Consider the following 57,671-nt stretch of genomic DNA (forward strand, 5'->3'; position numbering starts at 1 on the left):
TCACGCGGGCGACGCTCGTGGACATCGTCTATGATTCCATCTGGGGCGAGGATGGCCCGGAGGCGGAAGGACAAACCGGAATATGAACCCCGGCTTTTTTTGCCAATCGGAAGGATATGGGAGAGCAAACCGGAACGATCCCCTTCCTTCGCGAAAAGTGAAAGGGGCGGGCGGAGAAAAAGGAAAGGGTTTCGGAACTTTTCAAGCAAATACGAGATGCGGGGTGAAGAACCGATGGAACGACTGCTTGAATTTCTAAACGGCTATTGGGCGGAATTACTCTACAAAACATGGGAACATTTGTATATTTCCGGCGCCTCCGTCATCATGGGCGTTCTCGTTGCCGTTCCGCTAGGCGTGATTTTGACCCGCTTTCAAAAGCTTGCGGGATGGGTCATCGGCATTGCCAGCGTCCTGCAAACACTGCCGAGTTTGGCGATTTTGGCCTTTTTCATCCCGGTTTTGGGGGTCGGAAAAATTCCCGCCATCGTCGCCTTGTTTTTCTATTCGGTCCTGCCGATCCTAAGGAACACGTATATCGGCATTAACCATGTGAACCGGGATCTGAAGGAAGCGGGGATTGGGATGGGCATGACCGGATGGGAAAGGATCCGCCATGTGGAACTTCCCCTTTCGATGCCGGTGATCATGGCCGGCATCCGGGTATCGGCGGTATATTTGATCGGATGGGCGACGCTGGCGTCCTTTATCGGTGCGGGGGGCCTCGGGGATTATATTTTCAGCGGACTGAATTTGTATCAGCCGGAATCGATCATCGCCGGCGCCGTTCCGGTTGCCTTCCTCGCTCTGCTGGCCGATTACTTGCTGGGGAAATTGGAGAAATGGGCCACGCCTGAAGGGCTGGAAAAAAGCGGCGAAACGGCAAGGGGGGGATCCTGATGATCAACGGGTTCCGGCGCACAGAGCGAAGGGGAAGGGGTCCTGATTCGGGAATTCGCCCCGCGGCGATCCGCAAGCTCAAGCGCATCGCCTTTTCGGGGCTGATCCTCCTCCTCGTTCTCGCATGCGGTTCCGGCTGCGCCTTGCCGGGGCTGGGCACGGGAAAGGAAAACACGGTCAAAATCGGCGTCGTATCCACGACGGAGGGCCAGATTTTAGGCTACATGCAAAAATATATGATTGAACATTACACGGATTTGCAAGTGGAATTGATCAACAATCTGGGCTCCTCCATCGTCGTCCATAACGCCATGGTGAACGGGGATATCGATCTTTCGGCGGTCAGATACACCGGCACGGATTTGCCCGGAACTTTGGGGATGGAACCGGTGAAGGATCCGGAGGAGGCTTTGGCCATCGTCCAGCGGGAATTTGCGGAACGGTTCGACCAGACTTGGTTCGATTCCTACGGCTTTGAAAACACCTATGTTTTTACCGTGAAAAAGGAGTTCGCGGAAAAGCACCGGCTGCAAAACGTCTCCGACTTGAAGGAGCTGGCCGGGGATCTCCGCCTGGGGGTCGACAGTTCCTGGCTGAAAAGAAAAGGGGACGGGTATGAAGGATTTACGGAGGCTTACGGTTTTACCTTCGGAAAAACCTATCCGATGCAAATCGGCCTCGTCTACGATGCGGTAAAAAACGGAAAAATGGATGTGGTATTGGCCTATTCGACGGACGGAAGGATTAAGGCCTACGATCTGCATATGCTGAAGGACGACCGGAAATTTTTCCCGCCTTACGACGCCTCTCCGGTGGCCAGCAATGCCTTGTTGAAAAAACATCCGGAAATCGGGGAAGTGCTGCAGAAACTCGTCGGGAAAATCAGCACCGAGAAAATGCAGGAATTGAATTATGAAAGCGACGGGAAAATGAAGGAGCCTTCCGTCGTCGCGAGGCAGTTCCTTGAGGAAAATCATTATTTCGAAGAGTAGCCGGCCGTCTTTCGGTCCCGGGATGTCGAGAAATGCGCCGGGAACGCACGCCGGACGGAAAGCGGGACGATAAGAATGGTTGAAAGCCGATGATCAAGCGCCGAAAACGGACGTTCGAACGAAAGGGTGAAGAGGATGGATTTGATCGGCGAGTTGTTCACATATTATTGGCAAAACGGGTCCTATGTATTGGAACAGTTCTGGCGGCATTTTCTGATGTCCGCCTACGGGGTGCTTTTTGCCGCCATTGTCGCCATTCCTTTGGGGATTTTCACCGCCCGACATGCGAACTTGAGCGGGATCGTGTTTTTCGTCGCCAACTTCATTCAAACGATCCCTTCCTTGGCGATGCTGGCGATTCTCATGCTCGTGCTGGGCCTGGGGGCAACGACCGTGATCGTTTCCTTGTTTCTTTATTCGCTGCTCCCCATTTTGAAAAACACCTATGCCGGCATCCGGGGCGTGGATCCTTCCCTATTGGAATCGGGGAAGGCGATGGGGATGACGAAAGGGCAGATCCTCTGGAAAGTGGAAATCCCTTTATCCTTGGCGGTCATTATGGGGGGATTGCGGAACGCCCTCGTGGTGGCGATCGGGATTACCGCCGTCGGCACCTTCATCGGTGCGGGCGGATTGGGGGATATTATCGTCCGTGGGACCAATGTCACCAACGGTGCGCCGATCATCCTGGCCGGCGCGATTCCGACCGCGCTGATGGCCGTGGCCGCCGATTTGCTTATGGGCTGGTTCGAGCGGAAGCTGCTGCCGGCCAATCAAAAGCGGGCGGCGAGGCCGTCCTGAATTCCCGTCGGGAAGGAGAGACGACGGCATCCGGCGGCTGAACGGGATAAGGTCCGAGAAATGGTGGGAAACGGTTTCTATTGCTCCGAAATCTCAGTCCTTTGCGCGGGACATCGGATTTTACACAAAAATTTGGACGTGGCCCTGAACGGACGGGAAAGGGGCGAGCGGATGCTTTGATAAAGCCCCAGTTCGCCCCGCTGCCTGTCATAAGCCGAGAAAAAGGGAAGTCTTCGAAGGGTGGTCCGGGACAAAACCACGAAAGATATCGCCCAAGAACTTTTCATCAGCGAAAAAAAGGTTCGAAATCATATTTCAAATGCCATGCGTGATAATTGCAAAAAATAATTAGGAGTGGACGAGCCGCTCCTGTTTTTATTGCACCAATAAAATTAATAGTTTAAAGAAATATTTCCCGTCAGGTAGATAAAAATAAATGTATGCAAGCAAATATCCTGGGAGTCACTTCAGAGCGGAAGGAATTTTTTACGAATGGATTTTTTGCAAAAATAAGGAGTTTTTTTAAATAATCTATTGACACTAGGATATAGAGTTTAATACTATAAAATTCAAAAAGGGGATGGAAATAAGTACAAGAAAAACAAAGAGCGAGGACCCAAAAAGAGAAGTCGCGAGTAAGCAAACGGAAGCCCGGCTTTCGGGCCGAATTACTAAAATCAGAAAGCATCTCCCGAAAAAAATGTCAAAAATCATCCGCGGATATCGTCAATCTGTTTATTGTCACGACCGACTTCCGGCATATGGGTGTCTTGGATATCGTGTTGCTTGCGGTTTTGTTGGTATGGGTGGACGCTTATGGATTGCCGCTTGATGAATCGTATTCACAAATGATCGGGTGGGGAAGGAATGGAATATCATCTGAAATCTCGAAAAGAAGTGGAGGAATTCATCAAAAATGAAGTCCTCACCACCGCGGAGGTCAAGGAAATTTTAAATGTTACCCGGCAGCGGTTGCATGTGCTGGCGAGTTCGGGAAAACTCAAACCGGTAAAAAAATTGAAAAGAGAGAGTTTATATTTACGGACAGACGTTGAAAGAGTGCAAGAAGAATTGATCGTATTGCGCAAAAAATATCGACCGTATGATTCGGATTAAATTGCCTGCCATTGGTGAACAAAAAATTGAACAGGTTTTTTCATCAGGCATTCCGTTGGCTTGAGCTCGATGTTGCACCGGGCTCATGCTTTTTTTTCCTTGATCCGTTTGTTGTTGTAATATCCGATATCAAGTTCTTTCCGAATGTGTTCCATCCGCTTGAACGGAATAATTTGTAAAGCTTCTTTGAAACGTTTCCATCCCGTGATATTGGCAATCTTTATCCAATATGGAAGCATACGCTTCATCATGCCCAAATCGCGTGCGCTTGTTCTTATATCCTTCTTTATCCTTCCCAAATACCGTTGCATCGTTTTTCGTTTTTCATCCGCTGAAAATTTAGCCAAAAAACTGCACCATCAATTGTTAGTCGTGTCTAACATTGGGGTGCAGTTCATTCCTCCTACACGATGTTTTCCTGAGACTTCGGCTGCCCGCAGATCTGCCGACAGCCCGGTTTGCCGCGAGTTTCCTCGCTTTCCAGAGAAGCACCGTCTGCCATTCGCATATCCGCCGGTTCCCCTTCCCGATCCTCCCGGTCCATGCATGGACGGGGACGGGTGCCGAACAACAAGGACTTTGTTGCATCTCCCCGCCGGGGGCATCCCTTCCTTTTGGTATCTCATTTCCGCCATCCGCCCGGCCATGACATGATTTTCGCGCAAATTTTGCCTATTTTCCTTATGCCTTGCCGTATTGCTGTCACTTCGGTACCTTTGTTCACATATGATATGATGACCATACCCATCCCCGCGTTTCTAGCTGGCTGAGTCAAGGAGGGTTCACGCACTTGAAGGAGAATGAATACGGTCATAAATCGTTGTTAACAAAAAGAGAAAGGGAAGTCTTCGAACTGTTGGTCCAGGACAAAACCACGAAAGAAATCGCCCAGGAACTTTTCATCAGCGAAAAAACGGTTCGAAATCATATTTCAAATGCCATGCAAAAACTTGGCGTGAAAGGCCGTTCGCAGGCTGTCGTCGAACTGCTTCGCATGGGGGAATTAAAGCTCTAGCGGAAACCGGTTCTCTTTTCGGAGGACCGGTTCATCGCATTTTTACCGGATATTCCGGATCTGCCCGCATCTTGATCCGGACTTGGGAGACGGGCTCGACGCATATGTCCCCGAAAAGACCCGGCAAGCCCCGGATTCCGGCCTCCATCCCGGCGAAAGGCGCCGGTCAATCCGCTTCCCGGAAGTTCAAAGGCGCATCCTTTCCCCGGATTGGACGTTCAAGGGGCGGGTGTTCTCCCAGCAGATTCCGTTCATCGGAAGGGACTTGGGACAAAACCTGCAAGACGAGATCGCCGGCGTCAGGGCGGTCGATGCCGAGGGCCCGTTCGACGGGAGGAGGCACCGTTTCCAGGACGGAGACGATCCGTTTTTCCAAATCGCCGTCCGAGCGCCAGTCTTCCAGATGGACGATGATCCCCTGCCTCTTCAAAAACTGCAAGTTTCGTTCTTCCTGCCCCGGCAGAGGATCCAATACGATGATCGGCAGCCTTTTCCATAAACATTCGGTGACCGTCACCCCGCCCGGTTTGGTGATGATCCCGTCGGCTTCTTCGTACAGACGGTTCATTTCATCTTTATTCGAAATGTACGGAATGGCTTCGAAATATTTCTGATCCATTTGTTCAATAAAGGAGCGGAGCCGTTCGTTTTTCCCGCATAACACCTTATAGCGGACGGCGCCGGAAGGCCGCAATCTTCCCAGAAAGGTTTCGATGGCGCCGACACCCATGTTTCCCCCGCTGACCAACACGGTGTAATTTTCCTTTTTTTTCCTGACTTTTTCCCCTCCGGCGAATACGGGATGGACGGGGATGCCGGTCACGAAAATGCGCCCGGAATCCGCCCCTCTCGCTTCCAGTTCTTCCTTGAGCGGCCGGGACGGGGCAAAGTGGTAATCGATCTCGGCCACCGACCAGAGCCGGTTGATGAAAAAATCCGTGTAGACATTGATGACCCGGCCGTTCCAGCGATTTTTCCGCTTCAGGCGGCCGATCAGATAGGAAGGAAAGGCATGGGTGCAAATCACCAGATCCGGGTCCCGCGTTTTCAGCAGCATCTCCATTTTCCGCAAAAAAAGCCAATCGTAGAGGAGATAAGCCTTCTTTGCCTTCCCGTCTTTTACCGCGAAGACATGATACAGCCGGCTGTAAAGGTTCGGGAATTTTTTGATGCTAAACAAATAAAGGAGGGAGATGAGCCGTTCCAAAAACCCGTAACTTTCGGAAAGGATATCGACGACTTCTACGCTGCCCGGCACTTTCCCGGCGATTTGCGCCTTCAGGCTGCCGGCCACATGATGGTGGCCCGTCGGTATCTTTAACAGCGGCAAAATCAATACTTTTTTCATCGATGTTCACCCCAAGTCAACATTTCATCCGCGGTTCCCCGTTTTCCATTCCTGCCGGAAAATTCATTTATATTCCCGCCCGTCCCTAATAAAAATAATAAAAGCACGATTTTCCTTTTGAGATCGGTTTTATGTTCGGGAAAGGGGAGCGGCCATGAACATACGCGGGTTCTTTCTTGTGATGTGGAATCTTTGGGATCCGATCTATTTTTCCATGACCCGCTTGCGCTATATCGAACGGGACGGAGAACGGACGATCATCCGTGCCCGATTGATGAGATACCGCGGCAAGCCGGTGGTGTTGTCGGACGGGACCGTGATCGGGAAAAACGACCTGCTCATCAAGATCCATTTGCACAACGCGAAATTGTTAAAAGAGCTGCAGCGGTACAACCATGAGATCGCCAAGGGAAAGGCGATCTACCGGCATGTGAAGGAAACCCTTCCTTCCGTCGCCGCCTTTTTGGAATCCCATCGCCGTTTTTCCGAGATCAAAGGAATCGTCGGAATCACGACCCTGTACAAAAGCGGCGGCAAACTCGGATTTGAGGCCTTCCCGATCCATAACCGCCTTTATAAGTATTATAAATTAATTCTGCTCTTCCCGATTTATATCCTTTCCAGCCGGTGGTTTTTTAAGCAAAAAATGCCGAAACCGGCCTATTTGTTCATGTCAAAAAACACCCTGCTGCAGCGGTACGGGAAATGAAAACCGACGGAACGGTCGGGTTCGGTGGCCGACGGAATTTTTTCGAGGGAAGAACCGGAAGAAGATGATCGGAAAGCCAGTCGGCGCGGGCGGCTTAAGGTTTCCGGAAAAAATTTTCCGGAAATTTCCGTTCCGTCCGCATCCGGCGAAAAATCCCGGAAAATCGGATGAAGTCAAAGAATTTGAGCAAAAAGAAGCGGGCACAAAGCTGTTCCATTTCCGGAAGGCTTTGTTCCTTCGGCTGGAGGCAGGATTTTACACAAAATCGCTGGAACCATTATGTTATAATAATATTGATTTTCTTTTTGGGGTGGTAAAACGTGGCAGAACACGAGAACAATTCCCTTGACTGGAAAACGGTTGCAGCCATCGAGAAGGACTTGCGCTATATCTCCGGGATCATCAAGCAAAAAGGTCGTGAAATATTAAACAACTATGGGATCACGCCCCCCCAATTTGTCGCCATGCAATGGCTTTTTGAAGAGGGGGACATGACAATAGGCGAACTTTCCAATAAAATGTATTTGGCGTTCAGTACCACGACGGACCTGATCGACCGGCTGGAAAAAAACCGGCTGGTAAAACGGACGAAGGACGAGAAGGACCGTCGGGTGGTCCGTGTCCATCTGCTGGAAGAAGGAGTGCGGATCATTGATGAAGTCATCAAAAAAAGACAGCAGTATTTGGCCGGTTTGCTGGTGAAATTCGAACCGGAGGAAAGGGAAGAATTGCAGCAATACTTGCAGAAATTGCATCGCTACATGAAAGAATGAGGGGAAAACGTTGAAAGCAAATCCGATAGGCATCATCGATTCAGGCGTCGGCGGCTTGACCGTCGTAAAAGAAGTCATTCGCCAGCTGCCCAACGAATCCGTCATCTATCTCGGGGATACCGCCCGCTGCCCGTACGGTCCGCGGCCTGCCCATGAGATTAAACGGTTCACATGGGAGATGACCCGCTTTTTGCAGCAATTCCGGATCAAGATGCTGATCATCGCCTGCAACACCGCCACCGCGGTGGCTTTGGACGAGATCCGGGCCGGGCTTCCGATACCGGTGATCGGCGTCATCCATCCCGGGAGCCGGGCGGCGATCAAAATCTCCGAGACGAAACGGATCGGCGTCATCGGAACGGAAATGACGATCAAAAGCAAGGCCTATGAAAGGGCGTTGAAATCCATTCACAAGTCCATTTTTGTTACCGGTCTTGCCTGTCCGGACTTTGTGCCGCTCGTGGAGAGGGGCGAATGGTCCGGGGAAGAGGCGGAGCGGACGGTGGCCCGTTCCCTCGCCCCGTTAAAATCGCAAAATATCGATACGCTCATCCTCGGCTGTACCCATTATCCGCTTTTGGAGCCGGTCATTGACCGATTCTTCGAGCACCGGCTCCACCTCATCAGCTCCGGGGAAGAAACGGCCAGGGAAGCCAGTTTTCTGCTCGATTACATGGACCTGTTAAACGATTCCGGCGCCACCCCCAGGCATCTTTTTTTCACGACGGGGGAAGCGGAAAAATTCAAGTGTCTCGCCGAAAAATGGCTCGACCTCGGCGAAGTGGAGGTGGAAACGATCCGGCTGTGAGCCGGCGGGCGTTCCGGAAAAAAGTCACGGTTTGCCAAAAAGCAAGCGGGAGATTTTAAAAAAACGGTCTATTTTTCACAGAGGCTCGTATACATGTAGTACAAACCATGAGGAGAGGGGAATCTGTGAGGATGAAGGGCCGTTTCTTTTTTGTGCTGCTTGCGGTTTTCGCCGTTATTCTTTCCGGCTGCAATTGGCTCGCCGGCAATAAAGAAAGCATCGATCCGCCTCAGTCGGTTACCTATGAAGACGATTTGGAAGGGACGGATGGGGGAACGAGTTCCGAGGAAACGGCGGAAAACACCGTTCAGACGGAACTGTACTTGATCGATAAAAACGGGTATGTGGTGCCGAGAACCTTTTCCCTGCCGAATACCCAGGGGGTAGCCGCCCAGGCGTTGGAATATTTGGTTGCCGGAGGACCGGTTTCCGAACGGCTGCCCCAGGATTTCCGCGCGGTCCTGCCGCCGGGGACGGAATTTTCCGTCGATGTGAGGGACGGGATCGCCACGGTGGATTTTTCCAAGGAATTTTCCGGTTATGCCCCCGAGGACGAACAAAGGATCGTGCAGGCGGTCACGTGGACATTGACCCAGTTTGATTCGATAAAGGGCGTCAAACTCCGTCTGAACGGCAAAGACCTGAGCGAAATGCCGGTGGATAAAACCCCCCTTCCGGACGTCCTGACAAGGAAAAGCGGGATCAATCTTGAACAACCCGATGTGGTTGACATCGCCAATACGAAGCCGGTCACGTTGTATTACATCGCCCAGACGGATCACGACAGCTACTACGTCCCCGTCACCAAAAGGGTAAAGGGAACGGAAGAGGATCTGGCCGCGAGGGTCGTTGAAGAACTGATCAAGGGCCCGGCGTACGATTCGAAATTGTTTTCCCTCTTTAACCCCGACGCCCGATTGGTGGAAGAGCCGAAGATCGAAGACGGCGTTGTCACTTTGAACTTCAATGAAAATATTTTGGGCAGTTACGACAAAAAACTGATCAATGAAAACCTGCTCAACATGATCGTATTATCGCTGACGGAGCTGGACGGCATCGAAGGGGTTTCCGTCGAAGTGAACGGGGATAAAAATCTCGTCGATGAAGAAGGGAAAAATTTGACGGAGCCGGTGTCCCGTCCGAAAAAAGTAAACGCTAGTGGTTTCTAAGGGGAAATTTTTTGATATACTACTATTGATACAAGAAGAGGCAGGCCGTTTTGCCGCCTCTTTCTTACTTTTTTGTTTTTCACGGCTTAAGGAGGATTGGAAGTTGCGGACAGATAATAGAAGAAATAACGAGTTGAGGCGGACGGTCATCACGCCCCACTTCCTGAAGCACGCGGAAGGTTCGGTGCTGATCGAAGTCGGGGATACGAAAGTGGTCTGCAGCGCGAGCATCGAGGATAAGGTCCCTCCCTTTTTGCGCGGCACCGGCAAGGGCTGGATCACCGCGGAATATTCCATGATTCCGCGGGCGACGGAACAGCGGACCGTCCGGGAATCATCGAAGGGGAAAATTTCCGGCAGGACGATGGAAATTCAGCGTTTGATCGGCCGTTCCCTCCGGTCCGTCGTCAATTTGGATTTGATCGGGGAACGGACGATATGGATCGACTGCGACGTGATCCAGGCCGACGGAGGGACGAGAACCGCCGCCATCACCGGCTCCTATGTCGCTCTCGTTTACGCCATCATCCATTTGCACAACCAACAGCCCTTTGACGTTTTTCCCGTCACCGATTTTTTGGCGGCGACGAGCGTCGGGATTTTGAAGTCGAAGGATATGGTCCTGGATTTAAATTACGAGGAAGATTCCAATGCCCAGGTGGACATGAATATCGTCATGACCGGGAACGGCCATTTTGTGGAAGTGCAAGGGACGGGTGAAGAGGCCACCTTCACCCATGAGGAACTGCTGGAGATGCTGGCGCTGGCCAAGGAAGGGATCCAGCAATTGATCTCGATCCAAAAGGAGACGCTGGGGGATATTGCGGAAAAAATTTTGCAAAACAAACAATAAAAAGGTTGGGGAAAAATGAAAGAAGTCATTATTGCGACGAGAAACGCCGGAAAAGCGAAGGAATTCGTCCGGCTTTTTTCCGAATTGGGCTGGACCGTGAGAACGCTGCTCGATTATGACAACATTCCGGATGTGGAGGAAACGGGAGAAACCTTCGAGGAAAACGCGAGGATCAAGGCGGAAACCGTCTCCTCCCTGCTGAACGCGGCCGTGCTGGCCGATGATTCCGGTCTGGAAATCGATGCCTTGGACGGAAGACCGGGCGTGTACTCCGCCCGTTACGCCGGAGCGGAAAAAAACGACGAGGCGAATATCGAAAAGGTGCTGCAGGAATTAAAGAACGTGCCGCCGGAAAAAAGAACGGCCCGTTTTCGCTGCGTATTGGCCTTTGCCGCCCCGGGAGAGAAGACCCGCTTTTTTTCGGGGACTTGCGAAGGAAAGATTTTGACGGAAAAGCGGGGATCGAACGGGTTCGGGTACGACCCGATTTTTTACGTGGAAGAAAAGGGAAAAACGATGGCTGAAATGGATCCCGGGGAAAAAAATCAAATCAGCCATCGGGCCGATGCCGTCCGCAAGCTGAAAGACTGGCTGCAGAACGGGTATCCGGAGGTGCGGGAGGAAAAATGAAGATTTTGATCGTCAGCGACAGCCACGGTTTGCAAAGGGAATTGGAGGAATTGAAAAAACGCCACCGGGATGCGGAACTGTTCATCCATTGCGGGGATTCGGAGCTGGAGAAGGACGATCCCGCCATCCAAGGTTTTCATGTCGTCCGGGGGAATTGCGATTTCCACAACGGCTTTCCCGAACAGCTTCTCCTTTCGGTCAAGGATAAAAAAATCTTTGTCACCCACGGCCATCTCTATCAAGTAAAAACCAACCCGCTGAATGTGTATTACAAGGCCCGGGAATCGGGAGCCGATATCGCCTGTTTCGGCCATTCCCACCGTTTGGGGGCGGAGATGGCGGACGGGGTTTTATTGATTAACCCGGGCAGCGTCCGCCTTCCCCGGGGCAGGTCGGAAAAAACCTACGTCGTGCTCGAGATCGGGGAAGATCATTACCTGGTCCGCGTTTATGAATATTTGGGTAAGGAATTGGAAGATTTGCGCCAGACCTTTCCGTTTTAAATCATTTGCACCGCTGCCTAGAATTTCCACGAACTTTTTTACAGCTGCCGTTTTTTGCTAGCCGTCAAGGAAAATTCCGCGAACCCATTTGAGCGGGCGGCGCCGTTTTAAAGGCGCGAGAAGGAAGGAGGCGGAGAGGAAGTATGGGGCGGTGCGGCGCCAACGCCCGCTTTATGCGGCTGGCTGTGCGAACGATCCTCTTCCTTCGGCGATGGAATGTGCGGCATGTTTCCTAGGCGGTTTTGTGGCGGAAAGACCGCCTCCATTCCGTCGTGATGGAAAAAATGTCCGTCATAAAGTTTTTGATTTTAGACAAACCGCCTTGGATATCGGACATTGGGAGCGATGATGGACATTTTTCAAGCGATGATGGACATTTTTCAAGCGATGATGGACGTTTTTTCCGAGATGATGGTTATTTTTTCTTCCATGTTGGACAAATTTTTTTCCATATAGAACATAAATGTGAAAATGATGAACAAATCGTTGAAAATGTTGGACAGTCCCATGGGATGATGAATGATTTTGAACATTCCGGTCGAGATGTCGGATCAACCGCCGGGAAAGTGAAAACCAATGTTGGTCGTTTTACCGGAAATATGGGACATCCTAATCTTTTATTGAACGTTTTGCAAAAAATGTTGGACATCTTCCCTTGGATATTGAACCGACCGCACCCGATGAGAAAAGGCATGTTGGACATTCCGGTCCGGAGAAATGGAATGAAGCATTCCTTCGCAATGTTAAACAATAAAGCCGTCCTTATTGGCCGCTGAAGATGTGTATTGAATCTCCCAAAAGGGTCATGCCATGCCGCGAGGAAACGATGAAACCGAATGAAAAGGATGCCCTTTTAAACCTGTTCCCGCATTAACGGTAATTCCGCCGGATTCCGTCAAAAATGTGTTGACTGCCCCGCCGCTGACGATCCCGAAGAATGTTTACTTTTTAACGAGGGAAGGGTTAAAATAATATTGACAGGGGAAGAGAATGATACTAAAATAAAATTTGTCTTTGAACTCCGTGAAGGAGAAGGGTTCAGGGATCCTTGTCCCAGTAGCTCAGCTGGATAGAGCAGCGGCCTTCTAAGCCGTCGGTCGGGAGTTCGAATCTCTCCTGGGACGTAACGAAAAAAGGCGATAAAGCCCGTCAAATCAACCTTCTCAAGCGTCTAGTGATACGGTCAAAGATGCGGTCATTTGCCGTATTATCACCGTTTTTATCACTGGCGTTTGGAGGTTGATTTTTTCTTTATGACAAAAAAACCGGAATACACTTTAAGATCTATACTATTGTTGGGGTTCTAAAACAATTCAAAAAATAAGACACGCGGGCTTCGATTTCTTTTCTACTTGGATTGGACCAACCAACAAAGAAAGGTGCCACGTGTCCATTGAATCGTAACCTATTTCTCCCCGGTTTGAAAGATGTTAAAATCAACAAAGTGGAAATCTGTGAACATTCGATTCACCTCTACGTCGAAATGCCTGTGAAGCCCCACCGCTGCCCCCGCTGGTTTCTGAATAATAAAGAAATCACAAAAACTATTAAAGAAATCGGAAATAAAATAATCCCGGCCCCTATATTCAAATTCTATCTTCTTTTACTGAAAGCGTATTAATCACTTTATTACATTTAATTTTAACGGATTTATAAAGGATATTTTTTTGAGATGAAAACATAGCGCCGAAAGGGCAGATTTGCCGATGCGCATCATGCTGAGCAGGCATTGATATTAATAAATTCCCAGTAAACATATTCCCTTGCCTGAATCTTTGCAGGTAAATCCATATGCCGATTTCAAATTTTTCCCATTCCATCCCCTCCCATCTCCTACCCTTCCCCGTCGGAAAATTTCCCATCATCCATGACAAGCTGTATCCGCCGTTGGGAATTTCTATAAAACCAGAAAGGGAGAAAACTAAAAAATCGAAAGCGCTGTCCATCATTTCGGACACCCCTGTTCGTGCACCCGTTCACCGGCGGGAGAACATTGTTGCATTCTACAAGGAAATGATAACCGGCGGAAGAAAAACCTTGGAATCTCGCCGCATTTTTTGTGCAGCCGTCAGTGCAGGATCAGCCGGGATTTCCTTTCCCGACGCCATCGCCGGTTTCTTTCGATCCACCAATCCGCCGGTCCCTTCATCCGTGTTCGGATACTCAGGATTGCCTTTTGTTCCGGTCCGAAAACTGCCGTGAATGTTCCGCATGGGGAGATTCTTTTCCGGGCGAACAAAAATAAAACGAAATATTCATAGAATAAGAAAAAGTATGATATGATCATTAACAAACTTCCAGATGGAGGAGCGAATGGGGCGAAAAAATTCCGTGGGAGGGGTGAAACATGTTTGAGATATACGATGTGGCGATTATTCCGTTGATTATAGGAGCGGTGGAGTTGATTAAAAGGATGGGGCTGCCTGCCAAATACAGCCCGTTTGCCGCATTGGCGCTGGGATTAACGGTCGGTTTGGTCTATTTGGATGCGCCGATAAAGGAAAGGATCCTTGTCGGGATCATGTTCGGATTGTCGGCGAGCGGGCTGTATTCGGGCACAAAAAATATCGTGGAAAAAGGGGATGCAAATGACAGTTAAGGACTTAACGCCCGGTCTGGGCGGCGCGGATCCGGGGGGCGGCCCCGGCCGAGCCCGCCAATGTGCTTATCCTTGAACCGGTGCAGGCGCGGCAATCCGAAGATTCACGATTCCGCGCCGAACCCGCTTTCCACAAACACGGGGAAAAGATGGCCGGACATTCGGTTACGACGTCCGTCTTTTTCTTAATAAAGAAAAGGCGGTTCCGCCATGAAAAATTCCCGGCCAAAGCGATGTCCGGCCAGGCCTGGAAATCCATTGCCGTGTAAGGTGCCGCAAACTTTGTGCTTCCTTGCCCGTCCGATGCGGAAGGCTTGAACTTGCCCCTGCTTTTGGGCTTATTTCGGCGGATGCAAATGAGGGGCCGCCCGGGCCACTCCCTGCCCGGTTTCTTCATCCGCCGGCATCTCCCCTGTCCCCATTCCCTGCGCTTCAAAAAAACACTTCTCAATTTTATATTTTTAAGATAAGATACGATATGAATGAATATTCATTCGTCCGAAGGAGGGAGAAGATGACCGTTGAAGAGATCGTCAAGGCTGACTGGATCCGGAAAAACCGGCTGATGGCCCTCGGCTATTCCGTTTCGATCCCGGCCGCCATTTTATACAGCGTCCTGAACGGGGAGCATCCGCTGAAGGTCTGGATTTATTCGGTTTCTTATGCTGTTTTTCTTTCATTATATTTCATCCTCCATGTATGGCTGAAATGGTTGAAAGCGTTTCCCTACGCGGCCATTTTTCCCCTGTATACCGGAATGGCCGTCTACGCCTATTTTTTTGCCGGCAGCATATCGGCCATGCTCATCATTTTGTATCTGGCCGTCATCTCTTCCGTGCATTTTCGAAGGCCCCTTTTCGCCATCGGCTACGGGTACGGCTTCATCGCGCTCTTGATCAACAAAATCTTCGCCCCCGGCCAGGATCCGGTGTTTGATGCGGCCTTCGGCGTGGCCATGCTCGTTTACGTGCTCCTCGGCATGGTGTTCTTGATCTTGATCCATCTCAATCGGCTGCAGTTCCGCCAATTGATCCGCATTTTGAAGGATGCCGAAGAGGAGGCGGAAAAAAAGGAGAAACAAAAGGAATTGCTGGAACAGGACATTTTGCAAATCATCTCCCGGATTTCCAAAATCAACGGGCAAGTTCAGAAACATATGTCCGCCCAGAAAGAGATGATGCAGGCGGTCAACGAAATCGCAGCGGGGGCGGCATCCCAGAACGACCAGGTCGTTTCCATCGCCGACCATGTTTCCTATGCCACGAGGCAAGTGGAAGAAATGGATCGGATCACGAAAAAGGTGATGGAACGCACCTCCGATTCCTTGAGCATTTCCAAGACGGGAACGGAAAAAATGAAAGAAATGGAAAAAACCATGGGCGAATTGGCCGGGATCGTCCAGCAGCTGAAACAAACCTTCTCCACGTTGGCGAAAAAAATCGAGGAAACGAACAGCTTTGCGGACAATATCCAGGAGATTGCCTCCCAGACGAATATGCTCGCTTTGAACGCCTCCATCGAAGCGGCCAGGGCGGGAGATTCGGGCAAAGGTTTTTCGGTGGTCGCCGCGGAGATCCGGAATTTGGCCGAATTGACGAGCCAGACGGCCAACCGGATCAACGAAAACTTGGCGGGCGTCAACGAAGTGAACCTCCAAACCGTAAAGGAGATGGAGCAAAGCGGAAGGATGCTGGATAAAAGCCTTGCCGCCTCCGCCAGCGTTTCAAAGTTTTTCGTGGATTTGAGCGGCAACTTGGAAAGGCTTCATGCGGAATTTTCCCAACTGATGGAAAGCGTCAACAATGTGAAGACGGATACCGGGCGCATCGAAGGGGCCGCGAAGGAACAGGCTGCCGTCATTTCCGAATCCACCGCCAAGCTGGAAGAAATCCGGCAGGTGATCGAGCAGCTGTTGAAAAATCATGAGGAGATCGCCGGCGATTTGCTGGAGACGAACAAAAGCGCGGAAAATTTGCAGAAGCTGATTTTGGCGGAAGAATGATGCGGGATGCGGATGCTGCGCAAGGGGGACGGGCCCTGGAACGACGGACGAAATCCGGCGGCTGAATTTTTGCCGGAATAAAATCGGGGGAACATGAGAAATCTTGTTGATGGTGTCTGGCTGAACTCATAAGGGTGTCCCGAACTTGAGAAATCTTGTTGAAAGGCTTCCCTTTCGGGATTGACTCACGAAAGGCCGTCCGCGCAGGCATCAGGCAGATAGGACTCGCCCAAAATTTCTGAAGGCTGCGGATCGGAAGATCCGTTTTTCTTTTGCCTTGCCGTTTCCCCTTTGCCGTCAGCGGCTGAAAAAGGATCGCCGGCAAAATGGCGCAAAGATTTTTCCCGCCGCAAACATCCCGCCCCTGCATAAGTTCCGCCGCATAGGAAGGGTTCCGGACGAAAAGCTCTATCTTTTCCGCCGCAAGAATCCGTTTGGACAGGCCGGGAAAGGGGGGCGGCGAAACAGGAACGGACGGAACGGAACCCCGGGTGCCCCCAAGGTTCCGGCCGCGGGAAAATGCGCCTTTTTCCGGGGAAACTATTTTCTTTTCCGCAAAAAACATGGTAGACTAATCACAGCGGAATGGAAAAATTTTTAGAAACGCGGGATCGGCCATGGACCGTCATGAAAAGAAAGGGAACGTGATTCCCCTGCCCGATTTGGAGAACCGGCTGTTGCAGAGGGGAATGGATTATTTTGCGGAGGGAAAATACGGGGAAGCGGCTACGATGTTTTCTGAAGCAAAAAGCATCGGCGGGGACAACCCGGTCCTTTACCATGCCCTTTTGGCCGCGTACTTGAAACAGGGAAATGATCTCGCCGCGGAAAAGATTGCGGAGGAAATGCTGGCGAAGAAAATCGGGGACGAGGAAACGCTGGACATTTACCTGTTCATCCTGCTTCACCGGGGGGAATACGGGAAGCTGCAAAAACTGACCGCTTCCCTTTTGGCGGACGGGGAAATGCGCGCCGATAGAAAGGAACGATTCCTTGCCCTGCAAAAGGCGTGCCAAGAGCTGGCACAACGGCAGCCTTTACCGGAGGAAACCGTTTCTCTAAGCAAAAAGAATAAGAACGAAAAATATCAACAGCCGTCATATAATAAGAAAAAAGACGGCTTGAAGGCGGAAATCATTTTCGGCGAAAACAGGGTCGAAGCCATCCGGCAGATTGCCGATATCGGGGAAGAAGAGCTGCCGCAGCTATTGCCGGAAATTTTATCTTATTTGGCGGATCCGGAGCGGGACCCCTTCGTGAAAACCGTTCTTCTCCACAAGCTGTACAGCCTTCATTACACCGGCACGGTGAAGGTCGCAAAATTCGGGCGGAAGACCGGTTTGGATCTTGCCCGTTACGGGCCGGTGGATCAGGTTCCCTTTGTCCGGGACGTCAAAGGGAAGATCGAAGAAAGGCTGGAACAATCCAACCCGAGCCTGATGGAACACGCCCTGTCCTTGGCGGACCGGTTTTTCATGGCCGTGTATCCCCTGGAAAGGGATTTCCAAGACGCCGGGATCTGGTGCGATGCCTTCATCTTTACGGCGGAGTCGTATTTAAGCTCCGGCCTTACCGGCACCGGGGGAACTGGGGATATGCCGGTTCCGGAGGACGGGGATGAAGAATTCCGGAAGGCGGTCGAATGGATCCTCCGTGCGGAACGGTGTTATGTGTAAAAGGGGACGCCGATCCGGACGGCCGCGGCGCCGAAGGACTCGTGCGGCAGAAGGACGGCGGGGCTCTTTTTCCCGGGCGGGAAATTTTGCGGGCAACGGAATCCTATGTTTTGCTCCGATCTTCGCCGCAACAGGGGTTGTTTTGCAAAGGTATTGCCCCGCAGAACCTCGTTCCGCAGCTTCGTTGCCGCCCAACACTCTGCTCCGCAACTGGGGCGCTAAACAAAACCTTGCTCCGCGACCTCGTTGCTGCGAAATTTTGCCAGACGGATCAAAAGGAATACCGCACGATGTTTCTTGCTCCGCAACCTAGTTGCTGCGCAACACCCTGCTCCGCAAAATTTGCTCGGCAGCTTCGTTGTTCCGCAGAACCTTGCTCAGAGACAGGGGCGCTTCGCAGGACCTTGCCCGGCGACAGGGTTGCTTGACGAAGTGCTCACCCGCAGGCTTGCGTTTTTGTTGCTGCGTTGCCCGGCGACAGGGTTGCTGGGCGAAACCTTGCTCGACAACTTCGTTCTTGCGCAAGAATGCTTGTTCCGCAAATTCTGCTGCACAACTGCGCCGTACCCAACGCCGCCGAACCGGATCGCCCGGCCTGCTCCGGAAAACCCTTCTGGCCGCTCTGTTGCTGCGCAGAAACGCCGTGCCGCCGGTACCGGGCCTTGCCTTTTTTTCCCGACCGATCAATTTTCCCTATTTTATTGAAAGAGCAAAAAGCTATGTTATAATGTAATGGTTGAGTGATTCGAAATTTTACATAGACCGGGAAAACATCGATATAAAAGACAAACGGATGAAAACATAAGCTGGAGGGAAAAATAAATGTCAGTGAAATGGGAAGTTTTGGAAGGAAGCCGCGGGGAATTGACCGTGGAGGTGGATGCTGCCGAAGTCAATAAGGCCCTGGATGCGGCTTTCAAAAAAGTCGTAAAAAGCGTCAGCGTTCCGGGGTTCCGGAAAGGAAAGGTCCCGCGGACCATTTTCGAAAAACGCTTCGGCGTGGAAGCATTATACCAGGATGCCTTGGATATCCTGCTTCCGGACGCCTACGCCAAAGCGGTGGAGGAAGCCGGGATTGAACCTGTATCGAGGCCGGAAATTGACATCGAACAGCTGGAAAAGGGAAAACCTCTCATCTTTAAAGCGGTCGTCACCGTAAAACCGGAAGTCAAACTCGGGGAGTACAAAGGCCTGGAAGTGGAAAAAACGGATACGGAAGTCACCGACGAAGAAGTGGAAGAAGAATTGAAAGCCCTGCAAAACCGCTATGCCGAGCTCGTCCTTAAGGAAGAAGGGGCGGCGAAGGAAGGGGACACGGTCGTCATCGATTTTGAAGGGTTTATCGACGGCGAGCCCTTTGAAGGCGGAAAGGCGGAAAATTATTCGTTGGAACTCGGTTCGAACCAATTTGTCCCCGGTTTCGAAGAACAATTGGTCGGAACTTCCGCGGGAGAGGAGAAGGAAATCGAAATCACCTTCCCGGAAGATTACCGCGTTTCCGAGCTGGCCGGGAAAAAGGCGAAATTCAAAGTCAAAGTCCATGAAGTAAAGGAAAAGGTGCTGCCCGCCTTGGATGACGAATTTGCCAAAGACGTGGACGAAGAAGTGGAAACGCTGGAGGCCTTGAAGGAAAAAATCAAAAACCGCCTGAAGGAAGACAAAGAACACCGGGCGAAACACATGCTGGAAAACGCGGTGATCGAAAAGGCCGCGGCCAACGCGGAAGTGGAAATCCCCGAGGTCATGATCGAAAACGAAGTGGAACGCATGTTCAATGATTTCAAACAAAGGCTGCAAATGGACAACATCAGCCTGGAACTTTATCAGCAGCTGACCGGCCAAAGCCCGGATGACATCAAGAAGCAAATGCGGGAGGATGCGGAAAAACGGGTCCGCGCCAATCTCGTGTTGGAAGCCATCGTGAAGGCGGAAAATATCGATGTCACGGAAGAAGAGCTGGAAAAAGAAGTGCAAAAAATGGCGGACCTCTACCGCATGACGGCGGATCAAGTGAAAGAGGCGCTCGGTTCGCTCGATTTCCTGAAAGAGGATATCAAGCTGAACAAAGCGGTTCAATTGCTTGTCGAACACAGCAAAACCGTGGCATAATTTTCCACGGGGAATATGGGGATAACAACAGGGCGCGAGATGGATTTCGTGCCTTGTTTTATCCTTGAAACCCTTTGCCCGGGGCCGGACCTCCATTGAATATTTTACCTTCATCCCGGTCGAGGGAATTGCGCAAGATATACATAACATCATTTTCCGGGAGCGTATGTTTTCTTTTATTCCGAAAAATGTGATACAATGCAAATACATAAACCGTGAGCATTTTTCCGGTTACCGTGACCTCCAGGCAAAAATTTTGAAGGGGTGAATATTTTGTTTAAATTTAACGATGAAAAAGGTCAGGTGAAATGTTCCTTTTGCGGAAAAACCCAGGACCAAGTGCGTAAGCTCGTTGCCGGCCCGGGCGTTTATATATGCGATGAATGCATCGAACTGTGCACGGAGATCGTGGAGGAAGAACTTGGGAACGAGGAAGAATTCGATTTCAAGGAAGTGCCCAAACCTGCAGAGATCTACGATATTTTAAACGAATATGTCATCGGTCAGGACAGGGCGAAAAAGATCTTGTCGGTGGCCGTTTATAACCATTACAAACGGATCAGGACGAAAAGCAAGATCGACGACGTGGAACTTTCCAAAAGCAACATCTGCCTGATCGGGCCGACGGGAAGCGGGAAGACGCTTCTGGCGCAGACACTGGCCCGGATTTTGAACGTCCCCTTCGCGATCGCCGACGCCACCTCCTTGACGGAAGCGGGCTACGTGGGCGAAGATGTGGAAAACATCCTGTTGAAGCTGATCCAGGCGGCCGATTATGACGTGGAAAAGGCCGAAAAAGGGATCATTTACATCGACGAGATCGATAAAATCGCCCGCAAATCGGAAAACCCGTCCATTACCCGGGACGTGTCGGGCGAAGGCGTCCAACAGGCTTTGCTGAAAATTTTGGAAGGCACCATCGCCAGCGTTCCTCCGCAAGGCGGAAGGAAACATCCCCATCAGGAATTCATCCAAATCGATACGACGAATATTTTGTTCATCTGCGGCGGCGCCTTCGACGGCCTGGAACAGATCATCAAGCGCCGCATCGGCCAGAAGGTCATCGGTTTCGGCACGGAATCGACCAAAAACGTGGACGACAAGGATTTGCTTTCGAAGGTGTTGCCCGAGGACTTGCTGAAATTCGGCTTGATCCCCGAATTTATCGGCCGCCTGCCCGTCATTGCCACGTTGGAAAGCCTGGACGAACAGGCGCTGGTCGACATCTTGACGAAGCCGAGAAATGCCATCGTGAAGCAATTCCAAAAGATGCTCGAACTCGACAATGTGGAACTGGAGTTCGAAAAGAGCGCGCTGCAGGCCATTGCCAAAAAGGCGATGGAACGGAAAACGGGCGCCCGCGGTTTGCGTTCGATCGTCGAAAATCTCCTCTTGGACGTCATGTTTGAACTTCCGTCGCGGAAAGATATCGTCAAATGCGTCATTACCGAAGAATGCGTAACCGAGCAAAAACAGCCGCTTCTCGTGATGAAAGACGGAACGGTGGTCAATAAGGAATCGGCTTAAGCCTAAAAAATCAGAATTCGGCCAAATCGGCCGCTTTTTTTTTTCGCCGCCACCGATCGGAAAGAAGAAAAAGGCCCCGCGGGCCATTCCCCGGATCCCTTGGCGGGCGGAATCGGGGCCGTCCGTTCCCCGTTCTATTTTCAGAAAGTTTCCCTTTGGAGCTTTTGTTTATTCCTTTCCCTCCGGGGGGATACTATCGGATAAAAAGGAATTCGGGCTGGAGGGAAAAGGAATGGATATTGCAAGCGTCGCGTTATTGATCCAACTTTTTTTCGGGATCGTCATCGGTTTATATTTTTGGAACTTGTTAAAAAACCAGCGCACGCAAAAAATTACCATCGACAAGGAATCGCGGAAAGAGATGGAGCAGCTGCGGAAAATGCGGGCCATATCGCTGACGATGCCGCTTTCGGAAATGGTGCGGCCGTCCCGTTTTTCGGAAATCATCGGCCAGGAAGACGGGATCAAGGCGCTGAAGGCGGCCCTGTGCGGTCCGAATCCCCAGCATGTGATCATCTACGGCCCGCCCGGCGTGGGAAAAACGGCGGCCGCCCGGCTCGTTCTCGAGGAAGCGAAAAAAAACGAAAAATCCCCCTTCGGAGAAAATGCCGCCTTTGTTGAATTGGATGCGACGACCGCCCGATTCGACGAAAGGGGAATCGCCGATCCGTTGATCGGCTCCGTCCATGATCCGATCTACCAGGGGGCGGGGGCGATGGGCCAGGCGGGGATTCCCCAGCCGAAACAGGGGGCGGTGACCCATGCCCACGGCGGCATCTTGTTTATCGATGAGATCGGGGAATTGCATCCGATCCAAATGAATAAATTATTAAAGGTTTTGGAAGACCGGAAAGTGTTTTTGGAAAGCGCCTACTACAGCGAGGAAAACACGCAGATCCCCAATTACATCCACGATATCTTCCAAAACGGCCTTCCCGCCGACTTCCGCCTGGTCGGCGCCACGACGAGAAGCCCGGAAGAAATCCCTCCCGCCATCCGCTCCCGGTGCATGGAAATCTTTTTCCGGGAACTGGAACCGGATGAAATTCTCGAAGTGGCAAAGAAGGCGTTGGACAAAGTCCAATTGACGGCGGGCGAAAAGGGCTTGCGCCTGATCTCCCAATACGCGAAGAACGGAAGGGAAGCGGTCAATATCGTCCAGATCGGGGCCGGGCTGGCCATCAACGAAGGGCGGAACTTCATCAGGGACGACGACATCGAATGGATCATCCACTCCAGCCGCCTCGCCCCGAGGGTGGAAAAACGGATCCACGGGCGCCCCGAAGTCGGCTTGGTCAACGGCATGGCCGTTTACGGGGCGAGCGGCGGGACTTTGCTGGAAATCGAAGCGACGGTCATCCCCGCGGTGAAAAAGGGGACGGTGAACATCACCGGCATCGTGGAAGAGGAGAGCATCGGCGAGCAGGGAAAATCGGTCCGGCGGAAGAGCCTGGTGAAGAGTTCCATCGAAAACGCGATCACCGTTTTGCGCACCTTCGGCGTCCCCGCGGACGAATACGACATCCACGTCAATTTTCCCGGCGGGATGCCCGTGGACGGCCCTTCCGCGGGAGTGGCCCTGGCGTCGGCCATCTATTCCGCGATTTATAAGATCCCCGTGGACAACCGGGTGGCGATGACCGGAGAAATCAGCGTCCACGGCAAGGTCAAACCGGTGGGCGGCATTTACGAAAAGGTAAGGGCGGCGAAGAAGGCGGGCGCCAAAAAGGTCATTGTCCCGAAAGGGAATGATCAGGCCCTTTTAAAAAACATAGACGGCGTGGAAATTGTTCCTGTGGAAACGATCACGGAAGTTTTCAAACACGCCTTCCCCATGACAGGGGAGAAGCCGGGGACGGAGGTCCGCGACGCCTTTTCCGCCCCCGATCCGCACAAAAAAACGATTTAGTTTCCCGCTTCAAGAAAAGGGATGGATCGCGGGGAAAGGCGGACTTTTCCCGGAAGGCGGGTCCGGGCCGGACCGGGCGGACCGGGAAAAGGGGCGCCGGACTGGTTTTTCGACGGCTGACGAAGGGGAGAAACCCGTCAGTTCGTCCTTTTTTTGCGGCGTTTTTTCGGGTGTTGTAAATAGACAGTTTCCAAAGAATCAGTTAATATTTGTATAAAGAAAGACGGAGGAAATGAAGGGAAGATCGATTTTTTCGACTGTTGAATGGAGGTTTTCAAATGAGTTCGCAACAAAAGACCATAGTACCCCTTCTTCCGTTGAGAGGCATCCTCGTTTTTCCGGCGACTGTCCTGCACCTGGATGTCGGCAGGGAAAAATCGATTCAAGCGCTGGAAAGGGCGATGATCGGCGAGCATTTCATCTTTCTGACGACGCAAAAGGAAGTCTCCATCGACGACCCGACGAAAGACGACATGTACCCGGTCGGGACGTTGTCCAAAGTGAAGCAGATGCTGAAACTTCCGAACGGCACCATCCGGGTGCTCGTGGAAGGATTGAAGAGAGGAAAAATCGAACGGTTTTTAAAAACGGATAGATATTTTGAAGTGGAAATTACCACCTATGAGAACGAAGGCGGGCACGATCTGGAAGAAGAAGCGTTAGTGCGCACGGTGCTCGATTATTTCGAACAATACATACGCCTTTCGAAAAAGATTTCCTTCGAGACCTTCACCTCGATCCAGGACATCGACGAACCCGGGAGGATGGCCGATCTCATCGCCTCCCACATGCCTTTGAAATTGAAGGAAAAACAGGAGCTGCTGGAAACCTTCGACGTGAAAGAGCGGCTGCAGCGGCTGGTCAATATTTTGCACAACGAGAAGGAAGTCATCCAGCTGGAGCGGAAAATCGGCCAGCGCGTGAAAAAGGCGATGGAGCGGACCCAGAAGGAGTATTATTTGCGCGAGCAGATGAAGGCCATTCAAAAGGAGCTGGGCGAAAAGGAAGGAAAGTTCGGGGAAGTCGAAGAGCTGCGGGAAAAGATCATGAAGGCCGACATGCCCGAACATGTGTTGAATACGGCCTTGCGGGAACTGGACCGCTATGAAAAGATGCCGAGCACTTCCGCGGAAAGCTCCGTCATCCGCACCTACATCGATTGGCTCATTTCCCTACCGTGGAAAAAGATGACGAAGGACGACCTCGATCTGAAAAAGGCGGAACGGATTTTGAACGAGGACCATTACGGATTGGACAAGGTCAAGGAAAGGGTTCTCGAATATTTGGCCGTGCAGAAACTGACCCGGTCGTTAAAAGGCCCCATCCTTTGCCTCGTCGGTCCTCCCGGGGTCGGGAAAACCAGCCTCGCCCGCTCGATCGCCCGGGCCTTGAACCGCAATTTTGTCCGCATTTCCCTCGGGGGCGTCCGCGATGAATCGGAGATCCGCGGACACAGGAGGACCTATGTCGGCGCGATGCCGGGCCGGATCATCCAAGGGATGCGGAAGGCGGGAACGGTCAACCCGGTCTTCCTGCTCGATGAAATCGACAAAATGGCCAGCGATTTCCGCGGGGATCCGGCCGCCTCCCTTTTGGAAGTCCTGGACCCGGAACAAAACAAGAATTTCAGCGACCACTATATCGAAGAGCCCTATGATTTGTCGAAGGTGATGTTTATCGCGACGGCAAACAATGCGGCCGCCATTCCCGAACCGCTGCTCGACCGGATGGAAGTCATTGCCATTCCCGGCTATACGGAGATCGAAAAATTACATATCGCCAAGGATTATCTGCTGAAAAAGCAATTGAAGGAACACGGCCTGACCAAAGGGCAGCTGCAAATCCGCGAAGACGGGATCCAGCAGATCATCCGCTATTATACGAGGGAGGCGGGCGTCCGGGGATTGGAGCGGCAGATCGCCTCCATCTGCCGGAAGACGGCCAAGATCATCATCGCCGGCGAGAAAAAGCGGGTCGTTGTCACGAAGAACCGGGTTGCCGAGTTTTTGGGCAAACCCCTCTACCGTTACGGCCGCGCCGAACAGGAAGATCAGGTCGGGGTGGCGACCGGCCTCGCCTTTACGGTGTTCGGCGGCGACACGCTGCAAATCGAAGTCTCTTTGGCGCCCGGAAAAGGCAAATTGGTGCTGACGGGAAAGCTCGGGGACGTCATGAAGGAGTCCGCCCAGGCCGCTTTGAGCTACATCCGTTCCTCGGCGGAAAAGCTCGGTGTGGATAAGGATTTTTATGAAAAATATGATATCCACATCCACGTGCCGGAGGGCGCCGTGCCGAAAGACGGCCCTTCCGCCGGCATCACCATCGCCACCGCCCTCGTCTCCGCATTGACCGGAAAGAAAGTGCGGAAAGAAGTCGGCATGACCGGGGAGATCACGTTAAGGGGAAGGGTGCTGCCGATCGGCGGACTGAAGGAGAAAACGCTGAGCGCCCACCGGGCGGGGCTTTCCACCGTCATCCTGCCGAAGGATAACGAAAAGGATTTGGACGACATCCCCGAAAGCGTCCGCAACGATTTGAACTTCATCCTCGTTTCCCATGTGGATGAAGTGCTAAGGCATTCCCTGCTGGAAAATTAGCTTCCGCCCCGAAGGGCGAAGATGGAGAAGCGGTTGGTGAAAACGATGATCGTAAAAGATGCCCAATTTATTATCAGCGCGGTATCGGAAAAACAGTATCCCGAAGGTTCCCTGCCCGAAATCGCCATGGCCGGACGCTCCAACGTCGGGAAATCGTCCTTTATCAATCGGATGACCAACAGGAAAAAATTGGCGAAAACCTCATCCAAACCGGGCAGGACGCAAACCTTGAATTATTATTTGATCAACAACCGGTTTTATTTCGTCGACGTCCCCGGCTACGGCTACGCCGCCGTTTCCAAAAAGGAGCGGCGGTCCTGGGGGAAGATGATCGAAAACTACCTGCTGGGGAGAAAACAGCTGAAGGGCGTCGTCCTTCTGCTCGATATTCGCCACGAACCCACCGGGGATGACTGCCTGATGTATCAATTTTTAAAACATTGCCGCATCCCCGTCGTCGTCATCGCCACGAAGGCGGATAAAATTTCCAAAGGAAAACATGCCAAGCACGTCAAGATCATCCGGGAAAAGCTGCAGGCGGACCCGGAGGACATGGTCATCCCCTTTTCCGCCGAAACGGGGATCGGAAAGGACGAGGCGTGGAAAGCGATCGAGAACTTGCTGGATTGAGGCGGCACGATACGTTTCCGGAAGCGGTCCGCCCGGCCCTCCGGCGCAGGCGCATCCAGGCGGGGCGGAAGACATCCCCGACCCGGTTTTCCCGGGGATCCTTTCCGGCGCAAAAGGGTTGCTCCTCTCCCTTCCCGCCGCTTCTGAAGCGCCCGGGTTTCCCGTGTTAAACAGCCGTTTTTCTTTTTTGCCGGACGGGAAGGGGTCCGAAGCCGGCCGCAAAGGGAAGGGCTCCTTCGCCGTCCGGTCCGGCCATGCGCCTGACAAAACCGATCGCTTTGACCGGAAAACCCCGAAGCCGGTTTTTATTTCATAAAAAAACCGGATCCGGGAAGCGGGAGCCCCGTATTCCGGCTTCATAAGCATTCATCGGTGAAAGGTCCGGCGCGGACCTTTGGAGAAGATTGGGCAGGCCGGCGAGCGGACGTCCCGCTCCCGGCTTTCCTTTTTCCACCTGTTCATTTTCTCTTGAAGAGAAGGAAATAGAGCCCGATGGCGATCAAAGCCAAGGGCAAAAAAGAGGAAAGCTGGACGATTTGATTTTCGATCCTGCCGAAGAGATCCAAAATTTTTCCGTAGAAAAGCTGAAAGACGGCGATCGTAAAGAACAGCCAGCCGTAAAGCAAGCCCTTTTTCGTTTTCAAATGGAGCAGGAAAAATCCGAAGGCGATGATCAGGAAATAGATGCCGGTATCATTCGCCTCCAGGGAAAAATAGCGGGCGGCGTGGAAATGGGCGCCGATCCCGGCGAGGATCACCCCGGGCAGGATCATCTCGTAATCTTTTCCCGAATAGGCGTGGATCAAAAAGGCGGCGCCGATGATCAATAAAATCGTGGGCCAAGTAAAAACGGGAAAGGGCGGGTGGTAGGATGAATGCTGAAAGAAGGCATAAAGTCCGAAACCGATGAGCACGGCGCCCGGAAACCAATTTCCTTTCATTTGCGACAAACCTTTCCGTTAAAATGGGGTTGCTTCTTTCTTTTGGAAAAATAAAGGATCTGTCCTCCATTTGTCAATGGGCGGCCATAGGCTTTCCCGTGCGCGGCCGCCGCGGCGGCTTTATGAAAGCCTTTTCGCGGATCCGGATCTCTCCGGACCGGCAGCCCGGGGACAAGTGCCGATTTAGAGAAAAGCTATTTCTATTGCCGGGACGGTCCGGAAACCGGCGGTCGCCGGATCCGACTTTAACAGAAAAAGATATTTTTATTATAGTCCTTCTGTTTTTTCCGGCAACCCGCTTTTCTCGCTTCCGCCCTTTTCCCGGCCGGGGACGGCGGACGGATCATTCGGGTTCGATTTTGAAAAATTTTCATAATCTGTTCATAAACTTGTAAAAATAATAATGATTTTAATGTTATACTTACTATTGATTGAGGTTGAACAACGGAACAGGACGAACTACGGGGTGATTGAAAATGCAGATTTTGGCCGCGACCGTTCACTATAAAACGGCGCCCGTCGAGGTCCGGGAACGCCTGTCCTTCACGGACGAGAAGATGCTGGCGGAAGGAATGGCGGCATTGAAAGAAAAGAAAAGCATTTTGGAAAACGTCATCCTTTCCACCTGCAACCGGACGGAAGTATATGCCGTTGTCGATCAGATTCATACGGCCAGATATTATATCAAAGAATTTTTGGCGGAGTTTTTCGGGCAGGATTTGGAATCAATCGCCCCTTATATCCGTTTCCATGAAAATGAAGAGGCCGTCCGCCACCTGATGAAAGTCACGTGCGGCTTGGATTCGATGGTCCTCGGGGAAACGCAAATTTTGGGACAAGTCCGCACCAGCTTTTTCATCGCCCAAAAGGCCGGAGCGACCGGGATCATTTTTAACCGCCTGTTCAAAGACGCCATCACCCTCGCCAAAAAGGCCCATACCCGGACGGAGATCGGCAAACACGCGGTTTCCGTCAGCTACGCGGCCGTGGAGCTCGGGAAGAAGGTTTTGGGCGGTCTGCAGGAAAAAAAGGTTCTGGTCATCGGCGCCGGGAAAATGGGCGAATTGACTGTGGAAAATCTCTATAGCAACGGTGCCAAACATATTACCATTGTCAACCGGACTTATGAAAAGGCGAAGGAATTGGCGGAAAAATTTTCCGGTAAGGCCCGTCCCGCGGAGGAATTGGCGGACTGCCTGACGGATGCGGATATCGTCATCAGCTCCACCGGTTCCGAAGAATATATACTGACCAAACCGATGATCGAACCGATCGTCAAGGAAAAGGAAGGCCCCCTGTTCATGGTGGATATCGCTGTCCCCCGGGACATCGACCCGGAAATCGGCGGATTGCCGTCCGTACATTTATACGATATCGACGACTTGGAAGACGTGGTAAACCAGAATCTGGAGGAACGGAAAAAGGCCGCCGGAATCATTTCCGGCTGGATTGACGAAGGGACGGAACAATTTTACCAATGGATCCAAACGCTGGGGGTCGTCCCGCTCATTGCCGCCCTCCGGGAGAAGGCGTTGAAGATCCAGGAGCAGACGATGGAAAGCATCGTACGGAAGATCCCCGATTTGACGGAACGGGAGCGGAAAGTGATCAGCAAACATACGAAAAGCATCATCAATCAGATGCTGCGCGACCCGATCCAGCAAATCAAGGAATTGGCGGGGCGTCCGGACGCGGATCAGGCCTTATATTATTTCAGAAAGATTTTCAATTTGGAAGACATGACCCCAGGGGAAGACGACGGGGAGCAAACGGAGATGGAGGCAGGCCGGACCAAACAGAAGCAGGCGGTTCAGGGGTGACGGCTCCGGCGCAAAACATCCGGGAAAACCGCCGTTTGCGGGCCGTTTTTCCATGCTGCCGGCAAAAGGGCTTCGTCATGGGGGATTCGGGGAAAATGGCCTATCGGGCCGTTTTCCCCTTTTTCCCGTAAACCGGAAGGCCTGCTTTCTTCCGGCCGCCATTTTCCGGGAAATGGAATTTGGCGAAAACGTGATATACTGTATATGGCCGGGTTCCGGCAAGGGCGATCGGGATCCGTCATCGCGCCGGCGGTCGCCGGGGCATCGGGATGTCCGGCGAACGGTTGATGATCGGGATCCGTCATTAGCGGCGCCGGATCCGGCTATGGAGAAAAGTCGGTTTTGGGCTTTGCCGCCTACGGCGGCCTGAGGCCCGGACGGGAGGATTCTATGCGAAAAATTATCGTCGGATCACGAAGAAGCAAGCTGGCATTGGCGCAAACCCGTTGGGTGATCGGCCGGTTAAAGCGGCTCGGCTGCCCATGGGAATTCGAGATTCGGGAGATCGTCACAAAAGGGGACCAAATTCTAAACGTGACCCTGTCGAAAGTTGGCGGAAAAGGGCTTTTTGTAAAAGAAATCGAGCAGGCCCTTCTCCGGGAAGAGATCGATATGGCCGTACATAGCATGAAGGATATGCCGGCGGTGCTGCCGGCGGGTTTAACGATCGGTTCGGTGCCGGAAAGGGAGGATCCGAGGGATGTGTTCCTCGCCAAAGGGGGAATTTCTTTCCGGGAACTTCCGGAAGGGGCGGTGATCGGGACGAGCAGTTTGCGCCGCAAAGCCCAATTGCTCGCCCTTCGCCCGGATTTGGACATCCGATGGATCCGGGGAAACATCGATACGAGGCTGAAGAAGCTGAAAACGGAAAATTACGACGGGATCATTCTGGCCGCCGCCGGCCTCTCCCGGCTCGGTTTTCCCCGGGAGGACATCACGGAATATTTCAACGAGGATGACATGGTCCCCGCCGTCGGGCAAGGCGCCCTGGCCGTGGAATGCCGGGAGGATGACAACGGCCTGCTCGAATGGCTTGCGAAACTGACCTGCCGAAGGACGGAAAGGGCGGTCATCGCGGAACGGGAATTTTTGAAACAGGTCGGGGGAAGCTGCCAAGTTCCCGTCGGGGGGCATGCCAAAACGTCGGAAGACGGCGGCATCCTCTTCACCGCCTTCGTCGCCTCCCCTGACGGCCGGCAGGTTTTCAAAGAGAGGGTGGCCGGAAAGGATCCGGCATCCGTCGGCAGGGAAGCGGCGGAACGCCTCTTCAATCAGGGGGCGAAACCATTGATTGAAGCATTGGCGCAAGGGATCGATGAACATGAATGAACGGCCATTGCTGGGGAAAACTTGCCTCATTCCGCGGCAAGGCGGACAGGGAAAGGATTTGGCGGAGAAGATCCGGCGCTTGGGCGGGGAGCCCCTTTCCATTCCCCTGATCGATTTCAAGGAAGCGGAGCCCTCGGAAGCGGAGCTTGCGCGCCTGAAAGGGGCGAACGGCTACGATTGGTTTGTTTTTACCAGCAAAAACGGGGTGGATTATTTCTTCCGCCTCTTAAAAAAATACGGCATCCCCTTCCCGGAAGGGAAGAAGGCGGCCGTCGTCGGGAAAAAAACGAAGGAAGCGGCGGAAAAGCACGGCTGGGAAAGGATCTTTGTCCCGTCGGCATTCACAGGGGAACAGATGGCGAAGGAATTGCCGGAAGCCGTGAAGAAAAATGAACGGGTACTCATCTGCAAAGGAAATCTGGCGGGGGACGTCATCTTCCGGGCGCTTTCCCGTCGAGGGTTCCGGGCGGACGAAATCGTCGTTTACGAGACCTTTTTCCCGGAAGAAAGCGGGAAAATGCTGGTGGAAAAGGTAAAAAGCGAAAAATTGGACATTCTTTTGTTCACGTCCCCCTCCACCGTCGAACATTTCATGTCCGCGGTCAGGAGGGCGGGCCTGGAGAAACGGGTCAAGGACGCTGTCGTCGCGGCGATCGGCCCGGTCACGAAAAAAAAGGCGGAAGAATACGGGTTTGACGTTAAGGTTTGTCCCTCCGTCCATTCGACGGACGATCTGGTAAAGGAACTGATTGAAACGATTTCCCATCGCGAGGAGGAAAGCAAATGGAAACGTTAAATTTTCGCCGCCACCGCCGGTTAAGGAAGAGCGCCTTTTTACGGGATTTGGTGAGGGAAAATCATCTGTCTGTCGACGATCTCATTTACCCTCTGTTTGTCGTGGAAGGAAACAAGGTGCGCAATCCGGTTCCATCGATGCCGGGAATCGAACAGCTTTCTCCGGACAATCTGTTGGATGAGATCGGGGAAGCGGCCGCCCTGGGCATTAAAGCCGTCCTGCTCTTCGGGGTTCCCCGGCACAAGGATCCCGTCGGTTCGGCGGCCTACCATCCCCACGGCATCGTCCAGGAAGCGATCCGGGCGATCAAGGCGGAATACCCGGACCTTCTCGTCATCGCCGACACCTGCCTGTGCGAATATACGGATCACGGCCATTGCGGAGTGGTGGAAAACGGCGATGTCCTGAACGACGCTTCGTTGGAGCTTCTGGTGAAAACCGCCGTCAGCCAGGCGGAGGCGGGCGCCGACATCATCGCCCCTTCCAACATGATGGACGGTTTTACCGCCGCCATTCGGAAAGGGCTGGACGATGCCGGCTACGCCTATGTGCCGATCATGTCCTATGCGGTCAAATACGCCTCCGCATTTTACGGACCGTTCCGGGACGCGGCGGAAAGCGCGCCGAAATTCGGGGACAGGAAAACCTATCAGATGGATCCGGCCAACCGCAGGGAGGCCTTGCGGGAAGCCCAATCGGACATCGAGGAGGGGGCCGATCTGCTGATCGTCAAACCCGGCATGCCCTATTTGGACATCATCGCCGATATCCGGCAGCATTTCCCCGTTCCCGTCGTCGCCTACAATGTCAGCGGGGAATACGCGATGGTGAAGGCCGCGGCGCAAAATGGCTGGCTCGATGAAAAAAGCGTCGTCCTCGAGATGCTCACCGGGATGAAACGGGCCGGGGCCGACCTCATCATTACCTATTTCGCGAAAGATGTGGCCCGGTGGCTGAAAGAATAGGGAAAAATTTCATCCTTTGCGAACCGGTCAAAAAGGGGTCCGTTCAATGACCGTTTGCGAAGGCCATGGCGAAAATCTTCCGGGGATGGCGGGACCAAAAGATACACGAAGGCAAAAGTTGCGGCGGACCGTTTCCGGAACGTAAAGTACCGGACAAGGATCGAACGGGATCGGGAGTTTTTCCGTTCCGGGGCGATCCCGGAAAAAGGAGGCAAAGGGCTGAAAAAGCGGCCGGATGCGAAATAACGGGTATGGAACATTGAATGGAAGGTGGGAGATCTTTTTGCGTACCTTTGACCGATCGAAGGAAGCCTATCAAAAGGCGTTGACGCTGATGCCGGGGGGCGTAAACAGCCCGGTCCGCGCCTTTAAGGCCGTCGGCATGAACCCGATTTTTATGGAAAGGGGAAAGGGTTCGAAGATTTACGATATCGACGGCAATGAATATATCGATTATGTCCTGTCCTGGGGCCCCCTTATCCTGGGCCATGCCCACCCGGACGTCGTGGAAGCGCTGAAAAGGGCAGCGGAGACGGGGACGAGCTTCGGGATGCCGACCTTGATCGAAAACCGCCTGGCCGAACTGGTGAAGGAGCGGGTCCCGTCCATTGAAATCATCCGCATGGTTTCGTCGGGTACGGAGGCGACGATGAGCGCCCTTCGTCTGGCGAGGGGGTTTACCGGAAGAAACAAGATTTTGAAGTTCGAGGGCTGCTACCACGGACACGGGGACGCATTGCTCATCAAGGCCGGTTCCGGCGTGGCCACCCTCGGCCTTCCCGACAGCCCGGGGGTCCCCGAAGGGGTGGCGAAGCATACGATTACCGTCCCCTACAACGATTTGGATGCGGTGAAACTCGCCTTTGAAAAATTCGGGGAGGATCTCGCCGCCGTCATCGTGGAGCCGGTGGCCGGCAACATGGGGACCGTGCCCCCGGTCCCGGGATTTTTGGAAGGATTGCGGGAAATCACCAGCCATTACGGCGCCCTCCTGATTTTCGACGAAGTGATGACCGGGTTCCGGGTGGATTATCATTGCGCCCAAGGATATTTTCACATCGAGCCCGATTTAACCTGCCTCGGGAAAGTCATCGGCGGCGGGCTGCCCGTCGGTGCCTACGGCGGAAGGGCGGAGATTATGGAAAAGGTCGCCCCGAGCGGTCCCGTGTATCAGGCCGGCACCTTGTCCGGGAACCCGATGGCCATGACGGCGGGATACGAAACGCTGAAGCGGTTGGCGCCGGAGGATTATAAGGAGTTTGAGCGGAAAATCGACCGTTTGGAACAAGGCTTTATCCAAGCCGCGGAAAAATACGGCGTCCCCCTGACCTTCAACCGGGCCGGCGCCATGTTCGGGTTTTTCTTTACCCGGGAGAAGGTCGTCAATTATGAAACGGCGAAAACCGCCGATTTGGAATTTTTCGCGAAATTCTATCGGGAAATGACGTCGCAAGGAATCCTCTTGCCCCCGTCCCAATTTGAGGCCCTGTTCCTGTCCAAGGCCCATACGGATGAGGATATCGAACGGACGGTTCAGGCGGCCGAAAGGGCTTTTGCCAAGCTGACGCAAGGGGAATGAATCAATGCGTGCGGCCGCAGGCTTTTTCGGGGCAATGTCTTCGCTTCGGCCAAGAACTCGGAATTGTTTCACCCCCTGCGGCCGCAAGTTTTTAGAGTCTGCCTCTTGCCACCGGCCAAAAACGCGGAATGAATGATCGCAAGCGGCGGCAAACCGCGCGGAAAGCCGCCCGGAACGTTTGACGTTTTTCATGGAGGCGGCCGCCCGCCCTTCGCCCGCCGGGCAGGTGGGAGCAGGAAGCGCAGGGGCTGTCCGACTTGCCCTGCCCGGCGGAAATGACATTTGTCGACAACGATTTAAAATTCCCCATTTTCAACGAAATGAATTTCCCCATTATGAACGTTGAATTAAGCAACTGGGCAGGATAAACTCCTGCTTTTTTCTTTTCTCGTAGACGATAAGAATCGCCTTTGATATTAAAGGTAATGGCGTGTTGTAACAGGCGATCTAAATGGCTGTCGCCAGTACATCATCACCGAATACCTTCCCCATTCAAGACGGGATTTATTCGATGTAAGAATCATTGAACCCTGTTCATACCGTTTCGATACAACGTGAAAAAAACATTGGCCGTTAAATCATCAAAAGGAAAGTAACCGACCTCATCAATAATGGGTACGTTTGGACGACTCCAACGATTTACTGATCGCTGGAGAGTGCTTTTTCGTTTGCCTTTCGGCATTCGGCCACTAAATCGTCTGCGGTTAAGAATAAAGCGGTATATCCTTGCGTGATGGCTTCCACCGCAAAGGAAACCGCTAAATGCGCAGGCATATACCTCTTGGTATTGACCATCTACCAAATACTTCCCCACATGGGCCCAGTCCATTTGAGCTTGTTTGCCCGGTGGTGTTTCATGCCGTAAGGCGGCTTGTTTCTTTGGCTGTTCCCGATAGGGACGAACAAAATCTCTTCATATCGTCATCTTCCCTGTGTATCCCATGGCCTGTATCTCTTCCAAAAGAACAACACAATTGTTCGTTCCTTCTTTTATTCTTTGAAGCAGATCGTTTTTATAAGGAATCCAGCTCGCTCGTTTTCTTTTTCTCACTCCCTTTACGCTCTGGAAGCTTGTCCCCCTTTAGATACTTACGGATCGTTTTACGATCAAATCCTGTTTCTTTGGCAATCGCTGTTTGAGTCTGGGCTTTCTGATCCAACTCTCGAATCATAAAAAAACTCCCCAATCTTCAGCAGCGTTTCTCCACTTCATCTACGATGTTGTTTTGAAACGATTATCTGTTGTTTTTGGGGAATTTTTATACCGCTATTATTGGGGATTTTATCACAGTTGATTACAAATAGATTATTGTATACTTATAGTAATAGTATTATTTCCCAAAAAACTTAGATAAAACATACTGAAAGAATTAGATATAATGATTATTAATATTTATTTATTTTAGAAATAAAAGAGAGGGTGAATAAAAATCATGAATAATAAAGAATTAGAAATTGCTAAATCCCTATTTAATTTGCAGCGAATAAGAATTTTACAAGCTGTAAAAGAAAAAGAAAAGACGGTAAAAGAAATTGCCGAAATTCTGAATGAAAAACCTTCCCGTCTCTATTATCATGTACACCAATTAGAGGATCTTGGATTATTGGAAGTTGTACGTGAAAAGCAAGTAGGAAATCTGATTCAAAAATATTATAAATCAGTAGATAAAGACACATTCCCAGATGAGTTTACATTTACGGGTAAAGAGGCTTATGATAATGCTGACTACATAATTTCTCAACTTTACGCTTTCATCGATGAAGCACTTTCGAAAATTTACACAGATTTAAATAAAAAAGATTATAGAAAAGTTTCATCTGAAGCTAGTATTATAAATGTACAATTAACAAAAGATGAATGGAGAGAGGTTAATAAAAAGATTAGAGAAGTTATTTCTACACGAAATAGTGAAGAAAAAGGTGTAAAAGAGTGGAATGTTAGATATATTATTATGAGTTATTTAGATGATTTATAGTTATATAACTCCATAAAAAACTAAGCAGAAATCATATCTGCTTAGTCAGAAAAAAGATGTTTATATTCAAGTGCATCCGTTATAGGCAAATTTCTTAATGTAGGGATTAATAACCAATATATAGAAACGAATACCATGGCAATACTGCCAAAAATAAAGATAATCCAACTGCCAATAAAAGGAGCCATTGTCCCTCCGGTTAAAGATCCTAATGGTGCAGCAATCGATGTTGCCCCCACAATAAAAGAGAAAACCCTTCCTAGTAAATCACTAGGTACATTTTTCTGCAGAGAAGATAGGAACAAGACATTTGTTATTCCTATTGCTATATAACTTCCTCCAAACAAAATAACAGAAAGTGAATGAATATTGGTAATCCCTGCCAAAAACCAGCTTAATCCTGAACAGAAAAATCCGATAATGGTTACCTTACCTAAAGGAAATTGACTAAAAAACGAACTAATTGTAGACCCCATCAATAACCCAAAAGACATTGCCGCCAAATACCATCCATAAATATCACTTCCCCCACGATTAACAGCGTATTCCGGTAATATGGCTGATACAGCCCCGATGATAAAATTTGCTAAAATTGAAGCTAACAAAAATTTGGGGATCAATGAACCTTTTATAAACTGGTATCCTTTTTTCAAATCCGCTTTATAGTTTTCCCACTTATCTTTTAAAGAAAAGTCCCTTTCAAAATCCTTCTCTTCTAAATCTGTTTTCGGTATTTTTATGTAAAAAAACAAAAGCATGGCTATAAAAAATGTTACTGAACCTAACATATAAACAAACACAGTTCCAATAAGTGCAATAATCGTTCCTGATATTCCTAATAAAATAACATCGAGTAGTTGATAGGTTGCATTCATTATTGAATTAGCTTCTGTTAAATATTTTTCTTCGACAATCGTCGGCAATATGGCTGCATGTGTCGGATAGACAAATTGCTGAATGATAGATGCAATCGGATTAATAATCAGGACGAGCCAAACAGAAAGTACTCCCAAAAAGTGTGCAAGAGGAATTACTAGTAACAATATCGCTTGAATCATTTGCGTGTAAATAAGTATGGACTTGTATCTTTCTTGCTTAATCAACGGACCAATGAAAAATTGGAGGATTAATGGCGCCATCGTTAAAAAGCCGCCCAAACCAGTATAGAAACTATTTTGCGTTAAATCATAAATCAACCACATCGATGCGACTGCATATAAACTATCCCCTATATTCGTAAAAATTCTTCCGGAAACCAAGAATGCGAAATTTTTATTCCACACACTATCCCTCCTTAATCACTAAAAATATTTTAACGAAAAACAAATTTTATTACAATGGATTGATTGACACTATTCAAACTTGTGTTTATTATTGACAAATACAGAAAATTCGTTTTTGAAGATAGGGCTTAAATGGATCCAATTTGCTTTTTTTTGTTTTCGCTTGGATTTGGAAGGGGGATTGGGGGAGTGAATATATTTTCGGACGGTTTTCCGACCGATCCCCAATTCCCTCGCGATATCGGAAACTAATTCCCCTTTCATACATCTCTTTGATCATGAAAAATTCCCCTCTCGTAATCAAAAACCTAGCCCCTCTCATTTACACTATGGTTCTATTGTAAGTGGGGAATTTTATTCCGGCTATATTGGGGATTTTATCACCGGCTTGAACAAACAAGCCTTACAGGAATTGAAGTAACAATATGGATCCGTATTCCCAACCGTGTTTAAAGCGATCACATCGGACAATGGCGCTGAATTCAGGGAACTCAGCAATCCAAGGAGTATTACCCGCATCCTTACACCTCATGTGAACAAGGAACCAATGAACGTCACAACGGACTCCTTCGCCAATTGATTCCAAAGGCAAGTCATGGCGGATAGCGATTCATCGCGCCTGATCGACGGAGAGAACCGGGGTATCACCCTCCCCGGGAAGATCCTGGAATATCGTTCACCAAACGATGCGTTTCACGAAGAGTTACGAAACATCGCCCGATCATAACCATATTTTCGATTACCGGAATTTGTTGCATTTATTATTGTAATTTAAGAAGGTGGATGGTAAATTTTAGAACAAGAAGAGATCCAAAGATGAAATATATAATAAATTGACAAAATTTGAAATTTCTTAAAAACTAATTAAGTTAAACCGAATATTATAATAATTTGTAAGTCACTAGTACCTGGTCATCAATATAACGATTTATTATCTAATGTTTTGAGGATTGTTAATGATAATATGTTTGTCGAAATAATGGAGTGAATATCATGATTAGCTTCAAAAATGTAAGTTTTTCCTACAAGTCTTTTAAAAAGCAAGTTGGGATTCGTGGAACATTAAAGGATTTATTTAAGAGAGAACATGTAAACCATACTGCTTTAGAAAATATTACTTTTGAAGCAGAAAAAGGTGAGATTCTGGCTTTAGTAGGACCTAATGGAGCAGGAAAAACTACACTTATAAAATTATTAGTCGGATTGATAGAACCTTCAACGGGAAATATCGATGTACTTGGATTTAATCCTTATAAAAAGAGCAATAAATATTTATCACAGATCGGTCTTGTAATGGGACAAAAAAGTCAGCTTACATGGGAATTACCGGCAATAGATACACTACATCTTATAAAGGCAATATATAGGATTGATTCTAAAGATTTTACAGAGAGATTAAATTATTTTTTAAACCTGTTAAATTTGAAAGATAAGGTTGCTGTTCCTGTAAGGAAATTGTCTCTAGGAGAAAGGATGAAGTTTGAGCTAATAGCATCAGTAATCCATTATCCTAAATTACTTATTCTTGATGAACCTACAATTGGTTTAGATATTGAGAGTCAGAGAGCAATACATAAATTTTTGCTGCATTTAAATCAAACCGAGAAAACAACAATATTGATTACGAGCCATTATATGCGTGATATCGAAGCTTTGGCTAAAAGAATAATGATATTAATTAACGGTCAAATTAAATACGATGGAGATATTAAACAATTAGTAAATACATTTAATAAGGGTAACACGATTATAGTAAAAACAAAGAGTGAACTTCCTGATGAAATACTGGGATATAAGATTAAAAGGGGTTCAGAAGAAAATAGTTGGGAGATATTGTTACAAGCAGGAGAATCTTATTATGAATTATTATCTTATCTTACTAATAATTTCCAGATTGAGAGTTTTCATATGAAAGAAACTCCATTTGAGGACATCATTTTCAATATCTTTACTGAAACGAAGGAGAGTTCAAGTTGAGTAAATACTTATATGTTTTTAGAAACGAGATTTTACTAAATTTGACTTATAAAGGTAATATCATTTCGAGTTTTATTGTTCAAATAATTCAAATGATAACGACGGTTTTTGTGTGGAGAGCTTTATATTCGGGGGAGAATGATATTGGTAATTATAACATATCAGAAATGACTACTTATTTAATCTTAACATCCTTATTAAGTGTAATATTTTCTCCTAACAGTGCTTTTAGATTATCCAATCTTATTAGCAGCGGAAAACTTTCAATTTTATTAATAAGACCATACTCTTATTTTTTTGAAAGCTTTTCAGTTTTTTTAGGACAAAAAGTAGTTCAGATTTGTGTAGTATTCATCATGATTATTTGTTTTTTTATGTTAGGCTTATTTCAGTTTTCGTTTCCAAATATTGTTTCTATATTATTGGTTCTAACTAATTTCATTTTATTATTTATTTTTTTATCAGTTATGGGAGAATTAAGCTTTTGGTTAATTGAAATGTGGCCATTACGCCCAATTTATAATGGTTTACTCTCACTATTTGGGGGAGTAATGTTTCCTTTGGATTTACTCCCGGAAAGCATATTGAATATAATACAATTTACACCTTTCTCGCTCTTTGGTTATGTAAATACAAAAGCGATTATGGGAGAGTTGTCTACTGACGCAATGTTTAACTTCTTAATAGCTTCTATGTTATGGATAATATTTTTCCAAATTATTTATATTATTTTATGGAAAAAGGGATTAAAGAAATACGAAGGAGTGGGAATATAATGTTTTTCAATTACCTAAAAATTGTATGGAGTTTAAGTATTTCCCAATTTTTTATATATAGATTAACTTCTGTTTTCGTATGTTTTTTCGGTGTGTTATTTACAGCAATTGAAGTTATAACTCTTTTTGTCCTATATCATTATACAGACTCAATAAATGGTTGGGACTTTTATAGTTTTCTTACACTTTCTGCCACTTATACATTAATATCATATATTTATCAATTTTTCTTTACCCTATCTCATGAAAAATTAATAGATAAAATAGTAGAGGGAGATTTGGACTATGATCTAGTAAGGCCGATAGATTCGCAATTGATTAATAGTATCAAACAATTGGATATTCCAAGTTTGATTAACATTGTTATCGCAATTGTATTACTCTGTTTTTCAGTTCCTCATGTATTAACTGGACATATTTTTGGAATAGTTATGTACATATTATTTGTATTGATGGGTGTTTACTTTTATTATTTAGTTAATCAATTTTTTATAAACTTTGCTTTTTGGATCGAACGGCCCTATCAAATAGCAGCTATTCCTGAATATTTATTAGATATAGCAAGTCGTCCAAGGAATGTTTATCCTCCTATTTTACATGTGCTATTTGTATGGGTTTTTCCAATTCTACTTAGTACAAATTTACCTGCTGAAATATTAAGAGGCGATTATAGTGTGGTTACATTAGTGTACTATTTATTTTTTATTATATTGTTTTCATTCTTAGTTAGAATACAGTGGAAACAAGCATTAAAGAAATATCAATCTGCAAATTAATAGTAAATTGAGATGATCGAGTCCATCGTTGTGTGTAAATTTTCCCTCGGTTAGAATGCCCGCTTCAAGTGGAAGATGGAACATTTCGCGTCTTTGAGAGGCTGCGACAGACGCTTTTTAGCCGATACTTATGATCTTGTTGTTTTTGTTCACGGCCTGGGATTTACGCCACTCCAGATAGCGGTCCATATCCAAATACTTTCTGCCGCCGGCCCATTTCTCGTCGATTTCCATGAGTTATGCTCCCATCAGCCGTTTGGCCGATTCCCGATTGGGAAAGATGCGATCACCCGTTCCCGACGGCGGATTTCCTCGTTCAAGCGCGCAAGGGCTGGTTGTGCGGAGACGCCTGCGGTACTTTTCCGGCAAAAGCGGGACCGCCGTCGCATCTTCAAAACCGGCTTCCAGGATTGCCATGGCTTTCGGCGCTTTCGTTTTGTATGCCTCCAGAACCTGATTCAAGCGTAGCCGCGCCGCATCCAGATCCGGTGCGTCGAAAATGGCCCGTACTCGGCTATGTATTTCATCTTACATAGCTTTCGGCGTGGCATCCAGAATATTGCGCAGGAAGTGGGTCTGACACCGCTGCCAGGTGACGCCTTGGAAGGGTTTACGGATGGTCCGCACCAACCCGCCGTGGACATCCGACACAATCCGATCGACGCCTCGGAGCCCGCGGCTTTTCAGCCAGCTAAAAAATTCACCCCAACTAGATTCGTACCGTTTCGATATCCTTTCGTTCTTCCGTCCGTTCGTAGGGCTCTGCCCTCAATTGTTCCGTTGCCTGGGCTTGTAACACTTGGTTCAGTACGGATTCCGGCAGCTTGGCTACTCCCGCATCCTGGGTGTTACCGAGAAAAGTTGATGCAAAAGTTGCGAATCTACGGTAATCTGATTTTGAGCCATTTCACCCCCCCTCTCTTTGGAATGTTTTCTCGACGACTACATTCAACCGAGGGGATTTGAAAATGGCTCATTTTTTTTAGATTCCTTTTTACACAATTTTACGGACTTAACTTCCTAACGTACGACTCTTGTTTATATTAGAATAAGGACTTGTTCTTGTAATTTTTCCAAAGAACGGTCGTAAGTATTTCTTTTCTTCCTGAAATACTTCGACCGGTCTTTTTTTGGTCGTGTTGCGGATTTTATAATTAGCGGTTCGATTTAACCAGTCCCTGAAAGAATGGAAGAAGCCGCGGGCCGGGAAATTTTGTTCGAACGTCCCGTTCCCTCAGGGATCCGCCGGGCCGATGGGAGGCGTTTCTCCTGTCCCGCGGGTATTTCCTGTCTTGAACATAATTCCCCTCTTTTTTTCATAAAGTATATTGATCATGGCCGTCACGATCATCGAATGTTTGAAAGGGAGGGGGATTGCGGATGGCTGAGGAAAGGCCGTCGGCATTGAGATTTTCTTTGGCAGATGTGGTACGCTTCCGCAAAGGAGAAGAGATCGAGGAATTGATCAGCTTATCTTTGGAACCGGAAATCCTCGTCCAGGAAAGGGACCATTACTATTCCATCCGGGGATCCCTGAACATGTTCGGGGAATACAGGGTCGCACCGGGCGAGGAGGAAGACGGGGAAGAAGATTTCTTCAACTTTTCCGGGCTGCGGTATGTGGATGTCATCGAAACGAGGGAGGAGGGGATTAACGAGTTCCGCCACGATTTCCCCGTGGACATCTCCGTTCCGAAGTACCGGGTGAGGAATATTGAGGAATTGAATTTGGATATCGATTCCTTCGACTATGAAATCCCCGGAAAAGGGGAATTAAGGCTGAGGGCGGAAATTTTGATCTCCGGCATCTACGATGAGGACGAACGGGAGGAAGAAGGGGAAGCGGAAGAAACGGAAAGGCCCGGGGAAGAGGGCTTGGAAGCGGAATTCGGATTGTTGAAAGAACTGAACGGCGATCAAAAGGAAGACGATGATTACAACTTTTTCGTGGAAGCGAGGAAATCCGCCCGCCTGGATGAAGGGGAAGGGAAAGGTCCGGAGGAGGAATTTGTCTCGATCCAGATTTTTTCCAACGAAGAGGCGGATGACGAAACGAAGAAAGAGGTTCCGTTCGATGGAGAGGAGATTTCCGCCCCGGGCGGGGAGCCCGCATCTTCACGGAAAGAGGGAGAGATTTTCGCCGCATCCGAAGCCACAGCCGTGAAGGCGGGAACGGAATCTTCCCCGGCGGAGAAGGAACGGCCTGCCCTTTCCGGCCTTAGGGGAGAAAATCCGCCGGCGGACGGTGCAAAGGAAGATGCCGGGCATCCATCCGGACCTCCGGAATGGGGGGAGGAGCGCGGGAAAGGGGAAAGGACAGCCGCTTTTTTTGAGGAGCCTGAGGTAAAAGGAAAAGCATCGGAAGGGACGGAGGCAAGGCCGGGAGAAGGAAACGATTTGCCGGAGCAGCCGGATGGCGGACCGGACCGTTTGCCGGAAGCGGAGGAACAAAACGGACCGGACACGCAGCCCCGGGAGATCCATTACCAGGCGAACGAGGAACCGGTCCAGGAAAAGAGCGTCATTTCGCTGGCGGATATTTTCGCCCATAAGGATGCGGAGACGAAACTGACGAGATGGAAAGTGTATTTCGTTCAAGAGGAGGATACGCTGCAGGACATCGCCGAGAAATACGAAACGAACGTGTCCCAATTGCTGCGGGCCAATGGCCTCGAATCGGATCATGAGGTTTACCCGGGGCAAGTGCTTTACATTCCCGAAACGAAGGGACATTTGACCAATTCGTGAGGCTGCTCCGAAGAGCCTTGACCGGAAGGCTTTCAGGCAGCCCTTTTTTTCGCCCGTTTTTGGCAAACGGCTGGAGCAAAGGATTGCGGCCATCGGGCTGATCGCTGCGGCACGGCTTCCAAAGCCGCCGCAAGCTGGCAAGAAACCGCGGCTCCGGAAAGACCGGTCAGGCGCCTTAGGTCCTCCCATCGGGAAAGTTTACACTTGAAAAAAGGGCTAATCTGGAAATGGGCAGGCGAAAGCGAGATGGATGCGGAGAACAGGCAAAGGATACGGACCGTTTTGCGGGAATACGGGTTGGAGGCGGAACGGATCGAAGCCTTTGGAAAAATGCATAAAGTGTACGGGAAAAGGGGAATTTTCGGGCTGAAGGAGACGACGGAGCAAAAGGGGAGGAACATGCTCCGCTCCCTGACGGTCCTTTATGACAAGGGCTTTTTCCACGTCGTCCCTGTCTGTTTGACAAGAAGGGGGTATCCTGGGGTCCGTTTTCCGGGGAAATTTTTTTATTTGCTGCCCTGGATGGAGGGAAAAAGCGGCGGACAACAGGGGAAGACCGGGGACAGGATGTTCCGGGAACTGGGGAAAATGCATTACTTTACCGCCCGGGAGATCCCACTCGACAAAAGGCGGGCGGAGAATGATTACTTGCGGGCCAAGGAGCGGATCGAAAGGGAAAAGGAAGAATTGGAGAGATTCATGGATCTTTGCGAACAAAAAACCTATTTGTCCCCTTTCGAGTGGATCTTTACGGATTATTTTTTCGAGATTTGGCAGGCCTATGAATTTGCCGGCGCAAAGCTGGAGCGATGGTTCACGGAAACCGTGAGCCGCGGAAGCCTGCGCAGCGTCCTCATCCACGGGCGTCTGTCCTTGGATCACTTCATCTTTGACGAACGGGGAACCGGCCGTTTTATCAACCTGGAACACAGCCGGCGGGCCTCCCCCGTTTTTGATCTACTGCCGTTTTTTCGGGAGATTTTGCAGACTCGGGACGGTGAAGCGTTCCATTGGATGAATCACTATTGGAAATATTTCCCATGGCGGGAGGAGGAGCAATTCCTGCTCCAAGCCGGACTGGCATGTCCGCATCCGTTGATGAAGCTTGTCAAAGCCTATTCCCTTCCGGAGAAAAAAATGGGGGAATATGATGCCGCCAAAGGGATGATGCAGGAAATCCGGCGGCTGCTCCATATCAAAGGGTTCGTTTTGGAATTGGAAAAAGGGCTGCCGGCCGGCGGAACGGATGCCGGAGATCAAGGGGACCCGGAATGAAAGGCGGCCGGTGATCCTGAAAGACTTGCCGCCCCGTCAGAAGAATTCGAAATGAAAGGCGATCGCGATGAGAAGAAAGAGCAGAAGCAAAATGACATCGAAGGTGGTGGGCAAAAAAACCGTCCGGATCGCCTGGAAAATGCAAAAGGGAATGATCAATTGACGGGCGATCTCCCTCGCCGTCCGCAGCCGGGGAGGCAAAGTGTAAGGGTTAAATCTTCTGCGCAAAGCCGGAAAACCTCCTTTACGGAAACGGGATTACTATTATTTTTATGTCCCCGCCGGCAAAATAGTGATTGAAAGGTATTTTTCCCGGGAAATCGGAAATAATGATTGACGAAAAAGATTGGTATCGAATAAAATATAAGATAAAACCTGACCCTTTTAAACATGACAAAGCCATATGCGTTGAACGGGAGGAGTACAATCCCCACTGCATTCAAGAGAGGGAATCGGCTGGTGGAAGATTCCTATGCAGCGGATTGGAAGGTCGCCCGGGAGCAGCTTTTGCGAAAGACGTCGCCGTCGATTAGCAAAAGCCGGCGGATGCCGTTAACCGAAGGAGTGCCGGATGCAGCCGTCTGCATCCGTGAAAAAAGGTGGTACCGCGAATCCCATTCGTCCTTTTGACGTTTGGGATTTTTTATTTTGGAAAGGAGGAGATCGCATGGAAGAGCTCGAGATCAAAATGCCGACCAAATATGATCCGAAAACGGTGGAACAGGGCCGTTACGAATGGTGGCTCCGCGGAAAATATTTCGAGGCGAAAGGAGAACCGGACAAAAAACCGTTTACGGTCGTCATTCCTCCGCCGAACGTCACCGGAAAATTGCATCTCGGCCACGCCTGGGATGCGACCCTTCAGGACATCATCGTCCGGATGAAGCGGATGCAGGGGTATGACGTTTTGTGGCTCCCCGGCATGGACCATGCGGGCATCGCCACCCAGGCCAAGGTGGAGGAAAAGCTGCGGAAGGAAGGAAAGACGAGATACGATCTGGGCCGGGAAAAATTTGTCGAAGAAACGTGGCGCTGGAAAGAGGAATATGCCGGCCACATCCGGAAACAATGGGAAAAACTCGGCCTTTCCCTCGATTACACGAGGGAGCGTTTCACCTTGGATGAAGGGCTCTCCAGGGCCGTCCGCGAAGTGTTCGTCTCCCTATACCGGAAGGGCCTGATCTACCGGGGGGAATATATCATTAACTGGGATCCGGAGACAAGGACGGCTTTATCCGACATTGAAGTGATTTACAAGGAAGTGGAAGGCGCCCTCTACCACATCAAATATCCGTTAAAGGACGGAAGCGGCCATATCGAAGTGGCCACGACGAGGCCGGAAACGATGCTGGGGGATACCGCCGTCGCCGTCCATCCGGAGGATGACAGGTACAAGGACCTGATCGGCAAAACGGTCGTCTTGCCCTTCGTTGGCCGGGAGATTCCGATCATCGCCGATGAATACGTAGACAAGGAATTCGGAACCGGAGCGGTCAAAATTACCCCCGCCCATGACCCCAACGACTTCGAGGTCGGAAACCGGCACGGGCTCCCGCGGATCCTGGTCATGAATCCGGATGGGACGATGAATGAAAATGCCGGCAAATACCAGGGATTGGACCGTTTCGAATGCCGGAAGCGGATCGTCGAAGATCTTCGGGAGCTCGGGCTGCTGGAAAAAGTCGAAAAGCATGTCCATTCCGTCGGCCATTCGGAAAGAAGCGGCGCCGTCGTCGAACCGTATCTGTCCACCCAATGGTTCGTCAAGATGGAACCGCTGGCCAGGGCAGCCATCGAACTGCAAAAGGGCGAAGGAAAAGTCCGTTTTGTGCCCGAACGTTTCGAAAAGACCTATTTGCACTGGCTGGAAAATATCCGGGATTGGTGCATTTCCCGCCAGCTTTGGTGGGGACACCGGATTCCCGCCTGGTATCATAAAGAGACCGGCGAGATTTACGTGGACACCGAACCGCCGAAGGACATCGAAAATTGGGAGCAGGATCCCGATGTTTTGGACACTTGGTTCAGCTCGGCGTTATGGCCCTTTTCGACGATGGGATGGCCGGACACGGAAAACCCCGATTACAAGCGGTATTATCCGACGGACGTCCTGGTGACGGGCTATGACATCATTTTCTTCTGGGTGTCGCGAATGATTTTCCAAGCCCTGGAATTTACTGGTACGAAACCGTTCAAGGATGTATTGATCCACGGCCTCGTCCGCGACAGCCAGGGAAGAAAAATGAGCAAATCCCTCGGAAACGGCGTCGATCCGATGGAGGTCATCGACAAATACGGGGCCGACTCCCTGCGCTATTTCCTGGCAACCGGTTCTTCCCCGGGGCTGGATTTGCGCTTCAGCACGGAAAAGGTGGAAGGGGTCTGGAATTTCGCCAACAAAATTTGGAACGCGTCCCGCTTCGCCTTGATGAACTTGAACGGCATGACCTATGATGAAATCGATTTGGGCGGGGAGAAATCCGTCGCCGACCGATGGATCTTGGCGAGATTGAACGAGACGATCGAAACGGTCACGAAGCTTGCGGAAAAATACGAATTCGGCGAAGCCGGGCGGACGTTGTACAACTTTATCTGGGATGATCTTTGCGATTGGTACATCGAGATGGCCAAGCTCCCGCTCTACGGCGATGACGAAGGGGCGAAAAGGACGACGAGGTCCGTTCTCGCCTGCGTTTTCGATCAAACCTTGCGTTTGTTGCACCCGTTCATGCCGTTTATTACCGAGGAAATATGGCAGCATCTGCCCCATCAGGGAGAGACGATCACTTTAAGCAAATGGCCCGAGGTCCGCAAAGAATGGGATGATCCGAAGGCGGTCAAGCAGATGAAAATCCTGATGGAAATCATCCGTTCGGTAAGAAACATCCGCGCGGAAATGAACACGCCGATGGGCAAGAAAATCGATGTCCTGATCAAAGCAACGGACGATGAAACGCTGGAAACGTTAAAGGAAAACGAAAAATATCTCCGGCGCTTTCTAAATCCGAAGACCCTCGTGATGGCCAAGGACCTGGCGGCGCCGGAAAAATCGATGAGCGCCGTCGTCACCGGCGGGGAAATCTTCCTGCCCCTTGAGGGGCTCATCGACATCGAAGAGGAGATCGCCCGGCTGGAAAAAGAGCTGGCAAAATGGGATGCGGAAGTCTTGCGGGTGCAAAAGAAACTGGCCAATGAAAATTTCCTGAAAAAAGCGCCGGCCCAAGTGGTCGCCGCCGAAAGGGAGAAGGAGAAGGAATATTTGGAAAAAAGGTCTCTTGTGGAGCAGCGGCTGAAAGAGTTAAAATCTTGATGGACGGATTTTCCAGGACGGATCTACTTCGTTAGATTCGTCCTCTTTTTGAACAAGAAGCGGGAAAACGGGATTTCACCGATCGGATCTTTCCCGGTCGTCGACAGATATTTGAACCGGGATCGAAAAAACGGGGGGAAAGCGGCATGTTTGAAACACCGGAAGAAGTCATCGGATGGTTGGACAACCGTTTGAAATTCGGCATAAAACCCGGGCTGGAACGGATGGAGCGTCTCATGGCCGCGCTGGGCCATCCCGAAAGATATATCCGTGCGGTCCATGTCGGGGGGACGAACGGAAAGGGGTCAACCGTCGCCTTTTTACGGGCGATTGTTGAAGAAGCGGGTCTGGAGGCGGGCACCTTCACCTCCCCCCATATGGATCATCCTTGCGAACGGATCGCCGTAAACGGCAGGCCCATCGGCGGAAAGGATCTGATCGCCTGCGCCGAAGCGGTCCTTCCCGCCGTCGAAAGGTTGGACCGCGAGGGCAATCCGCCGACGGAATTTGAGATCTTGACGGCGATGGCCTTGCATTATTTCGCCTTCGTTCATCCCGTCGACGTCGCCATTTTTGAAGTCGGGCTCGGCGGCCGGCTCGATTCGACGAACGTCCTCCATCCCCTTGTCTCGGTCATTACCAACGTCGGCCACGATCATATGAACATTTTGGGTTCCACGTTAAAAGAGATCGCCGCGGAAAAGGCGGGGATCATCAAAAACGGGGTGCCCCTGGTCACCGCGGCGCGAGGGGAAGCGTTGGAAACGGTTGCCGGAACGGCCAAAGAGAAGCGCGCTGCGGTCTACCGGCTGGGAAAACAATTTCAATATACGGATCTCGGCCCCGCGGAAAACGGGGAAAGATTTTCGCTGCAGCTGGTCTTTAAGACCTTTCCGGATCTGGAGATCGGCATGTTCGGGCGCCATCAGCTGGAAAATGCTTCCCTCGCCGCGATGGCCGCTTACCTGTTGCAGACCTACTATTCCTTTTTCATCGAAGACGAGCATATTGCCGAAGGTTTGAAGAAAGCGGAATGGAAAGGGAGATTCCAGATCGTCTCCCGGCGCCCCCTGGTGATATTGGACGGGGCCCACAATCCCGAAGGGACAGCGAGTCTGTCAGAAACATTCCAACGGCATTTTCCGGACAAAAAAGCGACCGTCCTCTTTTCCGCTTTAAAAGACAAACCGCTGGCGGAAATGATCGCCATCCTCGATCAATTGGGCGGAAAACTCGTCTTTACCGAATTTTCCCATCCCCGCGGGGAAAGGGCGGAACGGCTGCTTTCCCTTTCCCGCGCCGCCGATAAGCGGGCCGTGAAGGATTGGAAGGGGGAATTGGCGCGGCTGATCGGGGGCTTGACCGGGGAGGAGGCCCTGATCGTGACCGGCTCCTTGTATTTTATCGCGGCCGTCCATCCTGTTGTGCAAAAAATATTAAAATTGTAAAAATAAAATGACAAAAAATCCGGTTTTTGATAAAATATGTTTAATATGAAAGCTGAAAAAATGAGGGATTTGCCAAGTCATGGGAGGGGAGCAATATGGTGATCGGCCGGAAAAAGAAATGGATCATTTGGTTGGCGTGGGCGGTTGTTGTTCCTGCCAGTTTCCTTTACGCCTCCCAGGTTTCTCCCCTGCCATCGAGTTTCAACGCCGGGGACTTTATTATTTTAGTCCTGCTTATGATCCCCGCCGCCTTATTGCCGGTCATTATCAACCAGACGCCGATCTCCTTTACCCAATGGATCGTCCTCGTGGTATTTTTGCAATTCGGCCTGCTGGCGGAAATGATTTTGACCCAGTTCTCCATCCTCATTACCATGATCCGCCTTCGCTTGTCGAGGGACCAATATTTTCGTTTTCCCTTAAATTCCGCCATGTTTTCCGCCGTATCGGTTTTAAGCGGGACGGTCTACTATCTTTTGGGCGGAACCCACAATCCGGGGGCTTCCGTCGACGTTTCATTCTTTTTGCTGGCGTTTGTCTATGTCTTCGCCTATTATCTTTTGAACCAGCTGTTTTTCAATTTCATCCATTCATTTATTTATTCGGTCAAAATTTCATTTTTTTCAAAGGATTTGGTTTGGGAGACCCTTTCCTTGTTCGTCGCCTATCCGATCGGCGTGATCTTATACATTTTGTACAATTCGGCCGGAAACATCAGCGTGCTCCTGGTGGGCATTCCCGTCATCCTGATGCTGCTCGTTTTGCATAACTACAACCGGGCGAGCATCATGAACGAATATTTGCAGAAGGCCGTGGAACTGGGACACCGGCTGACGGAAAAATTAAAATTCGATGAGGTGCTCGAGATTTTCGTTAAAAACGTGCTGAAAATGTTTCCCGCCAATTACTTGTACATTCTGGAAGTCGTGGACGATGAACGGCTGGAATATATCCGCTGCTATGAAAAAGGGGAATTTGCTGAGGTGAAGCCGCCGCCGCTGAAAAAGAACGAAGGGATCGGCGGCCTCGTCTGGTCGGCGAAAAGAGGGATGCTGTTCCATGAAAGAAGGGAATGGCAGCAGATGGAGAAGGAAGGGTTTCCCGATGACCTGGAAAGCCTTCTCGCCGTTCCCATGATGAAAAACAATCGCGTCACCGGCGTGATCCTTTTGGGATCGAAGAGGAAAAGGGTATATGACAAGTTTCAACTGGCCATTTTCGACATCCTCTGCTCCTATTTGGCCATCTCGCTGGATAACGCCAAACATTACGAGAAGACAAAGGATGAAAGCATCAGATGCCCGTTGACGAAACTGTACAACGCCCGCTATTTTCACGACAAGCTGGAGGAAATTTTCGAAAAGTTAAGAAACGGGGAGATGCCATCCGTTTCCCTTTTATTGATCGATATCGACCATTTTAAAATGGTCAATGATACTTACGGGCATCAAAGCGGAAATGAAATATTGTGCCAAATGGCGGATCTGCTGAAATCGATCATCCAATCGAAGGGAATCGTGGCAAGATACGGCGGGGAGGAGTTTGCGGTCATCCTGCCCGGCTACAAGAAGGAAGAGGCCAGTTCCTTTGCCGAATACATCCGCAAGACGATCGAGAGCCGTTCCTTCGTCATGTACAACGATCTGGCGGAAGTCAGGCGGAAATTGAGCGTGCGCGTTACCGTGAGCATCGGCGTTTCAGCCGCCCCCGCGGATACGGACGAACCGATGGCCCTGCTGCGCTGCGCGGACCGGGCCCTGTATATCGGCGCAAAGCGGGTCGGCCGCAATAAAGTGGCCAAATACGTGATTTAGCTTACGGGGAGGGGGGTGCCGGATTTCTCCGCCGTGGAGAAGACGGCAGGAAGACGGCCATCGTTTCTCTCGGCTGTCCGGAATGATGGCGCCGGGAAGCTACGGTTCCCCCCGTGGATTGCGGACCGGGCAACGGAAACCGGCGGCTATTCTTTTTCCAGCAGGCTCGGAAAAATACAGATCGCCATGCACCGGAGTTTATTCTTCCGGCGCATGGCGATTTTTTGTCCTGAGCGCGAAGGATTTTCTTCTTCGGCGCCGTCGGGCCGTTCGCCGCGCTGAATCCGCTGGCCGGATCCCGAGAAGGATTTTTCCTCTTCGGCAGTCCGGGACCGGCTGACTATTCCCCCGGCTTCCGGTCGAGGAGGATCGGAAAGTCCACGTCCGTGATGACCGGCTCCTGGGATTTGATGTCGGAGTAAGTGTTGATGATTTCCGGATCGTAGACGATTTGCAGGCGGGACGGCCTCGTCCGCTGGCCTTCGACGCCTTCGTAGTAATCGTTGCTGTATTTCTGAGCATTTTCGAATCTTTGATTGCTCGCCCTGCCGCGGATGGCGTTCAAAACGATCTTGCGCGCCGATATTCCGCCTTCAATCCGGATATTGGATCCGACCCCGTACATTTCCAATTCCTTTTCCGAATAAAAGAATCCTTTGATCTGGCTTGGCTCATCTTGATAGAGACTGTTGTTTTGGATGTTGATTTTTCCGGTGGCGAAGATGATCAATGAACCTTCCCTTCCGTTCTTGTTCAACCCGTTGATCCGGGAATATTCGATGAGGACATCCCCGTCAACGTACATGATGGAGTTGAACTGGGCGTCGGCCCCCCTGATGGTGACATCGCCGTCCACGAAGATGGGGCCGTCGATTTGGATCCGGTCATAATTGTTCGGATTAGAGGATGTGCTTCCGTTCCCGACCGTTAAATCCCCGCCGACATAGGCGCCGTTAAGAAAGGTGGTCTTTCCGAAGTTTTTATAGCTGTTTTTGATCTCGAGATCGCTGTTTGTCGCAAATCTTCCGAAGGTGTTATTTCCGTTGAACAGACAAGTATTGGTGATGATCCAATTGCAATCCGCATAGATTTTTTTATCCGGATAAGATTCATTTTCGAAAGGCACGAAGGGCAGCCATTTTCTTATGACCGTTACCCCCGGAGAATTTTTCTCATACTTGAACGCATTCCGCTGCGAAGTGATGGGAATCGGTTCCCGGGACATCGCCCGCCTGACCAGCTTCGGGGCTTCGCCGGGGAAAAAGACGTCTTCGATCCGGTCCGTCTTCTTCGTGAAGCCGGCGCCGAAGTTGACGGTCTTGAGGTATTTATCGTAGTCGCCCGGGGTCTGATTCAAGGCGTAAACCTCCCCTCCCAAGACGAGCTGGGCCCGGTCCTTTCCGTCCGCCGGGCGGGCGCTCGGGTAAAGGGAATTGATCCAATATTCCCGTCCGTCCAAGACGGCCCGGGCCTTATTGCTTATAATAAGATTTCCGTCCACCTTCATGTCGCCGGTGATGGAGACGGCCCCGTGCAGGAACATGTTCCCTTCTCCCGGTTCACAGCCCCCCGTCCCGCCGCATGCCTTATTGGCGCCCAGCGCATATTGCAGCGGCTCCGGAACCGCTTGGGAGCCGACTTCAAAGGTGGCGGTCATCTTCTTTTCCTCGCCGCTGGCGTTTCCGGTGCTGACAAAGGTGACTTTTTTCCGCAGGGGATTCGGTTCGCCGTTTGCATCCGTCACGTCTTCGATTTTTGTGATGCAGGCCGCATATTCGCCGGTCCGGTTCGCTTTCCGGATCCCGCTCCCGTCGCATTTGTAGGCGTTTAACGTTTGATTCAGCCGTTCGATGAATTCCGAACGGGGAAGCCCCTCCTCTCCCAGGGCTTCGTTCAGCTCCCGGTAGATCTGGTTGGTAAGATGGTCGATCCCCTTTGCCGACAGTTCCCTCGCCTGGACGATATTTTCCGATGTTTGGCTGCGCTTGACGCCGCTCAACGTGACGGACAACAGGGACAGGGCCAGGACGGCAAACAGCAAGGAGATGAACACGGTGATCAAGAGCGCATAGCCGTCTTCCCGGCGGAACCGCGCATTCATTTTTCTCCCCCTTTCGTATCGTCGATCAAGCTGAGAATGCTCGTTAATTCCAAATGCTCCTCAAACTTTTTTGATTTCAGGCTCAACGTAATGCGGAATTTTCCGTCGCCCAGGCTTTCGGTCCGCGAATCCTCATCGAGGCGGACGCCGTCGTTCAAAGGCGGGAGCGCGCGGCCGTTCACCACCGCCTTTCCGTCGATGAAACCGGTCTTTTCCCCGTTTTTCTTTTGAAAATAGTAGTTGTTCGTCCCGCTTTCGGGCAAAGCCGTTTTTTCCACTTCGCTCGCCTTTAGGGTGAAGATCCCTTCGATGAAATTCGCCATGATGTAGTCGGCTTCATCCCGCAGTTTCGCCTCTTCCATCGACCGGCCGTACGCCTGGATTCCCCCGTACAGGACGGAAAAGACGACGAGCAGGATCACGGACATCAGCGCCAGGCTGGCGACGGTTTCGATGAGCGTGAGGCCTTCGTTATTTTCCCATCTTTTCCGGATCCTACGGTTCATAGCGGACAAACCCCTCCACCGTCGAAGTGATCCCCTTGTCTTCCAATCGGGCCTGGACGGCAACGTTGATCAGGTTGAGCCTGCGGTCGGACAAATCCTGGTAGACGTAGAGATAGATTTCGTAGGTTTTTCCGTTCACCAAGGGCAAATAAAGGGTTTCGCAGTCCCGGAAGTTTTTAGCCTTGCAAACGTCGTAGGAATACACATACGGGTCGTCTTTCGTTTTCCCTGCATAGGGAGGCGGCGCCGCCGAATCGGGAGGATCGATATAGGATAAGGGATCGGCCTTGACCCGTTCCAGCGTCGCCTTGGCCAAATAGGTGCCGATCAGCTTGTCCTGGCTGGAATGGGCGGCCTTGTTCGTGAACACAAAGAGGTTGAAGAACGTCAACAAGAGCACCGACAGGATGAGGAGGGAGGCGACGACTTCCACGAGGGAGGCTCCGCCGGAATCCTTCATGAAATGATCCATGACTGGCAATCTCCTTTTCTCGGAAAAACAAACTCTTTCTTCGTCCGGTTTGTAAAATATGGCATAAAATTGAAAAATCATCCAAAAAATAAATAAAAAGTCCCAGGAATGCGTTGCTATTCATTATTGTTATCATTAAAATAGTAATAGATTACTATTTTTTGTATTCATTTTCCAATAATATTATAGCTTAAAATAGTTCTTTTTTCCTGTATCCATCGGAAAAAATTCGATGATTTTTTTCTTTAGGGTGGGAATTCCATGAAATGGAGGAAACGGTTTGGAGTCATCATCCTGGCCCTTTTTTTGCTGACGGCGGGCACCGCGCTGGCGAAGTCGGTCTCGGCCGCCGGAAAAATCCCGGCGGGCTCGACCGTCGGCGGGGTCGAAGTGGGCGGGATGGACCTTTCGGAAGCGCAGCGTCTGCTTGCGGAAAAGGCCGCCGAGTGGAAAAGGGAGGGCCGGCTGGTCGTTTCTTTTTCCGGCGATGACCTGGTCATCCCGAATGAAAACGTCGTTTTCGACATTCGGCAGACGATGGAAAATGTAAAACAGCGGATCGAACGGCCCTGGTACAAATTTTTCGGCAAAGGGGAAGAATTCCACATCCCCTTCGTCGTGGAGATCCAAATGGAAAAGGAAGAGCTCGCCGGCTGGCCGCCGGCGGTTGACGCGGAAAAAACGTTGGCCCTGGCCGAAGAACAGGCCGGCGTGCTGGGGGACAAAACCATTCGGGCCGTAATGAATGAAAAAGCGGAAACGAAGACCGTCGCCTCCGCGCGGTGGGATGTCCCGGAGGAGTTTTTTCTGGAAAAATGGGTGAATAAACTGAACGGTTTAGAAATCGGGCCGAAAGAAAAATTTTCCTTTAACGAGAACCTCATGAAAAAGGTCCCCGCGGCGAACGCGAAAGAAGGAAGCTATTTGGCTACGATGATGTACGCCCTGTTTTTAGAGACCAATGTGGAAATCCTGGAAAGGCATCCCCACCGGACATTCCCCGATTATGCGGAACCGGGGATCGACGCCTATGTGGACGAATCATTGCAAAAAGATTTCATCGTCTATAATCCCAATGATTTTTCCTATACCTTACGGGCGGAGCTTTCGGGACCGAAGCTGACCTTGTCCCTTCTTTCCGTCGAGCAGCCGGCGGTTTACGAATGGGAAACGGAGAAGGAGGTTTTGCCGTTCCGGACCGTTTACCGCTACAGCAAGGATCTGCATCCGGGGGAGGAAATCACGGTTCAGAAGGGGCAAAACGGGGCCCGGATCATCGTCAACCGCCTGTGGAAAACGCCCGACGGGGAAACGCTCAAAACCGAGCGGATCAGCCGGGATTATTATCCCCCCGTGCCGGAAATTATCTTGCGTCCGGCTTCGGACCTGAACGAAACAAGCGGTGAGGAGGCCGAACCGGCCGGCGAACCGCAGGGGAACGGCGGACCGGAAGGAAATCAGGCGCCCGAAGCGGAAGGAACCGGCGGTGAAACGGGGACGAGCGCCCCGGAGGGAAATGAAACGGCGGACCAAGCCCCGGACGGCAAGACCGGCGATGCGGCCGGAGAGGAGCCTTTGTATGAGGATCCAAACTATGTGAAATAAAAGGCGGACGGCCGGAACGCCGGCATCCGCCGGCTTAAAGACGCGAATGATGCCAATGGAAACGCGGTGAAACCGATGTTGAGAAAACGTTTGGGCGATCTGTTGATCGAAGCGGGACTGATCACGGAAGAACAATTGAATCACGCCTTGAAGAACAAATCTCCCGATGAAAAGCTGGGCGACGCCCTCCTCCGCGAGGGGTTCATTACGGAACAGCAGCTGATCGAGGTACTGGAATTCCAGCTGGGCATTCCCCATATCAATGTCAGCCAGTTTCCCATCGATCAGGATCTCATCCAGCTCGTCCCGAAGGAATTGGCCAAGCGGCACAACGCCCTGCCGATCCGGAAGGAAAGGAACAAGCTGTTCGTCGCCATGTCCGATCCGCTGGATTATTTTGCCATCGAGGAGTTGCGGATGGCCACCGGCTGCCAAATTGAACCCGGGATCGCGGCGAAAGACGAGCTGTTCCGCGCGATTACCAAGTATTACGATCTCCAGGAATCGATGGAAGAAGCGATCAATGATCTGACGCCGGAGGAGAATTTGGATGAAGTCCGGATTACCGATGAAGATTCCCCGGTGGTCCGGCTCGTCAACCAAATCATTGCCAACGCCGTCGCCCAACGGGCGAGCGACATCCACTTGGACCCGCAGGAGACGGAAGTGCGGGTCCGCTACCGGGTGGACGGGATGGTCCGTTTGGAGCGGACGCTGCCGAAGCATCTGCAAAATATGATCACCGCCCGGATCAAGATCATGGCCGATCTGAACATTACCGAAAACCGGATCCCCCAGGACGGGAGGATCAAGACGACCGTCAACTTCAAGCCGATCGACATCCGGGTCTCGACGCTGCCGACGATATACGGCGAAAAGGTGGTCATGCGCATCCTCGACTTGAGCAGCGCCTTGAACCGGCTCGATAAATTGGGTTTCGCCCCGGAAAATTTGGCCCTTTTCCGGAAAATGATCGAAAGGCCGAACGGCATCGTGCTCATCACCGGGCCGACCGGATCGGGAAAGTCTTCCACCCTGTACGCGGCACTCAACCATCTGAACCGGGAAGAAGTGAACATCATCACGATCGAAGATCCGGTGGAATACCAATTGGATGGCATCAATCAAATGCAGGTCAACGAAGACATCGGCTTGACCTTCGCCAGCGGCCTGCGTTCGATCCTGCGCCAGGACCCGGACATTATCATGATCGGGGAAATCCGCGACGTGGAAACGGCGCAAATCTCCATCCGCGCCTCCTTGACCGGCCACCTCGTCCTGAGCACGCTGCATACGAACAGCGCGATCGCCACCATCACCCGCTTGAATGATATGGGGATCGAGCCCTTCTTGGTCGCCGCCTCCTTGGCCGGGGTGGTCAGCCAGAGGCTGGTCCGGAAGGTGTGCCGGGACTGCGGGGAAACGGTCGAGGCGACGGAACGGGAAAGGCGGATCTTTTCCGAAAGAGGGATCGAAATTGAGCGGATCAGGCGGGGAAAAGGCTGCCC

General features: G+C 50.7%; 50 protein-coding genes, 1 tRNA gene, 5 pseudogenes and 1 other annotated feature (2 of these 57 cut by a window edge). Of the genes and pseudogenes, 41 read left to right on the forward strand and 15 right to left on the reverse strand.

The features are described 5' to 3' along the window. From A3EQ_RS0103260 to A3EQ_RS0103290, 6 genes and pseudogenes are all read left to right on the forward strand, one after another. Nucleotides 1-86, forward strand: the 3' portion of a protein-coding gene (locus A3EQ_RS0103260; protein WP_020153755.1) for a betaine/proline/choline family ABC transporter ATP-binding protein. It extends 1,063 nt beyond the left edge of the window; only the last 86 of its 1,149 coding nucleotides appear in the window; its start codon lies off the left edge, out of view; the stop codon is at nt 84-86. 148 nt (nt 87-234) lie between these two features. Further along, on the forward strand, nt 235-900 hold the full coding sequence (locus A3EQ_RS0103265) for an ABC transporter permease (protein WP_026499708.1): 666 nt from the start codon (nt 235-237) through the stop codon (nt 898-900). Next, nucleotides 900-1,892: an osmoprotectant ABC transporter substrate-binding protein gene (locus tag A3EQ_RS0103270; RefSeq protein WP_020153757.1), complete on the forward strand. Its 993-nt coding sequence runs from the start codon at nt 900-902 to the stop codon at nt 1,890-1,892. The genes A3EQ_RS0103265 and A3EQ_RS0103270 overlap by 1 nt, the downstream gene beginning before the upstream one ends. 135 nt (nt 1,893-2,027) lie before the next feature. Beyond that, a complete protein-coding gene (locus A3EQ_RS0103275; protein ID WP_020153758.1) occupies nt 2,028-2,693 on the forward strand; it encodes an ABC transporter permease in 666 nt (221 codons plus the stop codon). A gap of 217 nt (nt 2,694-2,910) precedes the next feature. Beyond that, a pseudogene (locus tag A3EQ_RS22015) lies at nt 2,911-3,041 on the forward strand (LuxR C-terminal-related transcriptional regulator); the annotation flags it as partial. 519 nt (nt 3,042-3,560) lie between these two features. Continuing rightward, complete coding sequence (locus A3EQ_RS0103290; protein WP_020153761.1) at nt 3,561-3,809, forward strand: helix-turn-helix domain-containing protein; 249 nt, start codon at nt 3,561-3,563, stop codon at nt 3,807-3,809. A gap of 83 nt (nt 3,810-3,892) precedes the next feature. On the opposite strand, the gene A3EQ_RS22410 is transcribed toward A3EQ_RS0103290, so the two are convergent. Beyond that, nucleotides 3,893-4,156: a hypothetical protein gene (locus tag A3EQ_RS22410; protein WP_147402723.1), complete on the reverse strand. Its 264-nt coding sequence runs from the start codon at nt 4,154-4,156 to the stop codon at nt 3,893-3,895. A gap of 443 nt (nt 4,157-4,599) precedes the next feature. Here A3EQ_RS22410 and A3EQ_RS0103300 point away from each other — a divergent pair, with 443 nt between their 5' ends. After that, entirely contained in the window at nt 4,600-4,824 is a 225-nt protein-coding gene (locus tag A3EQ_RS0103300) for a helix-turn-helix domain-containing protein (protein WP_020153763.1), read from the forward strand. A 166-nt stretch (nt 4,825-4,990) separates the two neighbouring features. On the opposite strand, the gene A3EQ_RS20525 is transcribed toward A3EQ_RS0103300, so the two are convergent. After that, a complete protein-coding gene (locus A3EQ_RS20525) occupies nt 4,991-6,172 on the reverse strand; it encodes an MGDG synthase family glycosyltransferase (protein ID WP_020153765.1) in 1,182 nt (393 codons plus the stop codon). Nucleotides 6,173-6,326: 154 nt separating this feature from the next. On the opposite strand from A3EQ_RS20525, the gene A3EQ_RS0103320 reads away from it, so the two are divergent. From A3EQ_RS0103320 to A3EQ_RS0103375, 9 genes are all read left to right on the forward strand, one after another. After that, entirely contained in the window at nt 6,327-6,881 is a 555-nt protein-coding gene (locus tag A3EQ_RS0103320; RefSeq protein WP_020153767.1) for a YkoP family protein, read from the forward strand. Nucleotides 6,882-7,201: 320 nt separating this feature from the next. After that, nucleotides 7,202-7,654, forward strand: a complete 453-nt coding sequence (locus A3EQ_RS0103330; protein ID WP_020153769.1) for a MarR family winged helix-turn-helix transcriptional regulator — start codon at nt 7,202-7,204, stop codon at nt 7,652-7,654. Between the two features lie 10 nt (nt 7,655-7,664). After that, entirely contained in the window at nt 7,665-8,462 is a 798-nt protein-coding gene (gene racE, locus A3EQ_RS0103335; RefSeq protein ID WP_020153770.1) for a glutamate racemase, read from the forward strand. A 131-nt stretch (nt 8,463-8,593) separates the two neighbouring features. Then, on the forward strand, nt 8,594-9,631 hold the full coding sequence (locus tag A3EQ_RS0103340) for a GerMN domain-containing protein (RefSeq protein ID WP_020153771.1): 1,038 nt from the start codon (nt 8,594-8,596) through the stop codon (nt 9,629-9,631). 103 nt (nt 9,632-9,734) lie between these two features. Beyond that, nucleotides 9,735-10,484: a ribonuclease PH gene (gene rph / locus A3EQ_RS0103345; protein ID WP_026499711.1), complete on the forward strand. Its 750-nt coding sequence runs from the start codon at nt 9,735-9,737 to the stop codon at nt 10,482-10,484. Between the two features lie 15 nt (nt 10,485-10,499). Further along, nucleotides 10,500-11,114, forward strand: a complete 615-nt coding sequence (locus tag A3EQ_RS0103350; protein ID WP_020153773.1) for an XTP/dITP diphosphatase — start codon at nt 10,500-10,502, stop codon at nt 11,112-11,114. Next, complete coding sequence (locus tag A3EQ_RS0103355; RefSeq protein ID WP_020153774.1) at nt 11,111-11,617, forward strand: metallophosphoesterase; 507 nt, start codon at nt 11,111-11,113, stop codon at nt 11,615-11,617. Before A3EQ_RS0103350 ends, A3EQ_RS0103355 begins: the two co-directional genes overlap by 4 nt. Nucleotides 11,618-11,901: 284 nt before the next feature. Then, a complete protein-coding gene (locus tag A3EQ_RS22415; protein ID WP_154652805.1) occupies nt 11,902-12,393 on the forward strand; it encodes a hypothetical protein in 492 nt (163 codons plus the stop codon). 274 nt (nt 12,394-12,667) lie between these two features. Beyond that, nucleotides 12,668-12,741 (forward strand) — tRNA-Arg (locus tag A3EQ_RS0103375). A gap of 462 nt (nt 12,742-13,203) precedes the next feature. On the opposite strand, the gene A3EQ_RS0103380 is transcribed toward A3EQ_RS0103375, so the two are convergent. Beyond that, nucleotides 13,204-13,566, reverse strand: a complete 363-nt coding sequence (locus A3EQ_RS0103380) for a hypothetical protein (RefSeq protein ID WP_020153778.1) — start codon at nt 13,564-13,566, stop codon at nt 13,204-13,206. Nucleotides 13,567-13,964: 398 nt separating this feature from the next. On the opposite strand from A3EQ_RS0103380, the gene A3EQ_RS0103390 reads away from it, so the two are divergent. The 9 genes from A3EQ_RS0103390 to yihA all read left to right on the forward strand — a co-directional run bounded on the left by A3EQ_RS0103390 (nt 13,965) and on the right by yihA (nt 26,666). Further along, entirely contained in the window at nt 13,965-14,216 is a 252-nt protein-coding gene (locus tag A3EQ_RS0103390; protein ID WP_020153780.1) for a hypothetical protein, read from the forward strand. A gap of 514 nt (nt 14,217-14,730) precedes the next feature. Next, on the forward strand, nt 14,731-16,218 hold the full coding sequence (locus A3EQ_RS0103400; RefSeq protein WP_020153782.1) for a methyl-accepting chemotaxis protein: 1,488 nt from the start codon (nt 14,731-14,733) through the stop codon (nt 16,216-16,218). 617 nt (nt 16,219-16,835) lie between these two features. Further along, nucleotides 16,836-17,894, forward strand: coding sequence for a tetratricopeptide repeat protein (locus A3EQ_RS0103410; protein WP_020153784.1), 1,059 nt, complete (start codon nt 16,836-16,838; stop codon nt 17,892-17,894). A 420-nt stretch (nt 17,895-18,314) separates the two neighbouring features. Next, entirely contained in the window at nt 18,315-18,599 is a 285-nt protein-coding gene (locus A3EQ_RS22420; RefSeq protein ID WP_154652806.1) for a hypothetical protein, read from the forward strand. Nucleotides 18,600-18,716: 117 nt separating this feature from the next. Beyond that, nucleotides 18,717-20,003 carry a trigger factor gene (gene tig, locus A3EQ_RS0103415; RefSeq protein WP_020153785.1) on the forward strand — a complete coding sequence of 429 codons (1,287 nt, stop codon included), beginning with the start codon at nt 18,717-18,719 and terminating at the stop codon, nt 20,001-20,003. Between the two features lie 273 nt (nt 20,004-20,276). Next, on the forward strand, nt 20,277-21,530 hold the full coding sequence (gene clpX, locus A3EQ_RS0103425; protein WP_026499712.1) for an ATP-dependent protease ATP-binding subunit ClpX: 1,254 nt from the start codon (nt 20,277-20,279) through the stop codon (nt 21,528-21,530). A 232-nt stretch (nt 21,531-21,762) separates the two neighbouring features. Next, nucleotides 21,763-23,439, forward strand: a complete 1,677-nt coding sequence (gene lonB / locus A3EQ_RS0103435) for an ATP-dependent protease LonB (protein ID WP_020153789.1) — start codon at nt 21,763-21,765, stop codon at nt 23,437-23,439. 278 nt (nt 23,440-23,717) lie between these two features. Beyond that, complete coding sequence (gene lon / locus A3EQ_RS0103445) at nt 23,718-26,036, forward strand: endopeptidase La (protein WP_020153791.1); 2,319 nt, start codon at nt 23,718-23,720, stop codon at nt 26,034-26,036. 45 nt (nt 26,037-26,081) lie between these two features. Next, nucleotides 26,082-26,666: a ribosome biogenesis GTP-binding protein YihA/YsxC gene (gene yihA, locus A3EQ_RS0103450; protein WP_026499713.1), complete on the forward strand. Its 585-nt coding sequence runs from the start codon at nt 26,082-26,084 to the stop codon at nt 26,664-26,666. 458 nt (nt 26,667-27,124) lie between these two features. On the opposite strand, the gene A3EQ_RS0103465 is transcribed toward yihA, so the two are convergent. Then, on the reverse strand, nt 27,125-27,607 hold the full coding sequence (locus tag A3EQ_RS0103465; RefSeq protein ID WP_020153795.1) for a LiaI-LiaF-like domain-containing protein: 483 nt from the start codon (nt 27,605-27,607) through the stop codon (nt 27,125-27,127). Nucleotides 27,608-28,083: 476 nt separating this feature from the next. Here A3EQ_RS0103465 and hemA point away from each other — a divergent pair, with 476 nt between their 5' ends. From hemA to hemL, 5 genes are all read left to right on the forward strand, one after another. After that, a complete protein-coding gene (hemA, locus tag A3EQ_RS0103475) occupies nt 28,084-29,427 on the forward strand; it encodes a glutamyl-tRNA reductase (RefSeq protein WP_020153797.1) in 1,344 nt (447 codons plus the stop codon). Nucleotides 29,428-29,817: 390 nt separating this feature from the next. Further along, a complete protein-coding gene (hemC, locus tag A3EQ_RS0103485) occupies nt 29,818-30,756 on the forward strand; it encodes a hydroxymethylbilane synthase (RefSeq protein ID WP_026499714.1) in 939 nt (312 codons plus the stop codon). Further along, complete coding sequence (locus A3EQ_RS0103490) at nt 30,749-31,552, forward strand: uroporphyrinogen-III synthase (protein WP_020153800.1); 804 nt, start codon at nt 30,749-30,751, stop codon at nt 31,550-31,552. The genes hemC and A3EQ_RS0103490 overlap by 8 nt, the downstream gene beginning before the upstream one ends. Next, nucleotides 31,540-32,517: a porphobilinogen synthase gene (gene hemB / locus A3EQ_RS0103495; protein ID WP_020153801.1), complete on the forward strand. Its 978-nt coding sequence runs from the start codon at nt 31,540-31,542 to the stop codon at nt 32,515-32,517. The genes A3EQ_RS0103490 and hemB overlap by 13 nt, the downstream gene beginning before the upstream one ends. Before the next feature lie 283 nt (nt 32,518-32,800). Continuing rightward, a complete protein-coding gene (gene hemL / locus A3EQ_RS0103505; RefSeq protein WP_026499716.1) occupies nt 32,801-34,096 on the forward strand; it encodes a glutamate-1-semialdehyde 2,1-aminomutase in 1,296 nt (431 codons plus the stop codon). Between the two features lie 91 nt (nt 34,097-34,187). Here hemL and A3EQ_RS23165 read toward each other — a convergent pair whose 3' ends face one another. From A3EQ_RS23165 to A3EQ_RS22020, 4 genes and pseudogenes are all read right to left on the reverse strand, one after another. Further along, a complete protein-coding gene (locus A3EQ_RS23165; protein WP_322786154.1) occupies nt 34,188-34,538 on the reverse strand; it encodes a hypothetical protein in 351 nt (116 codons plus the stop codon). Beyond that, nucleotides 34,513-34,626 (reverse strand): annotated as a pseudogene (locus tag A3EQ_RS23195) (hypothetical protein); the annotation flags it as partial. The pseudogene A3EQ_RS23195 and the gene A3EQ_RS23165, both read right to left, overlap by 26 nt. A 109-nt stretch (nt 34,627-34,735) precedes the next feature. Beyond that, on the reverse strand, nt 34,736-34,891 hold the full coding sequence (locus A3EQ_RS23080) for an ATP-binding protein (protein ID WP_020153805.1): 156 nt from the start codon (nt 34,889-34,891) through the stop codon (nt 34,736-34,738). Continuing rightward, nucleotides 34,869-35,268, reverse strand: a pseudogene (locus tag A3EQ_RS22020) (IS21 family transposase); the annotation flags it as partial. The gene A3EQ_RS23080 and the pseudogene A3EQ_RS22020, both read right to left, overlap by 23 nt. A gap of 261 nt (nt 35,269-35,529) precedes the next feature. Between A3EQ_RS22020 and A3EQ_RS0103525 the strand changes: the two are divergent. Further along, nucleotides 35,530-36,072 carry a winged helix-turn-helix domain-containing protein gene (locus tag A3EQ_RS0103525; protein WP_020153807.1) on the forward strand — a complete coding sequence of 181 codons (543 nt, stop codon included), beginning with the start codon at nt 35,530-35,532 and terminating at the stop codon, nt 36,070-36,072. A gap of 41 nt (nt 36,073-36,113) precedes the next feature. Here A3EQ_RS0103525 and A3EQ_RS0103530 read toward each other — a convergent pair whose 3' ends face one another. Both A3EQ_RS0103530 and A3EQ_RS0103535 read right to left on the reverse strand, forming a co-directional pair. Then, nucleotides 36,114-37,355 carry an MFS transporter gene (locus A3EQ_RS0103530; protein ID WP_020153808.1) on the reverse strand — a complete coding sequence of 414 codons (1,242 nt, stop codon included), beginning with the start codon at nt 37,353-37,355 and terminating at the stop codon, nt 36,114-36,116. Nucleotides 37,356-37,461: 106 nt separating this feature from the next. Beyond that, nucleotides 37,462-37,659, reverse strand: a pseudogene (locus tag A3EQ_RS0103535) (helix-turn-helix domain-containing protein); the annotation flags it as partial. 689 nt (nt 37,660-38,348) lie between these two features. Between A3EQ_RS0103535 and A3EQ_RS20535 the strand changes: the two are divergent. Genes A3EQ_RS20535 through A3EQ_RS0103550 form a run of 3 tightly spaced genes read left to right on the forward strand, consistent with a single transcriptional unit; the run spans nt 38,349 to nt 40,884 of the window. After that, nucleotides 38,349-39,332, forward strand: a complete 984-nt coding sequence (locus A3EQ_RS20535; RefSeq protein ID WP_020153810.1) for an ABC transporter ATP-binding protein — start codon at nt 38,349-38,351, stop codon at nt 39,330-39,332. Beyond that, nucleotides 39,329-40,108, forward strand: coding sequence for an ABC transporter permease (locus A3EQ_RS0103545; RefSeq protein ID WP_020153811.1), 780 nt, complete (start codon nt 39,329-39,331; stop codon nt 40,106-40,108). Before A3EQ_RS20535 ends, A3EQ_RS0103545 begins: the two co-directional genes overlap by 4 nt. After that, the gene (locus A3EQ_RS0103550; protein ID WP_020153812.1) at nt 40,108-40,884 is read left to right on the forward strand and encodes an ABC transporter permease; all 777 of its coding nucleotides are present in this window, start codon (nt 40,108-40,110) and stop codon (nt 40,882-40,884) included. Before A3EQ_RS0103545 ends, A3EQ_RS0103550 begins: the two co-directional genes overlap by 1 nt. Nucleotides 40,885-41,121: 237 nt before the next feature. Here the strand turns inward: A3EQ_RS0103550 and A3EQ_RS23200 are convergent. Continuing rightward, nucleotides 41,122-41,616 (reverse strand): annotated as a pseudogene (locus tag A3EQ_RS23200) (transposase). Nucleotides 41,617-42,264: 648 nt separating this feature from the next. On the opposite strand from A3EQ_RS23200, the gene A3EQ_RS0103570 reads away from it, so the two are divergent. Continuing rightward, a complete protein-coding gene (locus A3EQ_RS0103570; protein ID WP_081626174.1) occupies nt 42,265-43,632 on the forward strand; it encodes a LysM peptidoglycan-binding domain-containing protein in 1,368 nt (455 codons plus the stop codon). Between the two features lie 204 nt (nt 43,633-43,836). Further along, entirely contained in the window at nt 43,837-44,907 is a 1,071-nt protein-coding gene (locus tag A3EQ_RS0103575) for a phosphotransferase (protein WP_020153815.1), read from the forward strand. Nucleotides 44,908-44,943: 36 nt separating this feature from the next. Here the strand turns inward: A3EQ_RS0103575 and A3EQ_RS0103580 are convergent, their stop codons facing one another. Next, nucleotides 44,944-45,135, reverse strand: a complete 192-nt coding sequence (locus tag A3EQ_RS0103580) for a hypothetical protein (RefSeq protein ID WP_020153816.1) — start codon at nt 45,133-45,135, stop codon at nt 44,944-44,946. A gap of 171 nt (nt 45,136-45,306) precedes the next feature. Further along, nucleotides 45,307-45,536 (forward strand) — a binding site (T-box leader). A 38-nt stretch (nt 45,537-45,574) separates the two neighbouring features. On the opposite strand from A3EQ_RS0103580, the gene A3EQ_RS0103590 reads away from it, so the two are divergent. The 3 genes from A3EQ_RS0103590 to A3EQ_RS0103600 all read left to right on the forward strand — a co-directional run bounded on the left by A3EQ_RS0103590 (nt 45,575) and on the right by A3EQ_RS0103600 (nt 51,479). After that, a complete protein-coding gene (locus A3EQ_RS0103590) occupies nt 45,575-48,217 on the forward strand; it encodes a valine--tRNA ligase (RefSeq protein WP_020153818.1) in 2,643 nt (880 codons plus the stop codon). Nucleotides 48,218-48,363: 146 nt separating this feature from the next. Further along, complete coding sequence (locus A3EQ_RS0103595) at nt 48,364-49,665, forward strand: bifunctional folylpolyglutamate synthase/dihydrofolate synthase (protein ID WP_020153819.1); 1,302 nt, start codon at nt 48,364-48,366, stop codon at nt 49,663-49,665. 95 nt (nt 49,666-49,760) lie between these two features. Further along, nucleotides 49,761-51,479, forward strand: a complete 1,719-nt coding sequence (locus A3EQ_RS0103600; protein WP_020153820.1) for a sensor domain-containing diguanylate cyclase — start codon at nt 49,761-49,763, stop codon at nt 51,477-51,479. Nucleotides 51,480-51,819: 340 nt separating this feature from the next. Here A3EQ_RS0103600 and A3EQ_RS0103610 read toward each other — a convergent pair whose 3' ends face one another. The 3 genes from A3EQ_RS0103610 to A3EQ_RS21630 are packed head-to-tail and all read right to left on the reverse strand — an operon-like array spanning nt 51,820 to nt 54,558. Then, nucleotides 51,820-53,580 carry a hypothetical protein gene (locus A3EQ_RS0103610; protein ID WP_020153822.1) on the reverse strand — a complete coding sequence of 587 codons (1,761 nt, stop codon included), beginning with the start codon at nt 53,578-53,580 and terminating at the stop codon, nt 51,820-51,822. Next, nucleotides 53,577-54,086, reverse strand: a complete 510-nt coding sequence (locus A3EQ_RS0103615; RefSeq protein WP_020153823.1) for a PulJ/GspJ family protein — start codon at nt 54,084-54,086, stop codon at nt 53,577-53,579. Before A3EQ_RS0103615 ends, A3EQ_RS0103610 begins: the two co-directional genes overlap by 4 nt. Then, complete coding sequence (locus A3EQ_RS21630) at nt 54,076-54,558, reverse strand: hypothetical protein (RefSeq protein WP_020153824.1); 483 nt, start codon at nt 54,556-54,558, stop codon at nt 54,076-54,078. Before A3EQ_RS21630 ends, A3EQ_RS0103615 begins: the two co-directional genes overlap by 11 nt. 261 nt (nt 54,559-54,819) lie before the next feature. Between A3EQ_RS21630 and A3EQ_RS0103625 the strand changes: the two genes are divergently transcribed. Both A3EQ_RS0103625 and A3EQ_RS0103630 read left to right on the forward strand, forming a co-directional pair. Further along, nucleotides 54,820-56,163 carry a G5 domain-containing protein gene (locus A3EQ_RS0103625; protein WP_020153826.1) on the forward strand — a complete coding sequence of 448 codons (1,344 nt, stop codon included), beginning with the start codon at nt 54,820-54,822 and terminating at the stop codon, nt 56,161-56,163. Nucleotides 56,164-56,238: 75 nt separating this feature from the next. Further along, on the forward strand, nt 56,239-57,671 hold the 5' portion of the coding sequence (locus A3EQ_RS0103630; RefSeq protein ID WP_020153827.1) for a GspE/PulE family protein. 223 nt of this gene lie beyond the right edge of the window; the window shows 1,433 of its 1,656 coding nt (coding positions 1-1,433); its start codon is at nt 56,239-56,241; its stop codon lies beyond the right edge, outside the window.

The organism is Caldibacillus debilis DSM 16016 (assembly GCF_000383875.1).
Classification (GTDB): domain Bacteria; phylum Bacillota; class Bacilli; order Bacillales; family Caldibacillaceae; genus Caldibacillus; species Caldibacillus debilis.

What these genes read in the sequence shown, in the direction of transcription:
- A3EQ_RS0103265 (WP_026499708.1), top strand. Translation starts at nt 235, where the DNA reads ATGGAACGACTGCTTGAATTTCTAAACGGCTATTGGGCGGAATTACTC.
- A3EQ_RS0103270 (WP_020153757.1), top strand. Translation starts at nt 900, where the DNA reads ATGATCAACGGGTTCCGGCGCACAGAGCGAAGGGGAAGGGGTCCTGAT.
- A3EQ_RS0103275 (WP_020153758.1), top strand. Translation starts at nt 2,028, where the DNA reads ATGGATTTGATCGGCGAGTTGTTCACATATTATTGGCAAAACGGGTCC.
- A3EQ_RS0103290 (WP_020153761.1), top strand. Translation starts at nt 3,561, where the DNA reads ATGGAATATCATCTGAAATCTCGAAAAGAAGTGGAGGAATTCATCAAA.
- A3EQ_RS20525 (WP_020153765.1), bottom strand. Translation starts at nt 6,172, where the DNA reads ATGAAAAAAGTATTGATTTTGCCGCTGTTAAAGATACCGACGGGCCAC.
- A3EQ_RS0103320 (WP_020153767.1), top strand. Translation starts at nt 6,327, where the DNA reads ATGAACATACGCGGGTTCTTTCTTGTGATGTGGAATCTTTGGGATCCG.
- A3EQ_RS0103340 (WP_020153771.1), top strand. Translation starts at nt 8,594, where the DNA reads ATGAAGGGCCGTTTCTTTTTTGTGCTGCTTGCGGTTTTCGCCGTTATT.
- A3EQ_RS0103350 (WP_020153773.1), top strand. Translation starts at nt 10,500, where the DNA reads ATGAAAGAAGTCATTATTGCGACGAGAAACGCCGGAAAAGCGAAGGAA.
- A3EQ_RS0103355 (WP_020153774.1), top strand. Translation starts at nt 11,111, where the DNA reads ATGAAGATTTTGATCGTCAGCGACAGCCACGGTTTGCAAAGGGAATTG.
- A3EQ_RS22415 (WP_154652805.1), top strand. Translation starts at nt 11,902, where the DNA reads ATGTCCGTCATAAAGTTTTTGATTTTAGACAAACCGCCTTGGATATCG.
- A3EQ_RS0103380 (WP_020153778.1), bottom strand. Translation starts at nt 13,566, where the DNA reads ATGATGGACAGCGCTTTCGATTTTTTAGTTTTCTCCCTTTCTGGTTTT.
- A3EQ_RS0103390 (WP_020153780.1), top strand. Translation starts at nt 13,965, where the DNA reads ATGTTTGAGATATACGATGTGGCGATTATTCCGTTGATTATAGGAGCG.
- A3EQ_RS0103400 (WP_020153782.1), top strand. Translation starts at nt 14,731, where the DNA reads ATGACCGTTGAAGAGATCGTCAAGGCTGACTGGATCCGGAAAAACCGG.
- A3EQ_RS0103410 (WP_020153784.1), top strand. Translation starts at nt 16,836, where the DNA reads ATGGACCGTCATGAAAAGAAAGGGAACGTGATTCCCCTGCCCGATTTG.
- tig (WP_020153785.1), top strand. Translation starts at nt 18,717, where the DNA reads ATGTCAGTGAAATGGGAAGTTTTGGAAGGAAGCCGCGGGGAATTGACC.
- lonB (WP_020153789.1), top strand. Translation starts at nt 21,763, where the DNA reads ATGGATATTGCAAGCGTCGCGTTATTGATCCAACTTTTTTTCGGGATC.
- lon (WP_020153791.1), top strand. Translation starts at nt 23,718, where the DNA reads ATGAGTTCGCAACAAAAGACCATAGTACCCCTTCTTCCGTTGAGAGGC.
- yihA (WP_026499713.1), top strand. Translation starts at nt 26,082, where the DNA reads ATGATCGTAAAAGATGCCCAATTTATTATCAGCGCGGTATCGGAAAAA.
- A3EQ_RS0103465 (WP_020153795.1), bottom strand. Translation starts at nt 27,607, where the DNA reads ATGAAAGGAAATTGGTTTCCGGGCGCCGTGCTCATCGGTTTCGGACTT.
- hemA (WP_020153797.1), top strand. Translation starts at nt 28,084, where the DNA reads ATGCAGATTTTGGCCGCGACCGTTCACTATAAAACGGCGCCCGTCGAG.
- hemC (WP_026499714.1), top strand. Translation starts at nt 29,818, where the DNA reads ATGCGAAAAATTATCGTCGGATCACGAAGAAGCAAGCTGGCATTGGCG.
- A3EQ_RS0103490 (WP_020153800.1), top strand. Translation starts at nt 30,749, where the DNA reads ATGAATGAACGGCCATTGCTGGGGAAAACTTGCCTCATTCCGCGGCAA.
- hemB (WP_020153801.1), top strand. Translation starts at nt 31,540, where the DNA reads ATGGAAACGTTAAATTTTCGCCGCCACCGCCGGTTAAGGAAGAGCGCC.
- A3EQ_RS23080 (WP_020153805.1), bottom strand. Translation starts at nt 34,891, where the DNA reads ATGGTCAATACCAAGAGGTATATGCCTGCGCATTTAGCGGTTTCCTTT.
- A3EQ_RS0103525 (WP_020153807.1), top strand. Translation starts at nt 35,530, where the DNA reads ATGAATAATAAAGAATTAGAAATTGCTAAATCCCTATTTAATTTGCAG.
- A3EQ_RS20535 (WP_020153810.1), top strand. Translation starts at nt 38,349, where the DNA reads ATGATTAGCTTCAAAAATGTAAGTTTTTCCTACAAGTCTTTTAAAAAG.
- A3EQ_RS0103550 (WP_020153812.1), top strand. Translation starts at nt 40,108, where the DNA reads ATGTTTTTCAATTACCTAAAAATTGTATGGAGTTTAAGTATTTCCCAA.
- A3EQ_RS0103570 (WP_081626174.1), top strand. Translation starts at nt 42,265, where the DNA reads ATGGCTGAGGAAAGGCCGTCGGCATTGAGATTTTCTTTGGCAGATGTG.
- A3EQ_RS0103590 (WP_020153818.1), top strand. Translation starts at nt 45,575, where the DNA reads ATGGAAGAGCTCGAGATCAAAATGCCGACCAAATATGATCCGAAAACG.
- A3EQ_RS0103595 (WP_020153819.1), top strand. Translation starts at nt 48,364, where the DNA reads ATGTTTGAAACACCGGAAGAAGTCATCGGATGGTTGGACAACCGTTTG.
- A3EQ_RS0103600 (WP_020153820.1), top strand. Translation starts at nt 49,761, where the DNA reads ATGGTGATCGGCCGGAAAAAGAAATGGATCATTTGGTTGGCGTGGGCG.
- A3EQ_RS0103610 (WP_020153822.1), bottom strand. Translation starts at nt 53,580, where the DNA reads ATGAATGCGCGGTTCCGCCGGGAAGACGGCTATGCGCTCTTGATCACC.
- A3EQ_RS0103615 (WP_020153823.1), bottom strand. Translation starts at nt 54,086, where the DNA reads ATGAACCGTAGGATCCGGAAAAGATGGGAAAATAACGAAGGCCTCACG.
- A3EQ_RS21630 (WP_020153824.1), bottom strand. Translation starts at nt 54,558, where the DNA reads ATGGATCATTTCATGAAGGATTCCGGCGGAGCCTCCCTCGTGGAAGTC.
- A3EQ_RS0103625 (WP_020153826.1), top strand. Translation starts at nt 54,820, where the DNA reads ATGAAATGGAGGAAACGGTTTGGAGTCATCATCCTGGCCCTTTTTTTG.